The sequence below is a fragment of the Rhizobium sp. 22-785-1 genome (genome assembly GCF_053521965.1).
This window is the reverse complement of sequence record NZ_JBNWDI010000010.1, coordinates 115,344-161,439: the sequence shown is the minus strand read 5'-3', so window position 1 is coordinate 161,439 and position 46,096 is coordinate 115,344. Positions and strand designations below refer to the sequence as shown.

Below are 46,096 nucleotides of genomic sequence, written 5' to 3'. Positions count from 1 at the left end.
CTGGATGACGCCTGCCGAGTTCGCTCAGACCATCAACCCGCGACGTGATGCGGTGCTGCGCAGCCGAAATGGCTCCGCACCACACCCCGCCGCTACCGCACCGAATACAGCAACCCAAAACCGCTGGAGCGAACTCAAAACTGGATAAAACTTTGGGGGCAAGGTCACTAGACTTAAGTAATCTTGTTGAATTCTCGATCGTGCGCATACTAAAGATTGAAATTCTACCAAACTTCAATACAAGCTGGGGTGTAAAAGCGTGTTACCCGAGGTAGTCGGCCGCGCTTTCAGGCAACATAAAACCCGGTCGTGTTAGGAGTTCATCCATGGTCCCCAAAAGAAGTCCCGATGCGATCGATGTCTATGTCGGTGGACGTATACGAATGCGTCGCATCATGCTGAAGTTGAGCCAGACGCAGTTGGCAAACGAGCTTGGCGTGACTTTTCAACAGGTCCAGAAATACGAGAAGGGCACGAACCGCGTTGGCGCAAGCCGCCTGCAAAGGATCGCGAGTGTGCTTGGCGTCCCACCAAGCTTCTTCTTCAACCAGGAGAGTGAAGAACGGCTCAATATGGCAGGGATCGGGGACTTTGAGGCGATGAGCTACGTGTCGCAGTTTCTTCAATCTCGCGAGGGCATAGCCCTGAACCAGTCGTTTTTGAAAATTCCCGATGCAAATGTCCGCCAGAAAATTGTGGCACTCGTTAAAGCTATGGCTGAGATGGACGAACTTCTACCAGTTGCTCCTGAGGGGCGTTCATCGACTGAAGTCAGGTTGAACAGCTAGATCGCAGGTCCGTTTTTTTTAGGACAACCATCACCAAACTGTAGTGGGGAGCAATGGCGTTCAGGTTGCTGACACTTGGGGAACTGCGACTTGTTGATCTTTCGGGGAATGCTGTTGCCTTCTCCGAAAAGGGTTTGATCATTCTTGCCTACCTGTTTGTCCACCCGCAACGCGCTCAATCGCGGACAGCGTTGTCGAAGCTGTTATGGGACGTAGTCGAGCCGACGCAAGCATATACCAATATGCGCAAGTCACTATCGCGGATAGACAGCCGCCAGCAGGAGTTGGGTCACCAATTTATCGAAATTACCGCTTCCGATGTGAAGCTCAATGTCGAGGCGATTAAATGCGACGCCGAGGGATTGCAAGCTCCTCCTCATTCGGACGCGCTGATTGATTTGCGTGCATTGGTCGGCCTTTTCAGTCACGTCTTTCTCGAAAACATCGACAGCACTGGAGCCGCACTTTCAGCCTGGATTGAACAGCGAAGAGCGCAACACCTGTCCCGCTTACGGGAAGCATTGATCAGTGCGATACCGATAGCAAAATCGGCACAAGATATCGCGCTCGTCAAGGATGCGGCCCTGCGGATATTTCAGCACGACCCGGATGACGAAATGATCGTCAGCTTGCTCGCGGAGACCTATTCCACCGAGGGAAAGGTAGAGACCTTCCGAAACATCTACGATGGCCGAAAGCAAAAGCTGTGGGGCAACCTTACCCTCAGCCCCGACGTCCATGCACTGAACGTAGTCAAAAAGGTCTTTGAGAAGCAGCGCAGTCTCTTCCCTGCCCCGAAAAACGGGCTTGGGGATGCCTTGACCGCAAGCACACAAAACGGTCTTAAGCGGCCTATTCCGAGGCTTGTGCTCCTGCCACCGGCGGAGAGCCCCGCTGGCAGCCAACCTCTCTTTCCTTTAGCGAACGCACTTATTGAAGATGTCACCATCGCGCTTTGCGCCTTAACGTCAGTGTCTGTGGTCGCTCCTTACACGGCTGCCCAAATCGGACGGCATTCGGACAAGGCCAACACAATCGCCCAGCATTCCATCTCATACGTGCTGGATACTAGGCATTCGGGCCGCGGCGCTCAGAGCAGCCTCTTCGTGCAGCTGGTTTACTTTGCAAACGATGAGGTCATCTGGGCGGACCGCTACGACATGGACAACGACAGTCTGGCTGTCCAGCGTCGTCAGATAGCCCGCCGGATCACCATGGCGATCACCGGAGAGATAGAGCGCAACGAGCTGGCACGGGAATATTTCGAGCAAAGCCCGGTCGCATACCACCATTACCTGCTCGGACAGCGACATCTAAAGAACCTCGGTCTTCCAGATATTCGCCGTGCACGCAAAGAATTTCGATCAGCGCTCAATCACGCTCCCTATTTCGCGCCAGCATTGAGCGGTATTGCTCGAACATATTCAAGGGAATGGCTGATCACGGCACGTGGGGATGCTCAACTGCTGAAAGCGGCCGAGAAACATGCCAACAAAGCGATCGCGGCCGGCCAAGACATGGTTGGCGGCTATCGAGAACTCGGTGTTGCTAAGATGCTTTTAGGCGGCATTGATGAAAGTGTTGAGGCCTTGGAGCTGGCCGAGACTTTGAGCCCCCATTATGCCGACGTCGCCGCGGACTACGCCGACACACTTGTCCATGCGTCCAAGCCCGGCTTGGCGCTCGAGAAAATCGAAAAAGCCATCGAGCTTAACCCCATGAGCCCTGATGTCTACCTTTGGACAGCAGCTGGCGCGAACTACTGCCTCGAAGAGTACGAACAAGCGTTATCCTATATCGAGCGCATGGCCGACAGGGGGCTAGCTAACCGCCTCTCCGCCGCAAGCTGGGCGATGATTGGCGACCAGAAACGGGCAAAAAGCTTCGTGCGCAAAGCTAGGGAAACCAATCCCGACTTCGATGTGGATACCTGGCTGACCGCCGTGCCGTTCAAGGAGCAATGGCAGAAAGATCACTATCGTGATGGCCTGCGAAAAGCAGGTTTTTGAAGCACATTTACCAAAAGAAGGATTTTCAGCATGGCAAGAATCGTCGTCATCGGAACGCCAGGGGAGTCTGGCCTGTGGGTTGCAGATCTTGATGCGGGAACCGTCAAGCCGTTTCAGGCTCCGGCAGGAAGCGAGCTGGAGGCAGCGGGTAAACTGCGCGCTGGCGGAGCTTCGATCATCAAAGGCGTGGATTTCGCCGTCACCGTGAAATCATCTGACGACGCCTTCTCCGGTCATCTGGACGGATAATCTGGCAAATGACACGGCCTCGGGAGGATAGTGTTAACGATCAGATGCCGAAACTTCCTGAGGCCCCCTCTTCCACTTTTTCGCCCCGTCTCTGCACGCCCGAGGAGACGCTAGAACGCGTTGCATCCTTCCTGCCACGCTACGGGATCACTCGCGTATCTCGATTGACCGGTCTCGACAACATCGGTGTTCCCGTCTGGAGCGCGGTTACACCTAATGCTCGCTCGATCGTCATCCATCATGGTAAGGGCATCACTGATGCTGATGCTAAAGTTTCTGCGACGATGGAGGCGCTTGAACGCGCCATCGCCGGCAATCCATCAATCGCAACGATTACTGCAACACAAGCAACTCTAGAACTCGAAGGACGGGTTGTCGATAGCCTCGAGGGTCTCATCGCCCAAGGTCAGAACGACATAGGCGAGCACGAGATGCTTACGTGGGTTCGGGGAATAGATGTATTGTCTAATGCCGAAACCTGGGTTCCTTATGAGGCTATCATTCTGGATCGCACACCCGAAGTGGTCCGGTTCTGGCAGTCGTCGGACGGCCTTGCATCCGGAAATACGTTCTTGGAAGCAAGCTTCCACGGGCTGTTGGAACGCATCGAACGCGATGCGGAAACTTTGTGGAATATAGCGAACGCGGAACAGCGCCTTAGCACCTGCCTCGACCCTCGCAGCCTTCTCGATCCAATCATAGATGGACTCCTCAGCAAGATTGGCAACGCAGGTCTAGAACTTCGGCTGTTCGACATGACCAGCGACGTCGGCATCGCCTGTTTCGTAGCATTTTTGGGAGCAGCCTCAGTTACATCAAGAAGCCACTTGCGCTTTTTCGACGTGACCAAGGGAAGCGGTGCGCATCTCGATCCTGCGCGAGCCGCAATCCGGGCGATCACGGAAGCGGTTCAATCCCGCCTTACTTATATCAGCGGCGCAAGGGATGACATCTATCCAAAAACATTCGACCGGCCACTCCCTCGTGAAGTTCGGAACTATTTCAGAGCGGAACCGAGGCCCCTCCCTCCCCGCAAGGCGATAAGCCTTGGACCGATAGAAGACTTGTTCCATACCGTGCTCAAGCATCTCAAAGCTGCATCTGTTGGTTCTGTCATCGTGGTTACGCTGACACCACCGGACCTTCCCTTCTCAGTCGTCAAAGTCTTGGTGCCCAACCTCGAGAATCCGCCAGGAGAGCGGATGAGACGGTTCGGGGCGAGGGCCATATCGAAAGCGTTGTTTTCGCTATGAAGGTCGTCTTCGTCGGCCCCACGCTCCCGAACGCGGTCGATCTGGTTCCGACGAATGTCGAAGTCAGAGGGCCTGCCAAGCACCGAGATATCCTCGCCGCTGTTGGTGAGGGCGCGACGGTGATCGGCCTGATCGACGGCAATTTTGAAGATGTGGCCCCAATCTGGCATAAGGAAATCCTGTTTGCTCTCTCTCAGGGCGTTCGCGTCTATGGCTCGAGCAGTATGGGCGCCTTGAGGGCTGCGGAATGCGCAGCATTTGGGATGATCGGGATTGGCAATATTTATAACCGTTATGCCAGCGGCGAGCTGTTTGATGATTCAGATGTAGCGCATGTCCACGGCCCAAAGGAGATGAACTATGTGTCGCTGTCTGAGCCCTTGGTGAATGTCTTGGCAACACTCGACGAGCTGTTAATACGCCATGAGCTTGACCACGCGGAATTTGCGAGCCTCAAGACAAGCGCCGAACTCATATTCTTTAAGGAGCGAACTTACCGGGCGATCGTCGCCAAGGCCAATCTACCTGACCATTCATCGCGAGAAAGCCTGCAAGTGCTTTTGCGGACTAACGCTATCAATCAGAAACGGCGCGATGCGCTCGAATTACTGAACGCCATAGCGACGGCTGACGAAAGGCGACAAAAAGCCCCAACGGACTGGACCTTCGCCGAAACAGAACAGTGGCGAAAGATTCTCTAGCGAGGGCGGTTGTAGTCCAATCCCGCACGGCACTCCAAGCTGTGTCACGCCTATGTCACGCGCAATTCCAAAGCTTCTAACCTATCATTCGTAGAAGTTAGATTTGGAATGAAGGCTTGATGATGCTCAACACTTTTGAAGAAAACACTGACCACAACGGCGATATCGCACCAGAGTTGGTCTCGATTGCACGACTTGTCACTTATGCGCGCAACAGCGCCAAGGATCTTGACCTCGAATTTTCTACCTACTGCCTCGATTTGGCTTTAGGTTCGCTGGTTGAGGAGATTAGAAAACGTGGCGTGGTTGATACTGACCACGGGGACGAGGTCGAGTACACCCCGAGCGTCATCTCTGGGGCATCGCACTAGTTAGGCAGTCCAGGATTCCGGTCGTCCAGTCCGCACTCTCGTAGATCGACTCCGACCAGGGGTTTTTGGATAATACCTCTGGGACAGAAGCCGACAGGTACGAAATCAAAATGATAGCGATGGCCAGCACCGAATGGCCATCCGGCCCAACCCACCACAATCGGCTATTATCTTGCCGTGGCAATCGATGGTCTGATCACGGACATCGAGCATTTGTGCGAGGCCAGACGTATTGTCATTCTGCGCCCTGCGGGGCGCGCTGCCATTACAACTTCCGGGTCCCCATTGCTCGCGACCGTCCGACCGAGCTGCTGGTTTTTCGTCCATCTTTTCAACCTTTGCATAGAAGCTGTTGATTAGGCTAAAAAATTATCCGGCGGCTCTAGAGGCACGTCGAAGTTGGATCGATCTAAGTACCAATTCCTTGGTGCTGATCTTATCTAGCATGCCCCGACGCGCGACCCTGTCCCAATCGAACATAAGCACAACCTCATCAGCCAGACGCTTGTCCATGCTCGAAGCCATGCTGGACACAATGCATAATGCCCCGTTCACGGACATTAGCGACGGGCGGCGACGGACGAGACATTAGTAATGAAGTCTTTACGACTGACAGCCGTTTGCTTTTGCCAGCCCCGTCAGCCGGATGATCATAGACCCTACCGGCGTTGACCAGAACATCCGCCTTTTGCGCATCACGAGGCCTCGCATCGCACCCAAAGAACAATCGTAGTTGAGGTACGGCAACCGAACGCGACAGGCTTGTCGAAACTAGTCACGCTACCAGCGGGCTGGACTTTACCTCGCGCGCCCGACCGACGCGTTTCGTAACTCTCAACGCAACCGCGTCTCCATCTAAAAGTGCGCCTCTAACACCATCGGCAATACCCGTTGCCACGAAATCGGCATCGATGTCCTCAGCAGCGATCAGGCTTTCTTTCTCGTCATCGATACCTGGTATGACGATCCCAACCCGCAGCCTCGGCGTCTGTCGTTTCAGGCGACGCACCGCCTGTCGGGCATGCGCCTTTGACTCTGGGTTGAGAAACGCGATGACGACTGTGTCTATGTCTTTAAGCGACAACAAGTTGATAGTTGATCCACTGACCGCCGTATGCTCGGCTTGGGACACTGTGGCGCCTTGTACAGCGAGTACCTGCGCAACCATCGAAGCTGCGGCATCGTCCATCGCACCTCTGCCACCTATGCAGAGAACACACTTAGGTATTGCCTCCGACCGAGCAGGTTTTTCAGTTGCTTCAGGTTCGGTGGTACCGGTGTTCTCGCGTTCCGCCTGTTCCTCAGTGGCAAGCTCAGCAAGGTTGCCAATAAGTGTCTGGGTTGTGGAGGCAAACAGCGCGATTTGCGCTTCAGTCATTACGCCTCGCTGACGGTCAAGTTCACCGAGTTTAAGCGCTGGAAATCCCACTTGTTCGTAGTAGTCGATGAGGTCCTCCGCTTCTAGAAAATCTTCTGCGTTATCGGTTGCTTCGTTTGGATCTCCGGCAAGAAGTCGCTGATAGAGCTTCTCCTGAGGCTGTAGAACTGGCTCATTTCCAAGAAGAACATCCAAAAAGCTGAACTGCGGTACGTGGCGTCCAAGGACCACGAGACAAACTGTAAGGGGTGTCGAGAGCATTAATCCCACGGGGCCCCAAAGCCATGACCAAAATATCGCTGAAACGATGATAGCAAGGGGGGAGAGGCCGGTATGGCTTCCATAAAGCCAAGGCTCGACAACATTGTTGCTCACCAACTCGGTTATTATGAATAGCGTTGCGACCCACGCCACCAAAGACCATCCGGGCGCAATCGCGAGAGCCAGGAACATTGGCAAAATCATCCCGATCACAGGACCGATATAGGGAACGAACCTTAGTACGAGCGTCAGCACTCCCCAGAGAATTGCGTTCGGAATCCCGAGCAGCCACAGCCCTATTGCAATAGGGAGTGCGTAGAGCGTATTCACGACAAGTTGCATCAAGAGATATTTGCCAACACGCTTTCCAGCATCCTGAAGCGCGGCTGTCGTTCGGTGCAAATCACCCAAACCGACAAGCCGGATAAACCGATCGCGCAACTCTTCCCGCTCCAATAGCATAAAGATCACGAGCACGATGACCAGACCAGCCGTCGCGAAGGGACTGATGAGCGGAAGAATAAAGTTGCCGAGTGTCTGTACCGGATTGGAGCGCGTGATGATTTCCACAGGCATTGGGTCACGCCTGGACGATTGAGGAACCCCATCTTCCTTACTCTCTTCGGCAGTGTCCTGCATTTCCAAACCGATGCGCTCGACCACCTTGCTGACATGCTCAAGTACACCGTTACCGGATCCCGCGTGGCTTAGAGCCTGCACCTTTGAGACGATGTTCCGTTGATAGGTGGGAATATTGTCCGCCAAGTTCGCAACCTGTCCGGCAACTATAAAGCCAAATACCGCGATAACAAAAAAAGCGCTCGCGACTGCCATGAGAACTGCGGCAATCTTGGGGACACGTCGCTTTCGCAGGAAGCTTACGATCGGTGCTAGGGTGAAGGTCAGCAGCAGAGCGAGTGCGAGCGGAATGAATACTTCTTGGCCAACGTAAAGAGTTATAGCGACGCCGATGAGGACGATTGTCGTCCGACCGGAAAGGGTCGGAGCCGCGATCGCACCCGAACTGATTGGGAATGCTGCCTCTGGAACTGCCTTTTTCACAATAGAGCTCACGCATTCCCCCTCGTTTGAAAGTGCTACCGTAAATTCCGGCCTAGCGGTAAACGCATCAAAGACAAAACTGATCGGCCACCGTGAAAAAATCTACGAGAGGGAAACCAGCGCTCATATTGTTTCGGAATACACGGCGCTGTACACGCTGGCGTTATCCTCTGGAGGTGTCATGAACGAACTGTAACCAGGGCGTGAGTGACTGACGTGATTAGTCAATCCTAATCGTATGGCCAGGCGCGGCGCAAACAAGATTTATCCGCTGCATATCGTCGGCATCAGCTCCCACAGGATTTGAACCAGAGGCGCTGTGTTGAGACATTCTCGTACGTCGAGATGTTGACCAATCCGATAGCTCATTTGCAATGCTCCAACCCTCGCTGCATGAAACAGGAGTGATCAGGGGCACTTTGGCATCAAACGTTTCAGCGGCGATAAACGACCGCTTTCCAGCCGGAACCAATCTCTAGCGCAAATCCCGTAACGCCAACTTGCAGCACCCGAAAGAACATCCTCATCTCTCGCATTTGGCAACACTGGCGCCTGGGCCGAAGCACCACATCGGCGGCGTCGGGTTTGCGATGCGCATTCCCCAATTCCCCTCCCCCAAGTCCAAAGTCGGACATCGCGCTACGATGCTGAATTCGCGCATTTGTTGCCGACTTACGGTTCAGACCAAGTATAGCCGCGCAGACTAAGACGACCATCACGGGAAGGTGCGCAGCCGAGTGGTTGCGCCACCAAATGCACCGCTCGGGTACCAGGTTTCATTCAACCGATGACCTTGTGGAAAAAAGCTTAAAGATATATCATTAAGCCTAATAGAACAGTGCGCTTCTTTTGCGTTTAAATGCCAAAATCTCGGCAGACAAGCGACAAGAGGGCATCACTTGAATTGCTTCGTTGAGCGGCCTCCGACGCGGCTTATTTTAAATTTTTGTATCTCGCCGGGCTTCACCGAAGTTAATAGCCTGATATGATTGATACACGAAAATCGGAATTCCCCCATGGCCAACGCCAATTCGCCGACACCTCTCTACTACCGGGTCTACGCCGTTATGCGAGAGAGAATTATTCGGGGCTATTATCAGAGCGAAACACCAATACCGAGCGAAGCCGAGCTGGCTGAGACTTTTTCTGTCAGTAGAATTACGATCCGAAAAGCAATGGAAATGCTGACCAAGGAGCGGTTGGTCACACGCACCCGTGGACGAGGTACATTCGTCAGCGACCGGTCGAAGGAAAATCAGCTTAACCGCGCTGTTGTATCAAACATCGACGGCCTTTTAACGTACTTGAACACCGTCGGAGAAAGCACAAGACTGAAAGTGGTCAGCCTTGATCGCGGGGAAGCGCCGCCACGCATTTGCGCGAGCATGAATGTAGCACCACAAGCCGAGTTAGTGCGATCCGCGAGGGTGCGCGCGCTGGATGGTCGTCCATATTCTCTGTCGATAGCCTATCTGCTGCCGGAAATCGGAGGCTCGCTGAAGCGTAAGGATTTGGCGACAACGAACATGATCGATCTCGTCCAGCAAACCGGCGCTGTGGTCGAAAAAGTCGAACAGACGCTAACTGCAACACTCGCGGACGACTATGCTGCCAAGCATCTCAATATCCCCGTAGGTGCGCCGCTTATGCTTGTCACGCGCTTGTTTTTCGATAAAGCAGGCAAGGCTTTTTACGCAGCTGAAATTTTTTACTGCGCTGATCGCTACGAATACCGCGTATCGCTCACGCGCGAGGATGGAAAGAACTTCGCCATCGGCAAATAGCAAGCTCATGAAGCTATTCTGAGGCGCAGCCGTCCACTCCCAGTTTCTGACCCGCACATCGACGCCAAGTCGTTACCTGCAAATCTGCCTTATGCGCCCCACTCTATCCAGCGAGTTGGAAGAATAGACGTCCTCAATCAGCCTCGACAAGGGCTCCCGACTTCATCATCGCGTGAAGCAAGTCAAGGCGCGGCGCCACCGGAGCAGGATATGCCTCGCGACCGTGGGTCAGGCCTAGAGCCAAGAAAGTTTCGACGAGCTTGTAGGTGAGCGGACCAGGATTAACGACTGGCACGGGAAGGTTGGCGGACAAGTACTCTCCCGCCTGATGCATGGTGGTGGAACCAAGGCAAATAACGTCGGCGCCATCTTCCTCGACGCAACGCATCGCAACATCGCGCATGCGTGGGAAAACCGTATCCGTCTTGCCGTCAAGCAGGTTTGAAAAATCTGGCGGCTGGTCAAAACTGCGGACTGACGCGCATTGCCGCTCGAAGCCATATTCACGAATTGCTTTACGATATCGCGGCAGGGCTGGCTCCCACTGCGCGAGGACAGAGAACTTGGCGCCGAGCGTCAGCGCGTATAGCATTGACGCCTTCCCCGCGCCGATAACGGGAATGGAAAGCACCGATCGCAGCATAACCATGCCGCTATCCGACATCGTATCGATACAGACCGCGTCGAAGCCCTCGGCCTCGGCATTACACCCCGCCTCAAAGATCGCGAGATCCATCAGTCCCCAATCGTGCGGTGACATGAAGGATGAGGGCCCACAAGTGACGGGACGATAAGTAAGTTCCCATTCCTGCGGTAAAGGTACGTATCGCGACTGCGCTTCGCGATTGCGAACGCCTTCCGCATCAAGAGCGAACGGTACAATGACGAGAATACGGGTCATGGCTTGCTCCCCAGAAACGCGGCGCCGGCTGCGCCGATGGCGCGGATCATATCGTATTTGGGTACAAGCGGCGCAGGCCATGTGGCCTTGCTATGAGTGAGCTTGAGATCAAGCGCAATCGCGGCAAGCTTGTAGGTCAGGGGGCCAGGATTGATGACCGGCACGCCAATACGCTCGGAAAGCCAGGAGTGTGCTTCGTGCATGGTCGTTGACCCGAGGATCAGAACCTGCGCGCCATCCTCCTTGACGCAGTTCTGCGCCGCCTCCAGAAGCAGCGGAAACACCGCGTCTTCCTTGCCCGACAGCAGGCTCTTATTGTCTGGGATAACGCCAATGGAGCGCATTGATGCGCATTTATGCTCCATGCCAAGCTCACCGAGCGTCTTGGTGTAGAGCATCTTCCAACGATCCCACATCATCAAGATGGAGAATTTATCGCCAAGCATCTGCGCGACCAGCATCGAATGCCGCCCGGGCGCGATGACGGGAATGGACAAGACAGATCGCAGCATCGACATACCGCTATCCGACATCGTATCGATGCAGACAGCATCGAATCCTTCCGTCTGAGCATCCAGACCGGCATCGAGAATGGAAAAATCGGCAAGCGCCATATCGTGCTGGCTGGAGTAATTCTTTGGGCCCATGCGTACGGGGCGATAATGGAATTCAATCCCGGGACCGAGATCAACTGCCTTCATCTGTGCTTCACGACGGGCGAGAACCTCTTCTCCCATCGAAAACGGTACAATGACCATGACCTTCTTCATGAAATCCTCCTTGAGACGATTGACGCGCCACTGCGAAAATAAAGTCCTGTGCCTTTTACATTTCAGCAGCGACGCGGGCGGCACTGATGCCAGCCAAACGACCGAAGCCCGTGGCAGATAATAGGCCGTTGCCCGAGAGATAACCGTAGTTTGAATCGCCGGAGACGCCACGCGCAGCTCCCCCTCCCGCGAAAAGGTTTGGCAGCGGTGTGCCATCGTCACGCAGCACACACGCAGCGTCATCGATAACCAAGCCACCCTGCGTGTGAAACAGCGCCCCGTTGACTTTCACCGCATAATAAGGCGGCTTCAGCACCTGATCGGCGGGAAAACGTCGCCCGAAACGATCCGGCTCACCCGTGCGAGCCGACACTTCGATCGCATCAAACTCCCGGTTTAAGTTATCGGCAGGAACTCCGATGGTCGCCGCCAATTCGTCCAGTGTATTTGCTGTCTTTACTGCACCTAGCTTACGGATCTCACGGTAATCGTAAAATCCCATCGCTGCGTCATCTCCGCTGGCATCGTAGATGTCCCAGGCAACATGATCCGGTTGCGCCGCGACCTCACAGCCATGTTCGGAGTAACCGCGCATCTCATTGGAGAAGCGTTTTCCCTCCGTATTGATAAGCACGCCACCCTTTGTGATGACGGCCCAGGTCAATGGTAGCGAATGTGGGTGCGCAACAGACCCATGGCCCTGATAGGCGCCCATGTCGGCAACTGCCGCTCCTATCTCGATCCCCCACTTGATGGCGTCCCCCGTATTGGAGAGGTGGCCGCAGCATTCGGCATCGGCGATTTCGGGAATATAGCGGCGCACCATCTCCGCGTCGCCAGCAAAGCCGCAGCAGGCAAGAACCAGGGCTTGGCAGCCAAGCGTCTCAAGCACGCCATCCGGACGGCGGAAACGCACACCCTTTATGCGATGAGTATCATCGACATAAAGATCCTCGACCGAAGCGCCCGTCACAAGATCGATACCGGCATTTGAAACAGCGGAAAGCAGGGATTGCTCCAGATCCGCTCCCGTACGGCTTTTCGGCCCATGCATGCGCATTCTGGAATGACCGGGATAGGTGAAGCCAGTTACCAGTTCGAACTCGACTTGATGCTTATCCATCAGCCAGTCGATCATCGGCCCTGCCGTTCTGGCCAGCACCAGCGCCTGATCATACGGTGTGCGATCATGGGTCTTCGCAACGAGGTCTCGCGCAAACAATTCCGGGCTGTCGTCGATTCCGGCGTCCTTCTGCAATTTCGTGCAGGGAGCCGGGATCAGGCCTGCGGAAAGAGACGTCGAACCGCTGGGATTTTCGTCCCGTTCCAAAATGAGAACCTGCTGCCCTTCATCATGGGCCGAAAGCGCAGCAACCAGACCACAGGCGCCGGCACCGACGACGACGACTGGTATTTCGAAGTCGAACTCCACGCCTTCAGCGCTTAGAACTGTCATGTCACGCACCTCTGCTCGGTAATAGTCGAAAGGCATGGCAACCTGCCTTCGGTTAAAGTCAGTACCCTGTGCGGCTTGCTTCCGGTGTGCCGTAACGGGCTTCGAGTTCTTGCACTTCGGCCATACGCGCGGTGTCGAAGAATTGCTTGAAGTTCATGACGTGGGGCGCGACAGAGGCGATCGTCTCTTCGGTTTTCAAGACTTCCAGCGTCTTGCGGGCTGCCTCGCAGGCCGACAGCAGCAACCAGTTGGGATAGATGATGAGTTTGAAACCCAGCGCCTCAATCTCCGAACGAGTGAGGAAGGGTGTCTTGCCAGAAGTCGCCATGTTGTAGAGGAGCGGAATGCCGGGGAATCTCGGCGCGATGTGTGGCAGATCGTCCGGACCGGGACTTTCGATGAAGATCACGTCGGCACCGGCCTCGCGGTACAGCTCACCGCGGTCGAAGGCAGCATTGCGGCCTTCCAGGGCCAGTACATCTGTGCGGGCAATCACCACGAAATCCGGATCGATGCGGGCATCCACAGCCGCCTTTATCTTTGCTACCATGTCGGCTGCAGGGATCACCTGCTTTCCGGCAAGGTGGCCGCAACGCTTTGGCAAAACCTGATCCTCGAGATGAACGGCAGCAACGCCTCCGCGCTCATAGAGCTGGATTGCCCGCCGCACATTGAGAGGACCGCCGAACCCGTTATCGGCATCAGCAATCAGCGGCACATCGGAGGCATCGGCAATGCGAGTGGCGTTATCGACCATTTCCGTCATCGTCAACAATCCGACATCGGGAAAGCCGAGCCGCGTTGCCGATGTACCAGCACCGGTCATATACATGGCATCGAAACCTGCCTCCGCGACAAGGCGGGCATACATGGCATCCACGACACCTGGAGCCATGAGGGCTCTCTCGCCTGCAAGCAACTGCCGCAGACGCTGGGTCCGAGTGAGAGACATAATCTTCTCCAATTCTTCTAAAATTTTGGAGCGCTCCGGCCGCACCATCGGCCGGGACGCGGATTTACATACCGAGATAGGCCTTGCGCAGTTGCGGATCTGCAAGCAGCGTGGCTGCCTCGCCCTGCATGACGAAACGGCCCTGTTCGATGACATAGGCACGCCCGGCAACGCCGAGCGATTGCATGACGTTCTGCTCCACCAAAAGCACTGCAACACCATCGGCATTGATTTTGGTAATCAGCCCAAACATCTCTTCCACCATAATCGGCGACAGGCCGAGTGACGGCTCGTCGAGGATCAATAGTTCCGGCTCGGACATCATGCCGCGACCAATTGCAAGCATCTGCTGCTCGCCGCCCGAAAGCGTCCCAGCCGACTGAGGCAAACGCTCTTTCAAGCGCGGGAAGATCGCGCAGATACGCTCGAAGTTTTGCTTGACGTTGTTGCTTGCCCGCCGGAACGCGCCAAGCCTGAGGTTGTCAGCCACCGAGAGGTTGGGGAAGATCTTGCGACCCTCTGGTACATGCGCGATCCCGGCTGCCACGACATCGCGTGGCTTGCGTCCGGTAAGCGTTTCGCCCTTGAAGGAAATGGATCCTGCACTCGGCCTGATGAAGCCGGAAATCACATTGTTCAGTGTAGTTTTGCCGACCCCATTCGAGCCGAGAACAGCGACGACTTCGCCTCTTTCGATACGCATGTCGACACCCTGCAGAACAGCCATCGAGCCATAGCCTGCCTTGATACCGGAAACCTCAAGCATGGCTTTCCTCCTGCAAACGGGCAGCGGCCCCATGCCCCAAATAGGCCTCCACAACCGATGGATCCTTGACCAGTTCGCGAGGCGGGCCGTGAGCAATCATCTTTCCCTGGTTGAGGACGTAAGCCGTTTCCGCAAGGCTCATCACCGCCTGCATGACGTGCTCGATCATCAGAAAAGTATGCCCTTCGTCCCGAAGCTGACGGATGACAGCGACGATTTCGTTGATCTCAGATGGGATGAGGCCTGCCATGACCTCATCGAGCAGCAGCAGTTTGGCGCCGGTGGCAAGAGCGCGGGCGAGCTCCAACCGCTTCCGTCCGGCGATGGTGAGCGACGACGCAGGCCTGTCCAGCATGGTGCCCATGCCAAGGCGCTTGCCGACGTCACGCGCAATTGACATGGCCTCTTGCCGCTTGTGATGATGCAGATAGGCACCGACAGCAATGTTCTCTTGTACTGTCAGACCCGCGAAGGGCTGCACGATCTGAAACGTACGGATCATACCGAGTTGGCAAATGCGGTGCGGCGCAAGACCGGTGATGTCCTGACCAAGAAAGTGAACCGTGCCTTCATTAGGTTTGGTGAAACCCGCGATCATGGTGAAGCATGTCGTCTTGCCCGCGCCATTCGGCCCGAGCAGACCGACGATCGAACCTTCCGGGACGTCGAGGGATGCGTCGCTGACCGCCTTCAACCCACCGAAACTTTTGGAGAGATTACGGACCTCAAGCATTGTCGCTCTCCTTTTTGCCGCTGGCGCCGATCTTGGCGGCGAAACCCACCAGACCTTGCGGCAGGAACCTCAGCGCGCAGATCAACACGATGGCGTAAAGCACGAAGTTCAATCCCGGCGCGTTCGGCAACAGGTGCTTGGCGCCCTCGCCAAGAAGATGCAGTCCAAGAGTTCCGAGAAGCGGGCCCCACACGGTACCTGCACCACCGATGATTGGCCCGATCAGCGCCTCGATGGAGATCGCGGTGCCGTAAACGACATTGCTGTCAATGAAGAGCCAGAGTTGGAGATAGAGAACGCCGGCCAGGCCGCCAAACGCGCCCGAAATCGCCATGGCCTGAACCTTCACCTTGTAGGTATCGATACCAAGCGCCCGGGCGGCGTCCTCATTTTCGCGGATGGCGACAAGATAGGCACCAAAGCGCGAGTATTTGATGAGGGCCGTGAGCGCCACGACAAGCGCCACCACAATTAGCAGAGCGGTATAGGCCACGCTACGATCGCTGAACTGGAGAGTGGCAAATCCCGGATTCAACTTTAGCTGCAATCCGCTGCCGCCACCGGTAAAGTCGAAGGAGGATGCACAGATGCGCAACACCTCGGCGAAGGCAAGCGTGACGAGCGCGAAGTACGAGCCTCTCAATCCGTAGCGGAAAGCGAGCGCGCCGATAAAAGCGCCCGCCGCCGCGCCGGCAAGGATACCCGCACCAAAGCCGACCCAAGCGTTGAAACCATACTGCACCTGGAGGATGGCCGAAGCGTAGGCACCCATGCCGTAAAGTGCCGCATGGCCAAAGGACGACAGACCGCCAAAGCCACCTGTAATATTCCATGAAAGTGCAACGACAGCGACTATCAGTGCATTGATCGTGAACCCCATCCAAACCGGCGAGGAGGCGAAATAGATACCGAAAAGATACGCGACCGCCGCGATAATCAATGCGATCTGGCCAGTGGATTGCGACTTCATCATGCTGCCCTCCCGAAGAGACCGGATGGTTTGAAAAGGAGGATCAGAATGAACGCCAGGAAGATACCGATCTGACCGAGGCTTTCTCCGAGGAAGAGGCCACAAAGCGATTCAATGATGCCGAGCACCAGACCGGCAACAAGCGCACCGGGCAAGCTGCCCATTCCACCGAGAACGACGGTGGTGAAGGCGACCAGCACAAATGTGTAGCCGACCTGCGGCGTGACGTAGAACGTCGGGAGAAGAAGACACGCGGCAAGCGCGACGCAAGCCGTGCCGATACCGAAGCAGATTGCATAGGTATGATTGACATCGATGCCGACCAGTTCAGCGCCGCGCTTTTCAATCGCCACTGCGCGGATGGCGGAGCCGGTGCGCGTATGGGCCATAAACGCCCATAGCATCGGCGCGACCACAAGAGCAGCCACAAAAGCGATGACTCGGCCCAACGGAATAAAGGCACCAAACAATTCTACTGTGTCATACACATACGGGATGTCGATGCTGCGTGTATTAGACGTCCAGAAATACAGCGCGAGGTTCTCGATGATAATCGAGACAGCCAGCGTGAGAAGAAGGACATTCTGCTCTGAGCCGCTGCTCATCGGACCGATCAAGCCGCGCTGCAGCGCATAGCCAAGTCCGAAAAACACTGGAAGGACGATTGGAATAGCCAGGTAGGGATCGAGCCCAAAGTAGCTATTGAGAAAATAGACCGCATAAAGCGCCAGCATCAGCAGGCTGCCATGGGCAAAATTGATGATGTGTAGAACACCATAGATCAGGGTAAGGCCAAGCGCGACCAGCGCGTAAACCGCTCCCATCATAAGCCCGCTCACCACGGCCGGTAGGATCAGTGTCGACATCCGGGATGCCTTTTCTCGTCCGTCGAACGCTCCCGCCGAACGGGCGGGAACGTTCGATGCTGGTTTCACTTCGGGGCGGGAATCGGGAACACGGCCTCAGCAGTGGCGTATTCCTTCGGGAAGACCAGTTCGATGGTCTCTCCACGCACCTGCGTATTGACAGGTTGCGAGCTCACGTTGTCGCCGTTGACGAAGTTCGTAGGGCCGTAAGGCATGATCGACTTGTCGAAGGTAGATGCGGCAAGAGACTCAATTATCTTCTGACGATCCGTCGATGCGGCACGCTCCAGCGCATCCGCTATAAGTTGGATAGACGCATAAGAGACCATGATATCGTAGGTCATGTCGAGTTTGGCGTCTGCAACAGCCTTGGCCAACTCCTTGGACTCGTCCTTATTCGGATCGTACCAGTGATTGCAGTCCATCACATATTGGGCAATCGAGTTGTTCTCCCGAACGAACTTGATGTTAGAGGCGGCCCCACCGAGAACCGAATAGATGGCCTTCAACGCCACGCGCTGCTGCTGGATCGCCTTTGCCATCAGCGTGTATTCGTTGAGATAGTTAGACGGGATCAGAATATCGGCCTTGGAAGCTTTAACACGAAGGGCAATATTGGAGAAATCGCGCTGGGGAGTCGGGTGAGAAATGGTATCGACGACTTCAATACCCTGCTTTGGCAATTCGGCTGCCAAAATTTTCGCCATGCCCGAGCCAAAAGGACCGTCTTCATGAACGATCGCGGCCGTCTTGACCACTTTACCCGCCGCTTCGTTGAGCTTCTGGAGATTGCCGAGCGCGACGCTTGTGCATTTGTTGATGCCCGGCGTGAAGCGAAACACGTTTGTCAGCCCGCGTGAAACGATCGTTTCTGCCGTGCCGATGGAAACGACCTGCGCGAGATTGTATTTTGCCGCAGCCTGTGTGGATGCCAAGCCGAGAGCGGATGAAGAAGAGCCGGTGAAGGCACAGATTTCCTGCGCTGCAAGCGTATCAACGCCTGCAGCGGCGATTTCGGGCTTGCTCTGGGCATCGACCACGACGAGCTCGATTTTTGCACCGCCGAGGCTCTTGATGCCGCCGAGCGCATTGATTTTCTCGACCGCGAATTTGGCGCCGGCCGCACTCTGCGTACCATTATAAGCGAGCGCACCTGTCAACGGCTCCAGAACGCCGATCTTGACGGTGGGTGGTGCGGCTCTCAACAGCCCTGGCATGGCGAGCGTGGCAGCAACAGCGCCGGAAGCCTTCAAAAGTGTTCTACGTTTGACGTCAAAATCCATGTTTCAGTCCTCCCTTTTATTATGACGGTCCCAAGGTGAAAGCTGGCTCGCCCGTCAACGATCCAGCCAGCCATGCGAGGCTATCCGTATCCTTTCGAATGCTTCGATCTGCTCCAGATAGGTGAATGTCATCTCGATCTCGTCGAGCCCCTGCAAAATGCAGTCACGGGCAAACGCGTCGATAACGATCGGATGCGTGCCTAGATCTCCGGGCAAAATCAGTTTCAACCCAGCCAGATCGACCGTAACCTTCGCATCTGGAAAGCGCGCCAGGTGATCGGCGAGCGCCTGACAGCGCCCGGCTTCAAGTCGAACAGGTACAAGCCCGTTTTTTAGAGCGTTATTGTAGAAGATGTCGCCGAAGCTCGGCGCGATCACCGCCCGGATGCCGTGATCGACAAGTGCATAGACAGCGCCTTCGCGCGACGATCCGCAGCCAAAATTGTCTTCAACGAGCAGAATGGTCGCCTTGTCCGCGCCGGGGCGATTGAGCGGAAAGCCAGGATCGAGTTCTCCTGTTTCATCGCGACGAATGTCGTGGAACAGGAACTGTCCATAGCCCTGCGCGCGATCAGCCTTCAAAAACCGGCCCGGCAGGATCTGGTCGGTATCGCAATTGACGCCTGGAATAGCAATAACCATGGAGGCTTCCCTGGTGAAGGCTTTCATAGTTATCCTCCCTCAGATCCGGCGTACATCGGTAAGACAGCCACTGATCGCCGCGGCAGCCGCCATCGCGGGACTGACGAGATGCGTACGAGCGCCCGGTCCTTGCCGACCGACGAAATTGCGGTTGGAGGTCGATGCGCAGCGTTCACCCGGCCCAATAACATCGCCATTAATTGCGGCGCACATGGAGCACCCCGATTCACGCCATTCGAAACCCGCATCGATCAAGGCTTGCGCCACTCCCTCGGCCTCGGCTTGCTTTTTCACCTGCGTTGACCCGGGAACGACAATCGATGGAATAACGGCCTTGCGGCCTTTCAGAACCGCCGCCGCCGCCCTCAGATCTTCGATACGGCTGTTGGTGCAGGAACCGATGAACACCTTGTCCAGCTTCAATCCGTCCAGTGCGATGCCCGGCTTCAGATCCATGTACTCCAGCGACTTAGCGGCTGACTTACGCTTGTCGGCATTATCGAAAGTCGCTGGATCCGGCACGCGGCCATTGATCGCAACGGCATCTTCCGGGCTGGTGCCCCATGTGACCATCGGTGCAATATCTGCACCGTTCAACGTGATTTCACGATCGAAAACCGCCTCATCGTCGCTCACGAGCTCGCGCCATCCGGCAATCGCCGCATCCAATTCTTTCTCAGACGGTGCATAATGACGCCCCCGCACATAGGCGAAGGTGGTATCGTCCGGCGCTACCATGCCGAAACGCGCAGCCGCCTCGATCGACATGTTACAGAGCGACAGGCGTCCTTCGATCGAAAAGTCCCGCACCACCTGCCCGGCGAACTCAATCGCATGGCCACCCGCGCCTGCCGCGCCAATCTTGGCGATCAAGGCCAGCATCACGTCCTTGGCGGTAACGCCCTGCCCCAGCCTCCCGTCGATCGTTACACGCATCGTTTTAGGGCGGACCTGCCAAAGCGTCTGGGTGGCAAGGACATGGGCATTTTCCGATTGGCCAATGCCAAATGCGATAGCCCCCAAAGCACCTTGAGTGGAGGTATGGCTGTCAGAACAGACGATTGTCAGGCCAGGCAGAGTGATGCCCTGTTCGGGCGCGACCACATGGACAATACCCTGTTCCCGGCTCGATATGCCGAAATGGCGCACGCCTGCCCATTCCATGTTCTCGTCGAAGGTGTCGATCATCTTGGCGATGGCCGGGTTTGCAGCATCGCTGGAACTGCGGCCAAGTGTTGGGACATAGTGATCGGCGACGCCAAAAATCTGCTTTGGGCGACGTGGTTTCAGGCCGCGCCGTTTCAAATCGGCAAAAGCGTGGAAGCTTCCCTCGTGGATCATATCGCGGTCGATATAGAGCAGCGAAGGCCCGGAAGGATGGCGCAGAATTTCATGCGCGTCCCAAATTTTGCCCAGCATTGTGCGTGGTGCGCTCATCTGCGCCATGATCGTTGTTCCCATCGTTCGGCTTTCCGCCTTATGATGACCGGCGCCTATCAGGCGCCAATCTTTCGCGACAATCAGCCTTGAGCACGGAATGCATTGGCGATCTCGCCGGCCGGCGCATTCCAGACACCGTCATGTGAGACGATATAGTCCAAGGCCTCACGCAGATATTCGATGCGGTAAGGCATGCCGGACACCCAGCTGTGCAAAGGCAAGCTCATGACGCGCCCGCCATAATCGGCGCTCTCGCGGTACAGCACGTCAAAACGATCCTTGACCTGCTGCACCCAGTCAGCCTCGGACTGGAAGTATTCGTCCGCAACCACTCGGTCATCCGTCTCATACGCCATCGGCATGGCAAGCAGCGGACCATGGCTTGTCTTCATTTCATAAGGCAGGTCGTCATTGGCCCAGTCGAGCCCGTAGGTGACGCCGTTTTTCGCCAGAATATCTGGCGTATTGAAGCCTTGGGCGCGGCCCGGCGACAGCCAGCCGTCGACCTTTTGCCCGCTTTCCTGGCGCAACAGAGCCAAAGCCTCGGCAATAATCGCTTGTTCCTCGTCTTCGCCAAGGCCGGAATGATGCACCTTGCCCATGTCGAGACCATGAGCGACGATTTCATGCCCACCATCGATAACGGCTTTGATGAGTGCTGGATAACGTTTGGCAATGATGCCGTTGATAGCGACACTGGTCTTCAAGCCCTTATCGCCAAGCAGCTTCAGGACGCGGTAGATACCGACCCGATTGCCATAATCACGATTGGTGTAATAGCGGAAGTCCGGATAGGGCATGGACAAGGCGCCAGGCGCCTTGAATGGCTTTGAAGGCATGTCGAGCGGAAAATACTGGACATGCGTCACGATCGACAGCGCGATGCGAGCATGGTTCGGCCAAACGATCGGTTTGCGCTGAAACATATCAGACCATTCGTACCGGTCATGATCCATACCATAGCGACGCGCGGGATATTCGAGATAGCTGTCGGGCATCGGCATCAGCGCGCTCCCTCTGCTGCATGGTGAGGTGCGTTATGTGCGGTCATCGCCGCGCTCATGGCGTCATAAGCACCAGATGCGTGATAGGCTTCGGCTATTTCACGCCCTGTCGTCTGCCAGACGCCCTCATGACCTGCGATGTACTCAATAGCGTCGGCAAAGGCATCGATGCGATGCGGTTGGCCGACGAGATAGGGATGCAGCGGAATGCACATCACTGTTCCGCTCTCGTCGCCTTCCTTGTAGAGTTGGTCGAACTGCCGCTTGATGATTTCGCCATAGTGGCGGGGCGTCACCTTCTGCGTGTTATAAACGATGACATCGTTCATCTCGAGCGAATAGGGCATCGAGATCAGCTTGCCGGACTTGACCTTGACCGGCATCGGCTGGTCGTCATGAAACATATCGCAGGTGTATTGGATGCCGGCTTCCGCGAGAATGTCCATCGTCCAGAAATTGTTGGACAAGGCGGGAGAGAGCCAGCCCGCCAGCTTCTGGCCCGTATGATTGCGCACGGTTTCGAAAGCGTCGCGGATGATCGTCCGCTCCTGGTCGATATCGAGATTGTAGACATAGCGCGTATTGTAAATGCCGTGCGAGAAGAACTCCCAACCGCGATCGGCGCAGGCCTTGATGATTTCTGGATGGTGATCGCACAGCGCAACATTCAGCGATACCGAGCCGCGAAAACCCGCCCTGTCCATCGCAGCCATCATGCGCTGCCATCCCGCGCGGTTACCGTAATCGCGGTGCGAATATTGCAGCACATCCGGATTCGGGCGGGCCCAAGGGGTGCGGGTTGGGTTGTTCGGCGGATCATATTCGTAGAATTCAATATTCGGCGCGATCCATACGGCAATTTTTTTATTACCGGGCCAGACAATCTTTGGCCGGTTCGGCCACGGCAGATAGTCGTAAAGACCGAGATCGGAACGCATGGGATTTGCTTCGGCAGCCATCTTAACGCTCCTCGGGCTTATAGGCCTCGTACCACGCGATAGCCTCGGCAACCGGAATCACATCGCCGTATTTGACCGATATGTCGTAGAGGTTGGCGAAATGCGGGCTTTCATGCTTATCCGCCACGCACTCTTCCGGAACGACCACGCGGTAACCTCGAGAGATGGCATCAACCACACAGGCACGAACGCAACCGGATGTAGACCCACCAGTCAAAACCACCGTGTCGCACTGATGCCAAACCATGAGCGACTGCAGATTGGTTTCGTGGAACGGCGATGCCATGCGCTTGTTGATAATGATGTCCTTGACATGATCGATTTCGAGCCGCGGATCGAACTCGGCGCGCCGCGATCCAACCTTGATGTTCTGGAGCGAATCCGGCGTATCGGTGCGCGTTCCCCACACGCCGCAATCCTCGCCGGAATCCATATAGGCAACATACGTCCACGTCGTTGGCAGACCCTTTTTACGTGCGAGACCGGAGAGTGTGTTGACGTATTCCAGCTGCTTCGGATCGGTCTCATAGGCCGTGACGAATTCTCCGACTTGGGTGTAGGCACACTGAAGATCGATATTGATCAACATTGGCTTGCGCCCAAAGCCGAAGCGCTTGCGGGTGGGATTTGCCCTGGCGTTTTCAAAGAGCTGACGCGCCGTAAGGGACGATGTTTCCATGAGAATTCCTCCGTTCTCATTTGCGACTGGCCGTAGCTGCGAACCGAAAAAATCAGGCGCTCAAACCATTCAATTACTCATAATGTTATTACTTTATATCTTTTGTAAAGACGGAAATTTTCGAAATTTGAAGCCGATCCACCAACGCACGCGAGATCCGGGAAGCTCAATTTTCCCGTGTTGCAGCCAGCAAAAACGAAGACAGTGCTTCACATCTCGTCCAGCAACTGGTCGCTATGACCCAGGTAAGATTGAACTCGGCGCGTGAGAATAAGAGATGACTGCGGTGTACAAGCAGCGGTCATGATCTATCGGGGCCAGCGGATACAAAGCTTGAGCGGCCGACGCTCATTCGCGACCAGCCAAATACCCGTTTGAATCCGCACTTGGCATATATTAAAGCACCAGTTACCTGTTGCCCCTAAGGTTGAGTTGAGCTGGTTACTCACCTCCTCCGGCTTCAGATCAGGAAACCCGATGACCGATACTCTAGATTCCGATATCTTCAACCTTGCGCCGATTGCCATGTGGATCGAGGATTTCAGTGGAGTGCAGGAGCTGTTTCACCATTGGCGAGCCGAAGGTGTGACGGACATCAGGTCATTCCTTAAGCATGACCGGGATCGGGTTATCACCTGTTCGTCGCGGATACGCGTCCTTAGCGTCAATGCAAAGACACTGCAGCTATTTGAGGCAAAAAGCCTCGAACACCTGACAGCTAATATTGCCGCAATCTTCCGCGATGACATGCTAGATACGCATATCAATGAGTTGGCGGCGCTTTTTGATGGTGAGACGACGTTTTCGAGCACCACAGTCAATTATACCGTCTCCGGCCGAAGGCTTGACATCCAGTTGCGCGGTACCGTCCTGCCTGGCCATGAGAAAACGCTTAGCAGGCTTCTTTTAACGACCGAAGACATCACAGATCGCGAGGATGCTCGGCGTGCCGAAGCGCTGCAGCGGCGCCAGGCTGAAGGCGTCTTTGAGCATTCGCCAGTGTCGCTTTGGATTGAGGACTTCAGCAGGATCCGCACCCTTATCGAAGACATCCGAGATCGCGGCATCAGCGACTTCCGAACATTCATGGACGTTCACCCGGAGTTTGTACGCCAGTGCATGAGTGAGATCAGGGTGATCGACGTCAATCAGGCGACCCTTGATCTATTTTGCGCAAAAGACCGCTCCGACCTTCTGCAGCGGATCGGCGACATTTTCCGCGACGACATGGAGAAGCCATTTAGAGAACAGTTGATGGAGCTTTGGAACGGGAGGCTTTTTCATCACCGCGAAGTCGTCAATTATGCGCTGGATGGTTCAGTCCGTCACATCCTGCTGCATTTTTCCGTGTTTCCCGGCTACGAAAGTGATTGGTCGCGCGTCCAGGTGGCCCTCGCCGACATTACAGCACGCAAGAAGGCTGAAGCCTATCTCGAATATCTCGGCAAACATGACGTCCTGACCAAACTCTACAATCGCGCTTTCTACGCCGACGAGATGAACCGGCTTGAACGTAAATCGCTGCGTCCCGTCTCTGCGATCATCATCGATCTTAACGGCTTAAAAGAAGCAAATGATCAGCTGGGGCACGATGCGGGGGACGGACTACTGCGCCGCTTTGGCGAGATTCTCAACGGCGCCGTCGCTACACCGAACCACGCATGCCGCATCGGCGGAGATGAGTTCGCGATTCTTATGCCCGGCGCCGATGCGAAAGCCGCTGGCACGATGATGGAAACAATCACCGAACTCCTCAGAATTAACAATCAGTTTTATTCAACTCTACCGTTGAGCATGTCCTACGGCGTCGCCACAAGCGAGGCCGATGAGTCAATGGAATCAGTCGTTAAGCGTGCCGATGCACTCATGTACGAGAACAAGAAGGCGCATTATGTAGCCATTGAACTCGGAGGCGAAATGCCGTTAGCCAAGACCCGAACACTTTAGAGGATCGAAACAAAAGGCCACCTATGCGATGGGATTGGTTCTTCCACCGGTCCACACGTTTTCGGATCGGGCAAAATTGTACTGAAGATGCTCTTCTTTGGAAATATCCAGAAACTCGGCAGCACAGAGCCTCACTTTCACAAGAGCAAAAGCCGTTGGCGGGATCGAGCCCCGACGAGTTGGAGCGCCGCTCTCTTCAGGAATTTTATCGTCGGCTTTCGGGCTTTCAACACAGGGGAAAAAGGAACGGCGAGTGCGATCGCTGAGCTTCGTCCACTGTAAAAGTCGTTCCTGTTCGTCGCTCACAACATACGCTTGGCCAGAAAGCCTGATCTGGCTCCAGGTTGAAGCGTCGTAACCAACGAGAGAAACTTCGTTATTGAGAAGGATTTGAGCCACCTTCCGAGAACCGGCTTCCGTCACAAAAAACAGTTCCCCCGGAGTCCTTCTAAACTGTCGCAGAACAATCGTTCTGACAGCCGGCTTATTGGCCTCATCCATACTGGCTAGCTGTAGCAGATTGAACGGAGAGCCCGACTTCACTCCGTCTTCGAGTGCCGACCAGATATGAAGGAGCACTCTGCCCGCAGACGCGCCAGCGTCAAACTCTCCATCGTGCTCCATACGGTCGACCTCCATGACCATTGTTATGCGTAAACAAATTTGCTTGCCACGATGGGCACAGGGAGAAGCTCAATCTGCGCGCTTCGCCTTGCTCTTGTTCCAGCACCGCCATGCTTCAGACAAAACGATCAGATTAAAGCACTACATGGAAATCATCGGAAACAATATGCCCGAAGACGTGTACTCATTTCTGATGATCGGAGCAGCAGGGCTCGTTGCGGTTTGGTTCGCATTCTTCATCATAAGAAAGCTACTAACCGTTACAGTGATCGCCGTTGTTGTTATCGGCGGCCTGATCGCGTGGCACAATCCGACCGCGCTTCGATCCGCGCAGGACTTTGCGATGACAGCATACGATCAATTGCGATACCGAACGACGACAGACTAAGCATAGCGCCGTCGCCGAAGACGAAACGCCGGGTATGTAAAGGCGAGCTCAATCGACCCGAGTCCATAATGATGCGTGGTCCGCCATCTGGTATTCCGCGCGCGGCACGCGCCTTCAATCTGGCTTATAGCTGTGACGCGCAAAAAATCGTTCGAGGTCGCGTTGCTCCGGGGCTTGCCCAGTGTAAATCTCGATGTACTCTGGGATCCGCTTCATACGCACTGAGATATTCTCTCTTGTCTGCATGGAAATGTAGCCGATTTGGACGAGATAGCTGGTCCGCGCGCGAACATCGGCATGATTTTCCGACTGACCGAAACGGATGAACATCTGCTTCAATGCCTCAAGCCGCACTTCATCAGCCGCCTGCACTTCCGCTCGTATATCGTCGGATGTCAACGCCCAGCTTCGCACTGCGAACTCGAACGGCGCATCGAAAAGACCGTTATCGACCCAGCAATCGAAAACGTTGAACATCGCCTCGACGACGCTCTCCGCATAGGCTTGCGTTTGCCTGACGATGTTTCCGGTATTCTTCTGGCGCCAACGCTCGATCAGGGCATCCAGAAGCTCTTCGCGATCTTTGAAGAACCAATAGAAGCTTGTCCTCGAAAGATTCAAACGCTTCGCGAGCGGAAGAATTTTTACCGAGTCGACACCGGATTCGATCAGCAAATCGTAAGCAGCGTCCAGCCAACCTTCTTGCGATCCTCTCCAACCACTTTCGTTTAATGTCTGCTCCATGGTCAACTATCTAACAAAACGAAATCTAGAAAACAACGGGAAATGTACATCGGTGAACACACAGGGTTCCACCGTGTTTTCAAAGTTGACATAGGTGTACATTCGAGTTTAGCGTCACTCGCATTTCCAGCCTGGAGACGCGCCATGTCTAACGATCCTCTTCTTCAACCATTCCAGTTGAAACATCTCACGCTGCGCAATCGGATTATCGTCACCTCACATGAGCCTGCCTATCCCGAGGACGGAATGCCGAAAGAGCGTTACCGCGCCTACACGGTGGAAAGAGCGAAGGGCGGAGTGGCGTTGACCATGACGGCTGGCTCCGCCGCTGTCTCAAAAGACAGCCCGCCCGTTTTCAACAATCTGCTGGCCTACAAGGATGAGATCGTCCCTTGGATCCGTGAGATGACGGACGCCGTACACGAACACGGCTCGGCCATCATGATCCAGCTGACTCACCTTGGTCGCCGTACCCGGTGGGACAAAGGTGATTGGTTACCGGTCGTTGCGCCATCGCATCACCGCGAACCAGCTCATCGCGCCTTTCCCAAGAAAATCGAGGATTGGGATATCGAGCGGATCATCAAGGATTTTGCCGATGCTGCCGAGCGCATGAAAGCCGGCGGCATGGATGGCGTCGAACTCGAAGCTTACGGTCACCTTCTAGAACAATTCACCTCACCGCTCACCAACGAGTTGGACGGCCCCTATGGCGGCTCACTCGATAATCGTATGCGGTTCTGTTTCGACGTGCTCAGCGCAATCCGAAAACGCGTCGGTGACGATTTCATCCTCGGAATACGCTACACGGCCGACGAACGCCTGCCCGGCGGCACGGGATCGGACGAGGGCCTGGAAATCTCAAGGCGCCTCAAGGACAGCGGACTGATCGACTATCTCAATGTTATCCGAGGCCATATCGACACCGATCCGGGCCTGACAGATGTCATTCCGATTCAGGGCATGGCCAACTCGCCTCATCTGGATTTTGCCGGGCAGATCCGTGCAGCCACTAATTTTCCGACCTTTCATGCGGCGAAAATTCCCGATGTCGCAACGGCCCGTCACGCAATCGCATCGGGCAAGGTCGATATGGTCGGCATGACCCGAGCTCATATGACCGACCCGCACATCGTGCGGAAGATCATGGAGAAGCGCGAGGACGATATCAGACCCTGCGTCGGCGCCAATTACTGTCTCGATCGGATCTATCAGGGCGGAATGGCATTCTGTATCCACAATGCTGCCACGGGCCGCGAGGTTGATATTCCCCACGCCATCTCGAAAGCTGATAAACGCAAAAAGATCGTGATCGTCGGCGCAGGCCCAGCCGGTCTCGAGGCTGCACGTGTCTGCGCGGAACGTGGGCACGAGGTGGTTGTCTTCGAGGCAGCCAACGATGCCGGCGGACAGGTACGTTTGACTGCGCAGAGCGAGCGTCGTCGCGAGATGATCAGCATCATCGACTGGCGCATGAACCAGTGCGAAAAACTCGGCGTTCAGTTCCACTTCAATACCTGGGCTGACACCGACACCGTAACAGCCGAAAGGCCGGACGTGGTGATCATCGCGACCGGCGGACTGCCGCACACCGAAATCCTGACATCTGGAAACGATTTGGTGGTGTCCTCTTGGGACATCATCTCGGGTGAAGTCAAACCGGGCACAAACGTTCTGATCTACGACGACGCTGGTGATCACGCAGCACTCCAGGCCGCCGAGACCGTGGCGAAGGCCGGTGCGAAAGTTGAAATCATGACGCGCGATCGCGCTTTTGCGCCGGAGGTCATGGGCATGAACCTGGTGCCGTATGTCAGGGCACTACAAAAGCTCGATACCACCTTCACTGTCACCTACACATTGACTGCGGTCGAACGCAGCGGCAACCAGTTGATCGCTCACATCGGCAGTGATTACGGTGGCGTGGATAAGCGCAAGACGGTTGATCAGGTGATCGTCAACAATGGAACACGCCCGCTGGATGAGCTCTATTTCGAACTGAAGCCCTTCTCCGTCAATGGCGGAGAAGTATCGCACAGCGCGCTGATCGCAGGCGAACCACAATCGGTGGTGCGCAACGACAGTGGCTCGTTCCAGCTCTTCAGGATTGGAGATGCGATAGCCGCCCGCAACACCCATGCCGCCATTTACGACGGCTTGCGGATCGCAAAAGACCTTTGAGGGAAATCCTCGTAGAAATGCTCACGGCCACGTTTGCAAGCGCAGCGTGGCCGTAAAGACTGTTGGCGTGTCGAGAACTATAAAACGTTCTGACCTGTGACCTGACGCTCTCAGGCGCTGATCGTAAAGCGCCCGAACGCACCGCGTGCAAAGCACAGAGGCTCTCCCTCGCGGTGGGCGGCGCGCAGCACCCGGCCGATGATGATGGAGTGGTCACCGGCATCGTGGACGGAGGCCTGCGCACATTCGAAACGGCTGAGTGTCCCTGGAATAATCGGCACACCTTCTAAGTTCAGTTCCCAGTCCAGCTCTTCGAACCCCTTTCCGCCGCGGGTGAAGCGGGAGCAAAGAGCGTCCTGTTCTGCATCCAGAACGTGAATAGCAAAGTTCGTCGCGCCAACAAAAAGGTCGTGACGTGTTGAGGTCTTTGCTGGAGACCAGAGCACGAGGGGCGGGTCAAGCGACACGGAGGAGAAGCTATTGACCGTCATGCCCGTTGGGCCGTTCGGCGTATGCGCCGTCACGACCGTTACGCCCGTCGGAAAATTACCGAGTGCATTGCGGAAGCTGCGCGACGTCGTCGCATCGGGCACAAACCGATGTTCGTTATGCGTGTTCAAACTGTTGAGCGACGTCATCAGGGCACCTCACGACCGTTTGCAAGCGTGTAAAGTTCAAACCATGTCTGGCGATCCATCTCGACTTTCTCAGCATCGGAGATGGTAGCGATACGTGAGAGATTATTCGTGCCCATGACAGGCAGAATTTTTGCAGGATGCTTCAAAAGCCAGGCGACAGCGACAGCAGCCTTATCGACCGAATGCTCCTGAGCAATGCGCTTCAGCGCCTCGGCCAGCGCACCTTCGCCGCTCATCAGCGAGCCGCCGCCAAGAGGCGACCACGCCATGATCGGCAGATCTCGCTCCTGTAGATAGGCAAGGTCACCATTGGTGAAGGGCGACGTTTCAGCGAGGCTGATTTCGATCTGGTTGGTGACCAGTTCTTCCGTCATATTCGACTGTAGAAGTGAGAAATCCCAAGGCCTGAAATTCGAAACGCCGACGCTTCTTACCTTGCCGGAGGCCACCAATGTGTCGAGTGCTTCTCCGGTTTCTTCCGGATCGAGCATCGGGTCTGGACGGTGAATCAAGAGTAGATCGATCCGGTCGGTGCTCATATCGCGAAGCGACGCCTCGACAGACTCGGTAATATGCTTTGCCGATGTATCGTAATGCTTGACCCGCGCGGATGAGTGCCGGCCAGCTGGCGCGACGATACCACACTTCGTCACGATTTCAATTTTATCGCGCAGCGTCGGATTCTGGCGAAGGCAGCCGCCGAGGATAGCTTCTGCGGTGTACCCACCGTAAATGTCCGCCTGATCCATCGTGGTGATGCCCTGCGCAAGGCAGGCTTCAATCTTCGCCTGCACATGGCTAGGCGACGTGTCGGCATCGTCACCGATACGCCACATGCCGTAAACGATGCGGCTGAAGGAAAGGCCGGATGTGATGTCTATGCGTTGCATTAGTGGCGCTCTCCATTGCCAAGAGGTGTTGCAGGTGTTTGTGTTGGAACGCGACCACGCGCATGCGGAAGCGAGCAGGTCTTCATTTGCGGCAGAACCTTCTTGCCGAAATGTTCGGCCTCATCAAGGTGCGGATAGCCCGAGAAGATGAAAGCACGAATGCCCATTTTCTGGTAATCTTCCAGCTTGCTCAAAACCTGGTCGGTCGAGCCGACCAGTGCTGCGCCGCAGCCCGAGCGGGCGCGACCGACACCCGTCCAGAGATGGGGCTCGGTATAGCCGAATTGATCGGCCTGCTCGCGCGCTTTGGCCTGGTGGGCAACGCCGAGCGAAATGCTGTCATGTGCGCGGGCGCGGATCTGGCGACCATATTCGTCATCGAGTTTCGATACCAGATGCTCAGCATACTCATGCGCTTCGGCTTCTGTGTCGCGCACGATCATATGAACACGAAGACCATAGTCCAGTGTGCGTCCATGAGCTTCGGCGCGCGCATGTACCGCACGCATCCGGTCGGCCAGTTGCTCCTTCACTTCTGGCCACATGAGATAGACATCGCACTGCGCACCGCAAAGCTCCAGGGCATCCGGCGAGTAACCGCCGAAGTAGAGCAGCGGACCACCATTCTGCTGATAAGGCCGCGCCGGTTCGGTAGACACGTTCTTGAACTGGTAGATTTCGCCTTCGTGGTTGATCTCGTCGCGCGTCCAGGCTTGGCGAAGTATTTCAACGACTTCATGGCTGCGCTTATAGCGGTAGGCGCTATCGGCTACCTCACCGGGAAAGTCCGAACTGATGACGTTGAGCGTGAGACGACCCTGCAACATGTGATCGAGTGTTGCGACAGTACGCGCCAGCATGATCGGCTGCATTTCACCACAACGAATAGCCGCCAGGAAATTGATATCCTGCGTGATCGGCGCGCAGCCCGCGACAAAGCTTAGCGTGTCCTGGCCAACCTGATACGAAGACGGGCATAGGATGTTGCGAAATCCAAGCTCTTCGGCCTTCTTGACGATTGAGGAGCAATGATCCCAGCTTGAACGTAGGCGCCCATCGGGAACGCCCAGGAATTCATAGTCATCGGAACAAAGAGCCGAAAACCAGGATACCTCTGCAGCATCGAGGTCAGCTGAGGTGACAGGCACAACGGTCATAAAATTCCTCCCAAAACGTCTGATGCCTATTTCAATATCATCCACCTTGATGTAAATCAATGATGTATCAATTTTTTATGCCGCGGGAGGAAAGGCGTTGAAAATGAAGAGCTCCAGGGGAAGTTTGCCCATGTATCTCCAGATTGCAGAGACCCTAGTGCGCGATATCGCAGCCGGCACATTGATCGATGGCGAAAAGCTCCCACCGGAACGCGACATGGCGAAGGATCTGGGGATTGCAGTCGGCACGCTACGCAAGACGCTGTCCGAACTTGAGAGCCGCGGATTGCTGGAGCGAATCCAGGGCTCGGGCAACTACATTCGCGCAGTCAACGACCCGCAAAGCGTCTATGCCATGTTTCGCCTGGAGTTGATCGAGGGTGGCGGCCTGCCTACTGCGGAGATATTGAGCGTCAGTCGCGAGAAGAAGGATGAAAGCCTGCCCGCTTTCGGCCTTTCGAAGGAGGGACACCGGATCCGTCGTTTGCGTAGGATCGGCGGCAAGATCGCTGCGATTGAAGAAATTTGGCTCGATGGCTCCTATATCGATTCGATTGTGCCCGAAGACCTCTCCGAGTCGCTCTATCTTTACTACCGCACCCGTCTGAACCTCTGGATCGCCAAAGCCGAGGACTACATCGATCTTGGCCAGGTCCCAGATTGGGCGCCCTCCTCCTTCCGCCCTTCGCCTGGCGACCCACTTCCCCACGTGCTGCGCGTCAGCCACTCACACGAAGGTCAGAAAGCCGAGGTGTCGCACACATGGTATGACCACGCCGTGGCACGCTATGTCAGCAGACTGCGCTAACGAGGCCCTCGTAAAGATCGATACGCCTAATATCGCGGGCGAAGCGAAAAAATATCCCGAAATTCCAAGTCAAAACAGAACAAAAAAATGCGCCTGCAATAAAATTGATACACTATTGATTTAATTTTTTTCGCAGCTATGATTTTTGTCAAGGAACTCGTCGGCAAGGACGAGCTTGGGAGGAATGAATGGCTTCTGTAAGCCTGCGTAAATTGGAAAAGAGCTACGGCGCTCTGCGAATCGTCAAAGGCATCGATCTCGAAATCGCCGATGGCGAATTCGTTGTCTTCGTCGGTCCGTCCGGCTGTGGTAAGTCCACTACCCTTCGCATGGTAGCAGGCCTGGAATCGATCAGCGGTGGAGAGATCCGGATCAGCGACACTGTGGTAAACAACCTGCCGCCACGCGGTCGGGATATTGCCATGGTCTTCCAGGACTATGCCCTGTATCCGCACAAGACTGTACGCGAGAACATGGGCTTCAGCCTCAAGGTGCGCGGTGTTCCGCAAAACGAGGCAAACGAGCGGATCAATGAAGCTGCCGAAATGCTCGGTATCGGACATCTTCTGGATCGTCGTCCCGGTCAACTATCGGGCGGACAGCGCCAGCGCGTTGCCATGGGGCGCGCCATCGTGCGCCGGCCTCAAGTGTTTCTTTTCGACGAACCGCTGTCGAATCTCGACGCAAAGCTGCGCGGGCAGGTCCGGACTGAGATCAAGCGCCTGCACCAGCAGATCGGCACGACGATCATCTACGTGACCCATGATCAGGTCGAGGCGATGACGCTTGCGGATCGTATTGTTATTCTCAAGAACGGCGAGATCGAACAGGTCGGCACTCCTGATGAGGTTTATAACAAGCCCCAGAGCGTCTTCGTCGGTGGTTTTGTCGGCTCGCCTGCCATGAATTTTGCTCGCGGGCATCTGTCCGGAGGCAAGGTTCTCCTGGGCAATGGTGACAGCCTGTCATCCGCAGCCATTCGCCTCGGCAAGGCGGCTGCATTGGATGGACGTGAAATACTTGTTGGCATCCGGCCGGAACATTTCGGCGTCGTCTCCGATGACGCAGCCGCTGTTTCTGCCCAGGTTCAGGTCGTGGAGCCGCTTGGCTCCGATACGCTGGTACATTTCAACATCGGCAGCGATATGCTTACCGCACGCATGGCGCCGGACGCCCGACCCACAGTTGGCGAGACGATCCGCATCGGTATCGATCCGTCTCGTATTCATGTGTTCGACGCAGAAAGCCAGCGCGTTATCAATTAAAAAAACGCAGCATGAGAAGCACCGCTGCAAGTAAGTTCAATGGGAGGATGGAAATGAATCTGAAGATCGTGACTGGCGCTTTGCTTGCGCTCGGCCTGACAACATCATTGGCGACCGCCGCCGACTTGAAAGTGTATATTTCTAGTCAGCACCAGCCACAACTCTGGCGTCAGGTGCTCGATAAATTCGAGACAGCCAATCCTGGCACGAAAGTTTCGATCGAAACCGGCGGCAACACGTCGGAGGCGCAGGCGCAATATCTCAACACCATCATGTCCGCCAAGGACCCGTCGCTGGACGTGCTGATCCTTGATGTCATTCGCCCTGCACAATTTGCAGCGGCAGGCTGGACCGTGCCATTCGAGGGCAAGGACATGTCGTCCTATCTGCCCGCCTATGCCGAGGCAAACACGGTCGATGGCAAGGTTGTCGCTCTGCCGGCCTTCGCGGATTCCATGTTCCTCTATTACCGCAAGGATTTGCTGGACAAGTACGGCATTGCACCGCCCAAGACCTGGGATGAGTTGACCGCTGCGGCCAAGAAGGTCTCGGACGGCGAGAAAAACCCCAATCTTCAGGGCCTGTCCTTCCAGGGAAAAGCCATTGAAGGCGCAGTCTGCACCTTCCTCCTGCCCTACTGGAGCCAGGGCAAGAACCTTGTTGAGAATGGCAAGCTGACCTTCGACAAGACGGCGGCCGTAAACTCGCTGAAACTATGGAAGAGCTTTGTCGATCAGGGTGTTGCCAAGAAGAATATTGCCGAGGTAGCAACGGACGACACCCGCAAGGAATTCCAGGCCGGCAACGTCCTATTTGCGGTCAATTGGTCCTATGCCTGGGCACAGTCGCAGGGCAAGGACTCGGCGGTTGTCGGCAAGGTCGGCGTTGCGCGTCTGCCTGCGGTTTCCGGTGGCGAACAGACGACCTGCCTCGGCGGCTGGGAATGGGGCGTTTCGGCCTATTCCAACCATAAGGATGAAGCCCAGAAGCTTGTCGAGTATCTTTCCAGCGAAGACTCGTCCAAATTCATGGCTGCCAACGGATCGCTGCTGCCAACCTATCCCGCTGCCTATAAGGACGACACCGTTCTGAAGGCAGCTCCCTGGTTTGCCGATGCGCTTCAGGTTGTCGAGACCGCCAAGCCACGTCCGGTAACGCCGCGCTACAACGAAGTCAGCGAAGTTATCCGCACGACAGTCAACGCTGTGCTGGCAGGTGTCACCACGCCCGAAGAGGGTGCCACCCAGATCGAAGCCCGGCTAAAGCGGATCATCCGCTAACGCGTATAATGGTTTCGCAACGGTCGCACGCGGCTGTCGTTTTATTGGGAGTGCTTGGCTTGACCGGCACTCCCACCCTAATCAATCTGACATTCCTTTGGGAGATGCGACGGTGATGACCTCGTCTCTGCACCTCACGCATAGTGCGGAAAAACCAGCCCCGCGCTGGACGAATTGGCTCGACCTCGGAGACCGTGCGTTAGCCGTTTTACTGCTCGCTCCCGCGGGCATTCTGCTGGCACTGATCATCGTCTATCCCGTATTCAAGCTTGGCTATACCAGCCTGTTCAGCCTGTCCTTGACGTCCGGCATGCCAGCGGAGTTTGTCGGTCTCGACAACTATCGGCTGATGCTTGAAGATCCGGTCTTCTGGGAAACCACATGGAACACAGTGCTGATAACGCTGATCACCGTGCCGGGCGCCCTCCTGATGGGACTTGCGCTAGCGCTCCTGGCAAACCTGCCTTTTCGCACACAATGGCCTGTGCGTCTGTCGCTCCTGATACCCTGGGCTCTGCCTCTGTCCTTCGCTGGCTTGATCTTTGCCTGGTTTTTTCATTCTGAATATGGCGTCGTCAACGATGTGCTGAACCGCTTGGGCTTCGAAGGCATCATATGGTTCAACTCGCCAGGATGGGCTTTTGCCGCGATCTGCCTGACGATCATCTGGAAGACCTCGTCCTTCATGGCGCTCATCATTCTTGCCGGTCTTCAGACGATTCCACGCTCGCTCTATGAAGCAGCCGATGTCGATGGCGCCGGCAAAATCCGCCAGTTCTTAGAAATCACACTCCCTCTGCTGAAGCCTGCCATCATCGTGGCGTTGATTTTCAGAACCATCACAGCACTTCAGACATTCGACATTCCATACATGATGACCGGCGGTGGCCCAGGAACGTCCACCGCAACCCTTGCCATGTATATTCATCAGAACACTGTATCCTTCCTCGATCTTGGCTATGGATCGGCTCTGGCGATGGTGATGTTCGCACTCTCAATGGTCGTGACGGTCATCTACCTACGCGCTATCAGAACGAAGGATTGAGCCATGAGCACCCTCACCCATTCAGGCTTGCCCTCCATTCTGTCCGGGCGCCCACTTCGGCTGTTTGCTGCAGCCGCTCTTTTGATCAACGGCATGTTCCCGGCGCTCTGGATTCTCTTCACCTCTTTGAAGACAGAGGCCGAATTGACGGCGAAGCCGATCACATGGTTTCCGCATGCACCGACCCTGGCCAATTACATGCAGGCATTCTCTGATCAGCCGCTGCACATCTTCCTGTTCAACAGCTTCATGGTGGCGCTGCTTTCCACCTGCCTGACCCTGTTCGTCTCGGTTCTGGCGGCTTACGCGCTGGCACGGCTCAACCTGCGCTATCGTGGGTTGATCCTTTCCGCCATCATCGCGGTATCGACGTTTCCGCTGGTGACGCTGCTCGTTCCACTTTTCGAAATCATGCGCACCTTGAATTTGCTGAACACCTGGATTGCGCTTGTCCTCCCCTACACGGTTCTGTCGCTTCCAGTATGTACCTTGATGCTGGTCTCTTTCTTCGAAGGCATCCCGCGCGATCTGGAAAATGCAGCAATGATCGATGGCTGCACGCGCATTGGCGCCTTGTTCAAGGTTGTTGTGCCATTGTGCGCGCCAGGCGTCTTTACCGCTGGTATCCTTGCCTTCGTCAATGCGTGGGACGAGTTCCTTCTGGCGCTGTCCTTCAATTCCAATCCTTCTCTGCGCACGCTTCCGGTGGGAATTCAGCTCTATCAGGGTGAGTTCGCCTTTCCGTGGCCGGTCATTTCCGCAGCCCTCGTCGTTGGCATCGTGCCTGTCGCCATCCTCATCGTGATCTTCCAGGAACGCGTTGTTTCCGGTCTGACCGCGGGCGGTATCAAGGGTTAGCCGAAAATCGCCCCATTCCAAAGACGTTCTGCGAACCCTTCGTTATTGAAAGAATTTGCAATGCACTTGCGCAACATGGCCAACGGCTTCGAACTGACCATCAACGGCACACCTGTTCTTCGCCACACAGCTGAAAGCCCGTCCATTTTCGTTGGCAAGGGCCAAGAGCGCATGGACATGTATCGGGGCAATTTCGATATCGAAGATTACGTCGTAGAGCGCATAGCCCTGCGCCATGCGGCTGTCGACGGTGACAACATTGTCCTTTCGGCAGATGAAGGGCAGCCCCCGAAGCTTCGCCTGCACATTGCGCAAGACACGGTGCGTATCGAAACACTCGATCCGTCCATCAACCGCTTCTGGCTCCGCACGGTCGCTGAAAAGGATGAATGCGTCTGGGGCGGCGGCGAGCAAATGTCTTATTTCAACATGCGAGGCCGCAAATTCCCGCTCTGGACCTCGGAGCCGGGCGTCGGACGCGACAAGACAACGGAAATCACTTTCAAGGCCGATGTCAGCGGCAAGGCGGGCGGTGATTACTACCACACCAACTATCCGCAGCCGACCTACATCTCCTCCCGCCACTATGCCCTGCACGTGGAGACCACGGCCTATTCGGTATTCGACTTCCGCCGCGACACCTTCCATGAGATCGAAGCCTGGGCAGTACCAGAGCATCTGGAGTTTTTCGCAGCCGACACTTTCAAAAACCTGGTCGAACAACTATCCGCCCGCTTCGGTCGCCAACCGGAACTGCCGGACTGGGTGTATAATGGTGCCATTATCGGCCTGAAGGATGGCGAGCAGTCTTTCGCCCGACTGGAAAGAATCCGCGCAGCAGGCGTCAAGGTGTCGGGCCTTTGGTGTGAAGACTGGGTTGGCCTGCGCCACACCAGCTTCGGCGCCCGACTGTTTTGGGACTGGAAAGCCAATGAAGAGCGCTACCCGGCTCTTCGCCAGAAGATCGCTGAACTTGCCGATAACAACATCCGTTTTCTTGGATATGTGAACCCCTATCTCTGCGTCGATGGCTCGTTTTTTCCGGAGGCGGAAGCGAAGGGCTATTTCGCTAAGAATGACGCGGGTGAAACTGCCCTTGTGGACTTCGGCGAGTTTGATTGTGGCGTGGTGGATTTTACGAACCCGGACGCCATGGACTGGTTTGCGGAAACAATTATTGGCCAGAACATGCTGGACTTTGGCCTTTCCGGCTGGATGGCGGATTTTGGCGAATACTTGCCGATCGATATCCATCTTTCCAACGGCGTCGATGCCAAGCTCATGCATAATGCATGGCCGACAATCTGGGCGGAAGTGAATGCCAAAGCAGTGGCAAGCCGCGGGAAAATTGGTGAAACACTGTTCTTCATGCGCGCAGGCTTCAGCGGCGTTCAGGCTCACTGCCCACTCCTATGGGGTGGCGATCAATCCGTGGATTTCACCCGCCATGATGGACTCGTGACCGTCATGCCGGGCGCGCTATCCTCGGGCCTGTTGGGCAACGCTTATCATCACTCCGATATCGGCGGTTACACCAGCCTCTTCGGCAACGTTCGTACTGCCGAACTCATCATGCGCTGGGCAGAGATGGGAGCGTTCACGCCTGTGATGCGCACCCATGAAGGCAATCGGCCACGCGACAACCTGCAGATCGATCAGGATGAGGCGGTGCTCAAACACTTCGCCCGCATGACGTCTATCTACGTTCACCTCGCCCCCTATCTGAAGGCTCTCTCGAAAGAAGCAGCCGAAACTGGTCTTCCTGTACAACGTCCGCTCTTCCTGCACCACGAGGATGACCGCAGGACATATGAGATTCAGGATGCCTATCTCTATGGAGCCGAACTTTTGATCGCGCCGGTATGGCAGGCCGGGCAGAATGAGCGCACTCTGTATCTGCCTAAGGGCGCTGAATGGGTGCATGTCTGGAGCGGTGCGACACATGACGGCGGGCAGGAAGTGACTGTAGCAGCACCTCTCGGCCAACCGCCCGTATTTTTCCGCAAGGATGCTGAAAATGCCGGGCTTTTTGCCGGCATCCGCACCATTTGAACCTGGGCGTTCTGCGCAGGCCATCGTTATTTATCGCCGATTGCCTTGTCTTCAGGATACTGACACCGGCTTCGACCGCAACATGGCGGCCGTTGCCGGATCGGCACGTCGGCAAAGCCTCGGCGGCAGGCCCTTCATGATCAGCTCGGCATCGGCGACAGCCATGGAACCCAGGGCATAAAACGCATCGCGCGTCCCTCCTGTCCGGTGCGCCGAGAGAAGAACTCCGTTGGCCTGGCGAACGGGATCATCCGCTGCAACGGGTTCATCCGGAAAAACGTCTGTCGCGACCTTAATGCGACCGGACTGCGCGGCTTCTATCATCGCTGGGAAATCGACGACGGCAGCGCGGCTCATCAGCAAGAATGCCGCACCCGGCCTCATCATGGCGAATTCCTTCGCGCCGATAAAGCCCTGGTTCTCGCTGGTGACGCTGGCGAAGACGAACACCACCTGACTTTCGCGCAAGACTTCCTCAAGGGTCGAGGGCTCGCAATCCAAACGCTCGATGATTTCATTTGGAAGCCATGGATCGAACACGCGCACCGTGTTCCTGAACGGGCGAATAAGTTCGCGAAGCTCTCGGCCAAGATCTCCGAAGCCAATAAGACCGACCGGGGCTCCTGCGAAACGGAAGGTTTCCTCATTGCCTTCGAGCCCGTAGCGTTCAACACCCTGACGAAAGTCGCGGTCCGCAGCAGTGACGCCACGCGCCAGATCCAACGCCATCGCAAGCGAGGCTTCCGCGACAGGCGAGGCAAATGCCGATGCTGGTGTGATCACCCATATCCCACGCTCGACGCATGCCTGATAGTCGATGTTCGGCAGAAAATTGGACTCAACGTTGATAATCGCCTTTAGCCTTGGCGCTCTATCCAAACGCTCGCGCGGCATGTCTGTCTGGCCGAAAATCATTACCGTATCGGGAAGATACCGCTCTACTTCATCGGAACTCATCGGGCGATCTTCCGATACGACAACGTCGCCTAGTGCTTCAAGGCGCGCCCGGACGGACGGCTCCATGATGAGATCGAGTGTTCTTGGCAGTGGATCGACCAGAATGATGCTGCGGCTCATCATATCCTCCCTCGAGAATCGCTAACTGGTCGGAGATTAGCGCGAAACGCCATGCCGCGTACAAGCGATCGTTATAGGCGCTCTTCGCCCAAATCTCATATAGCGCAAGCAATACTGACCTATCGATCTGCTGGAGCCCCTCAGCGCGCGGCTGGACAGAGCAGGCAGGCGATCGCTGCCTGCTCTGTTTGTGCTTACATGGCGGGCAAAACCGCAATGTCGCGGACGTCGTTATCGAGACCGGAAACTGCTCCCACCTGCGTTGCAGCACCCGTTTCGAGGTTGACGGTGTAGAGCGTCTTGCCCGCAACGAGGTAAGCAGCATTCTTGCCGCCTTCCATGCCCTGGATATCAAAAGCGTAGGTTGAAGGCTTATCCTTGATTCCAAGTTTGCCGATGGCTTTGAGGGTTCCGTCATTCGGCTTGGTCTGCTGAACCAATGCGCCAATGGTGGCGTCGATATCATACATCGCAGTCTTTTCTGGCTTACCAATGGAATTGGTGTAGGCGGCTGCGACAATATTTGGAGTTTCGCCCTTATGCATATCGCCGTCCTCATAGGCTAGCGCGCCGTCCACTGTCACCGCTCCCGTATCGGGATGGACACGATGGTTTGTCGTGCCGGTCATGAAGCGGAGACGGTCTGCCATCGGATTGAAATCAACGATGACCGGCGCCTGCGTCATGGTCAGCATCTTATCCATTTTGGCTACTTCACTTGCTGCGCCCGTTTCCAGGTTGATACTGACGATACGATGATCCGGCGTTACGCCTATGACCATCTTGTTGCCAGGTCGATAATCGATGCCGACGAGTTTATCGACGCCGGTAACGTCCATCTTCTTGGTAACGGAAGGCTTTTCCGTATCGAAAATGACGAGCGTCTTGTCCCCGCTCAATCCCAGGACGGGTGCTGCGAGCGCTGATGTCGTCGTGGCAACAACAGATATTGAGGCGGCTAGAGCAAAGCGAATGGTCTGCATGTTTTTCTCCCAAGCGTTCAAAATTGAAGAAGGCCTCATCATCTGGCTATCGACCTTCCATACTTGAGACACATCGGGAAATGCGATTGGATGCAGACTTCAAAAATATTTTCAACGAATGCATCCATGCGCCATCGGTGCGAGTATAGCTTTACATGAGGCACTGATGATCCAAGCCTCTGATCTGGGAGACGGGTTTGACATTGATGGGCACTGGGTCAGTCGATCTCGACAAGGCGCTGAATGGCTGCGCGCAGGGTGACCGGCTTGCATTGCGGCAAATATTCGATCAGGAGGCGGGGAGACTCGTCGCCATTGCGCAGCGCATTGTCAGGCGTCGCGAGCTTGCCGAGGAGGTCGTGCAAGAGTCCTTCATACGCATATGGACCCACGCGCATCAGTATAGACGCGAAAGCGGCTCGGCCCGCGGCTGGATCTATGCCATCGTCCGAAATCGAGCGCTCAACACGCTGCGTGACGGAAAACGCGAACAGAATGTCGAGAATGTCGAAACGCTGCGTGACGATCATCTGACGGATGAAATCGTAGCGGCGTGGCACAGGCTCGACCGCAACTCACAGCTTTATGAATGCCTTGGTTCGCTGGATGAAACAAAACGGCAAGGCATACTCATGGCCTATGTCAGCGGTTACTCTCATGGTGAAATTGCTGGAAGACTGCGCCTGCCACTCGGCACAACCAAGTCATGGATCAGGCGTGGACTTCTAGCGCTGCGGGAGTGCATGGCATGACTTATGACCGCGCGGATATCCCCAACCTGGCTGACGATTATGTCCTGGGCCTGCTTGATACAAACGAAGCGAGAGAGATCGAACATGCCATGGAACGTGATCCAGAAATGCGCGCCGCCATTGCGGCAAGTCGAGACCGCTTCCTACCAATTGATCTGAGCGCAACGCCGCAACCGGTTAGCGCCGATCTTTGGCAGCGCATCGAGGCCGCACTACCAAGCCAGGATAATCACAGTCCAGTGACCGTGCGGCAGGTAGCAAACGACAATAGCGCTCGTCGCTGGAAGTTTGCCACATTTGCTTCATTAGCAGCGACTTTGCTGATGGCGGTCGGTCTCTTCTACACCTTGACCAGATCCGTTGAACCGCTCGTCATCGCCGTCCTTGTCAACGACAAGGGAGATATACTGGCCGTCGTGGAGGATTTTGGCAACGAAGAGGCGTCTGTGCGATTACTCGCGGATTTCGCCATTCCGCGTGACAAGACGATTCAGGTTTGGACACTTCCCTCCCGCGATGTCGGCCCCGTCTCCCTCGGTTTGCTTGACGATGGGCGCTCCTCCAGCCTGCAGGCGCCGTCTCTTCCCAAACCGCGGGCTGACCAGTTGTACGAGCTCACACTTGAGCAGTCAGGCGGTTCACCGACCGGCCGCCCAACCGGGCCGATCCTCGCCAAGGGTTTTGCTCGCATGCCGCGTTGACGCCTGCACACTGAAGCAGAATTCTTAGGATCGTGTGGCCAGATCGATCAGCAATACGTAAAAACACCGCGCTGCTCGCTGTGTTTTACTGTGCTGAAGCTTGTACACAATCACGCGCAACGGACTGTCATAATTTCGTTGCACGTTCACTTGTTTTCGTTTTGAATGTAAGTCGCTTCGAATGAAGCATGGTAGCGCCGGTTCTGGGAGGTTCGGGCGAAACGAATATTGGACAGCGTGTTGCTGGACCATTTGTAAAATTTAGGGAGGCACCATGTCCACGAAACGTATCGCTGCATTGGCGGCGGGCTTTGCTATTTCGCTTTCTTTTGGCACATCTGCGTTTGCAGCCACGGAGTTGCAATGGTGGCACGCCATGACCGGCGCGAACAATGAAGTTGTCGATCAACTTGCCAAGGAATTCAACGCGAGCCAGAGCGATTACAAGATCGTACCGGTCTTCAAGGGCACCTATCCAGAAACGCTGAATGCTGGCATTGCTGCATTCCGATCCAAGCAGCCGCCAGCCATCATCCAGGTGTTTGACGCAGGTTCCGGTGTGATGATGGGTGCAGAAGGCGCGATCGTTCCTGTCGCCGACGTCCTCAAGAAGGGCGGTTATGATTTCAATAAGTCTGACTATCTCGCGGGTATCGTTGCCTATTACTCGAAGCCAGACGGCACCATGCTGTCCTTCCCCTACAACTCCTCCTCGCCGATCCTCTACTACAACAAGGATGCCTTCAAGAAAGCTGGTCTCGACACGGAAAATCCGCCGAAGACATGGCCAGCCGTATTCGAGGCAGCTCGCAAGATCAAGGAAAGCGGCGCGGCACCTTGCGGCTTCACGTCGACCTGGCTGACCTGGATTCAGACCGAAAACTTTGCGGCCTGGAACAATGTTTCTTACGGCACCAACGAGAACGGCCTTGGCGGAGGCACGGTGGAGCTTAAAGTTAATTCGCCGCTCTACGTCGAGCACTTCCAGGCCATTGCCGACCTCGCCAAAGATGGGACTTTCCGATACGGCGGTCGCACATCTGAGGCGAAGCAGCTCTTCCTGTCCGGCGAATGCGCCATCATGACTGAATCCTCCGGCGGTCTCGGCGATATCGTGAAGTCGGGAATGAATTACGGCATCGGTCAGCTTCCTTACTACGAAGGTCATGGACCGCAGAACACCATTCCCGGCGGAGCGAGCCTCTGGGTATTTGGCGGCAAAAGCGACGCAGAATATAAGGGCATCGCCCAGTTCTTCCACTTCCTGTCGCAGACGGAAATCCAGGCACGCCTTCATCAGGTTTCGGGTTATCTTCCGGTGACCAATGCCGCTTATGAGGCAACCAAGACTTCCGGTTTTTATCAGAAAAACCCTGCGCGTGAGACTCCTATCCTGCAGATGACGGGCAAGGCTCCGACCGAAAACTCAAAGGGCGTGCGCCTTCCAAACCTGCCGCAGGTTCGAGACATCATGAACGAGCAGTTCGAAGCCATGCTCGCTGGCAAGCAAGACGCAAAGACGACGCTCAATCAGATCGTCGAGCGTGGTAACGCCGCTATCGCAGCTGCGTCCAAGTAATCGCGACATACCGAAGCCATTGCCCGTATCGAAAGATGCGGGCAATGCTTTTTCTTTGGCCGGCTGAGGAGCATCAACCTTGCACACGGTTCACTTCCCGAACAAAATCCTGCCCTACCTCCTGTTGGCACCCCAGATCATCTTGACGTTGATTTTCTTCTTCTGGCCCGCAAGCCAGGCGATCTATCAGTCGATGCTGAAGGAAGATGCTTTCGGGCTAAAAACCACCTTCGTCGGTCTTTCCAATTTCTCCGACACCCTGTCAGATCCAAACTACCTACACGCACTCCAGGTTACGATTGTGTTCAGCGCATTGACGGCCCTTGTTTCGATGGCCGTGGCGCTGCTTCTTGCAACGGCGGCCGATAAGGTGATCCGCGGCCAGACTTTTTACCGTACGCTGCTCATCTGGCCCTATGCTGTTGCCCCCGCGGTTGCCGGCATGTTGTGGCTTTTCATGTTCAACCCGGCCATGGGCACACTCGCTTATCTGCTTCGATCCACGGGCTTTCAGTGGGACCCGTTGCTGAAGGGCGACCAAGCGATGGCCCTGATCGTCTTTGCAGCGGCGTGGAAGCAGATCAGCTATAACTTTCTCTTTTTTGTCGCCGGCTTGCAGGCCATTCCGAAGTCGCTCATCGAGGCCGCCGCAATTGACGGCGCGCGCGGCAGCAGACGCTTCTGGACCATCATCTTTCCGCTTCTCGCGCCGACGACATTCTTCCTTTTGGTCGTCAACACGGTCTACGCCTTCTTCGATACGTTCGGGATCATCCATGCTGTGACAGGCGGAGGCCCGGCCAAGGCCACAGAAACGCTGGTCTACAAGGTTTATAATGACGGCTTCGTCAACCTGAACCTCGGCTCATCCGCCGCCCAGTCCGTGATCTTGATGATCATCGTGATCGGTCTGACGGCCTTCCAGTTCCGCTTCGTCGAGAAGCGGGTTCATTACGGCTGAGGATCGGACATGATTGAAAAACGCCCCATCGCCAGTGTCTTTGGCCATCTCACCCTGCTCATAGGCATCATCATCGTTGCCTTTCCGATCTATTACACCTTCATCGCTTCTTCGATGACGTCTCAGGACATCATTCGTCCACCCATGTCGTTGCTGCCGGGCGGCCATCTAGCCGAAAATTACCGGGAAGCTCTTTCCGGCGGCGTCGAGCGGGTCGTCGGCGTCAGCCTCGAACGTCTTCTGTTCAACTCATTCGTGGTCGCGATTGCAATTGCAGTCGGAAAGATCATCATCTCTTTCCTGTCCGCATTCGCCATCGTCTTCTTCCGCTTCCGTTTCCGGATGTTTTTCTTCTGGATGATCTTCATCACCCTAATGCTACCGGTGGAGGTCCGCATCCTGCCCACGTACAAGGTGATCGTCGATCTCGGTCTGATTGACACCTATGCTGGTCTCACACTGCCATTGATGGCGTCTGCCACCGCAACCTTTCTCTTCCGCCAGTTCTTCCTGACGATACCGGGAGAACTCGTGGAAGCGGCGCGTATCGACAATGCAGGTCCCTTCCGCTTCATGAAGGATATTCTCCTTCCCCTGTCCAGCACCAACATCGCGGCTCTCTTCGTCATCCTCTTCATCTATGGCTGGACCCAGTATCTCTGGCCGCTTCTGGTGACGAACGACGCCAAGATGAACACGATCATCATCGGTCTGCGCCGCATGGTCGACTTCACCGACGCATCCACTCCGTGGAATTACGTTATGGTTACGGCGATCCTCGCCATCATCCCTCCCATCATCGTTGTCGTCCTGATGCAGCGATGGTTCGTCAAAGGTCTTGTGGAGACAGAAAAGTAATGGCCCAGATTGTATTGAACGACGTCCGCAA

General features: G+C 55.7%; 44 protein-coding genes and 1 pseudogene (1 of these 45 running past the window's edge). 23 read left to right on the top strand and 22 right to left on the bottom strand.

All coding sequences use genetic code 11. From position 1 onward, the window contains the following. The 7 genes and pseudogenes from ACQZ5M_RS19010 to ACQZ5M_RS18980 form a co-directional block, all read left to right on the top strand. Positions 1-148: pseudogene (locus ACQZ5M_RS19010) on the top strand (IS3 family transposase); the annotation flags it as partial. 178 nt (positions 149-326) lie between these two features. Next, positions 327-788 (top strand): helix-turn-helix domain-containing protein, encoded by a 462-nt coding sequence (locus ACQZ5M_RS19005; protein WP_296018764.1) that lies wholly within the window; start codon positions 327-329, stop codon positions 786-788. 53 nt (positions 789-841) lie between these two features. Continuing rightward, a complete protein-coding gene (locus ACQZ5M_RS19000; protein WP_449080543.1) occupies positions 842-2,797 on the top strand; it encodes a hypothetical protein in 1,956 nt (651 codons plus the stop codon). A 30-nt stretch (positions 2,798-2,827) separates the two neighbouring features. Next, positions 2,828-3,046: a hypothetical protein gene (locus ACQZ5M_RS18995; RefSeq protein ID WP_449080542.1), complete on the top strand. Its 219-nt coding sequence runs from the start codon at positions 2,828-2,830 to the stop codon at positions 3,044-3,046. A 44-nt stretch (positions 3,047-3,090) separates the two neighbouring features. Next, on the top strand, positions 3,091-4,299 hold the full coding sequence (locus ACQZ5M_RS18990) for a YcaO-like family protein (protein WP_449080541.1): 1,209 nt from the start codon (positions 3,091-3,093) through the stop codon (positions 4,297-4,299). Beyond that, positions 4,296-5,000, top strand: a complete 705-nt coding sequence (locus ACQZ5M_RS18985; RefSeq protein WP_296078521.1) for a TfuA-like protein — start codon at positions 4,296-4,298, stop codon at positions 4,998-5,000. Before ACQZ5M_RS18990 ends, ACQZ5M_RS18985 begins: the two co-directional genes overlap by 4 nt. A 119-nt stretch (positions 5,001-5,119) precedes the next feature. After that, positions 5,120-5,371 carry a hypothetical protein gene (locus ACQZ5M_RS18980; RefSeq protein WP_296078550.1) on the top strand — a complete coding sequence of 84 codons (252 nt, stop codon included), beginning with the start codon at positions 5,120-5,122 and terminating at the stop codon, positions 5,369-5,371. Positions 5,372-6,146: 775 nt separating this feature from the next. Here ACQZ5M_RS18980 and ACQZ5M_RS18975 read toward each other — a convergent pair. Continuing rightward, positions 6,147-8,039: an AI-2E family transporter gene (locus tag ACQZ5M_RS18975; protein WP_449080551.1), complete on the bottom strand. Its 1,893-nt coding sequence runs from the start codon at positions 8,037-8,039 to the stop codon at positions 6,147-6,149. Positions 8,040-9,088: 1,049 nt separating this feature from the next. Between ACQZ5M_RS18975 and ACQZ5M_RS18970 the strand changes: the two genes are divergently transcribed. Then, the gene (locus ACQZ5M_RS18970) at positions 9,089-9,856 is read left to right on the top strand and encodes a GntR family transcriptional regulator (protein WP_296018753.1); all 768 of its coding nucleotides are present in this window, start codon (positions 9,089-9,091) and stop codon (positions 9,854-9,856) included. A gap of 133 nt (positions 9,857-9,989) precedes the next feature. On the opposite strand, the gene ACQZ5M_RS18965 is transcribed toward ACQZ5M_RS18970, so the two are convergent. The 14 genes from ACQZ5M_RS18965 to ACQZ5M_RS18900 all read right to left on the bottom strand — a co-directional run bounded on the left by ACQZ5M_RS18965 (position 9,990) and on the right by ACQZ5M_RS18900 (position 23,277). After that, a complete protein-coding gene (locus ACQZ5M_RS18965; protein WP_449080540.1) occupies positions 9,990-10,757 on the bottom strand; it encodes an aspartate/glutamate racemase family protein in 768 nt (255 codons plus the stop codon). Next, positions 10,754-11,527, bottom strand: a complete 774-nt coding sequence (locus ACQZ5M_RS18960; RefSeq protein WP_449080539.1) for an aspartate/glutamate racemase family protein — start codon at positions 11,525-11,527, stop codon at positions 10,754-10,756. Before ACQZ5M_RS18960 ends, ACQZ5M_RS18965 begins: the two co-directional genes overlap by 4 nt. 55 nt (positions 11,528-11,582) lie before the next feature. Then, positions 11,583-12,983 carry an FAD-dependent oxidoreductase gene (locus ACQZ5M_RS18955; protein WP_449080538.1) on the bottom strand — a complete coding sequence of 467 codons (1,401 nt, stop codon included), beginning with the start codon at positions 12,981-12,983 and terminating at the stop codon, positions 11,583-11,585. Between the two features lie 58 nt (positions 12,984-13,041). Then, on the bottom strand, positions 13,042-13,935 hold the full coding sequence (locus ACQZ5M_RS18950) for an isocitrate lyase/PEP mutase family protein (RefSeq protein ID WP_296083348.1): 894 nt from the start codon (positions 13,933-13,935) through the stop codon (positions 13,042-13,044). Positions 13,936-13,999: 64 nt separating this feature from the next. Further along, positions 14,000-14,701: an ABC transporter ATP-binding protein gene (locus tag ACQZ5M_RS18945; protein WP_296018744.1), complete on the bottom strand. Its 702-nt coding sequence runs from the start codon at positions 14,699-14,701 to the stop codon at positions 14,000-14,002. Continuing rightward, on the bottom strand, positions 14,694-15,434 hold the full coding sequence (locus ACQZ5M_RS18940) for an ABC transporter ATP-binding protein (protein ID WP_449080537.1): 741 nt from the start codon (positions 15,432-15,434) through the stop codon (positions 14,694-14,696). Before ACQZ5M_RS18940 ends, ACQZ5M_RS18945 begins: the two co-directional genes overlap by 8 nt. Then, positions 15,427-16,407 carry a branched-chain amino acid ABC transporter permease gene (locus tag ACQZ5M_RS18935; RefSeq protein WP_449080536.1) on the bottom strand — a complete coding sequence of 327 codons (981 nt, stop codon included), beginning with the start codon at positions 16,405-16,407 and terminating at the stop codon, positions 15,427-15,429. The genes ACQZ5M_RS18940 and ACQZ5M_RS18935 overlap by 8 nt, the downstream gene beginning before the upstream one ends. Continuing rightward, positions 16,404-17,270 (bottom strand): branched-chain amino acid ABC transporter permease, encoded by an 867-nt coding sequence (locus tag ACQZ5M_RS18930; protein WP_296106101.1) that lies wholly within the window; start codon positions 17,268-17,270, stop codon positions 16,404-16,406. Before ACQZ5M_RS18930 ends, ACQZ5M_RS18935 begins: the two co-directional genes overlap by 4 nt. Positions 17,271-17,335: 65 nt before the next feature. Beyond that, positions 17,336-18,553, bottom strand: coding sequence for an ABC transporter substrate-binding protein (locus ACQZ5M_RS18925; RefSeq protein ID WP_449080535.1), 1,218 nt, complete (start codon positions 18,551-18,553; stop codon positions 17,336-17,338). A 54-nt stretch (positions 18,554-18,607) separates the two neighbouring features. After that, positions 18,608-19,222: a 3-isopropylmalate dehydratase small subunit gene (gene leuD, locus ACQZ5M_RS18920; RefSeq protein ID WP_449080534.1), complete on the bottom strand. Its 615-nt coding sequence runs from the start codon at positions 19,220-19,222 to the stop codon at positions 18,608-18,610. A 12-nt stretch (positions 19,223-19,234) separates the two neighbouring features. Continuing rightward, positions 19,235-20,656 (bottom strand): 3-isopropylmalate dehydratase large subunit, encoded by a 1,422-nt coding sequence (gene leuC, locus ACQZ5M_RS18915; RefSeq protein WP_449080533.1) that lies wholly within the window; start codon positions 20,654-20,656, stop codon positions 19,235-19,237. Between the two features lie 59 nt (positions 20,657-20,715). Next, complete coding sequence (locus ACQZ5M_RS18910) at positions 20,716-21,639, bottom strand: polysaccharide deacetylase family protein (protein ID WP_449080531.1); 924 nt, start codon at positions 21,637-21,639, stop codon at positions 20,716-20,718. Then, positions 21,639-22,598, bottom strand: coding sequence for a polysaccharide deacetylase family protein (locus ACQZ5M_RS18905; protein WP_449080530.1), 960 nt, complete (start codon positions 22,596-22,598; stop codon positions 21,639-21,641). Before ACQZ5M_RS18905 ends, ACQZ5M_RS18910 begins: the two co-directional genes overlap by 1 nt. A 1-nt stretch (position 22,599) precedes the next feature. After that, positions 22,600-23,277: an isochorismatase family protein gene (locus tag ACQZ5M_RS18900; RefSeq protein WP_296018727.1), complete on the bottom strand. Its 678-nt coding sequence runs from the start codon at positions 23,275-23,277 to the stop codon at positions 22,600-22,602. Between the two features lie 477 nt (positions 23,278-23,754). Here ACQZ5M_RS18900 and ACQZ5M_RS18895 point away from each other — a divergent pair, with 477 nt between their 5' ends. Continuing rightward, positions 23,755-25,224: a diguanylate cyclase domain-containing protein gene (locus ACQZ5M_RS18895; RefSeq protein ID WP_449080550.1), complete on the top strand. Its 1,470-nt coding sequence runs from the start codon at positions 23,755-23,757 to the stop codon at positions 25,222-25,224. Positions 25,225-25,245: 21 nt separating this feature from the next. Here the strand turns inward: ACQZ5M_RS18895 and ACQZ5M_RS18890 are convergent, their stop codons facing one another. Then, complete coding sequence (locus ACQZ5M_RS18890; protein ID WP_296083370.1) at positions 25,246-25,848, bottom strand: pyridoxamine 5'-phosphate oxidase family protein; 603 nt, start codon at positions 25,846-25,848, stop codon at positions 25,246-25,248. Positions 25,849-25,861: 13 nt separating this feature from the next. On the opposite strand from ACQZ5M_RS18890, the gene ACQZ5M_RS18885 reads away from it, so the two are divergent. Beyond that, positions 25,862-26,236 (top strand): hypothetical protein, encoded by a 375-nt coding sequence (locus ACQZ5M_RS18885; protein ID WP_449080529.1) that lies wholly within the window; start codon positions 25,862-25,864, stop codon positions 26,234-26,236. 114 nt (positions 26,237-26,350) lie between these two features. Here the strand turns inward: ACQZ5M_RS18885 and ACQZ5M_RS18880 are convergent, their stop codons facing one another. Beyond that, positions 26,351-26,980 carry a TetR/AcrR family transcriptional regulator gene (locus ACQZ5M_RS18880; protein ID WP_449080528.1) on the bottom strand — a complete coding sequence of 210 codons (630 nt, stop codon included), beginning with the start codon at positions 26,978-26,980 and terminating at the stop codon, positions 26,351-26,353. 144 nt (positions 26,981-27,124) lie between these two features. Here ACQZ5M_RS18880 and ACQZ5M_RS18875 point away from each other — a divergent pair, with 144 nt between their 5' ends. Further along, complete coding sequence (locus tag ACQZ5M_RS18875; RefSeq protein WP_449080527.1) at positions 27,125-29,161, top strand: oxidoreductase; 2,037 nt, start codon at positions 27,125-27,127, stop codon at positions 29,159-29,161. Between the two features lie 110 nt (positions 29,162-29,271). Here ACQZ5M_RS18875 and ACQZ5M_RS18870 read toward each other — a convergent pair whose 3' ends face one another. From ACQZ5M_RS18870 to ACQZ5M_RS18860, 3 genes are read right to left on the bottom strand one after another with little or no spacing between them, the layout of a single operon-like run. Beyond that, positions 29,272-29,799 carry a flavin reductase family protein gene (locus ACQZ5M_RS18870; RefSeq protein WP_296106124.1) on the bottom strand — a complete coding sequence of 176 codons (528 nt, stop codon included), beginning with the start codon at positions 29,797-29,799 and terminating at the stop codon, positions 29,272-29,274. Beyond that, on the bottom strand, positions 29,799-30,689 hold the full coding sequence (locus ACQZ5M_RS18865) for an aldo/keto reductase (protein ID WP_449080526.1): 891 nt from the start codon (positions 30,687-30,689) through the stop codon (positions 29,799-29,801). Before ACQZ5M_RS18865 ends, ACQZ5M_RS18870 begins: the two co-directional genes overlap by 1 nt. Next, complete coding sequence (locus ACQZ5M_RS18860; RefSeq protein WP_449080525.1) at positions 30,689-31,846, bottom strand: LLM class flavin-dependent oxidoreductase; 1,158 nt, start codon at positions 31,844-31,846, stop codon at positions 30,689-30,691. The genes ACQZ5M_RS18865 and ACQZ5M_RS18860 overlap by 1 nt, the downstream gene beginning before the upstream one ends. Positions 31,847-31,949: 103 nt before the next feature. On the opposite strand from ACQZ5M_RS18860, the gene ACQZ5M_RS18855 reads away from it, so the two are divergent. The 6 genes from ACQZ5M_RS18855 (at position 31,950) to ACQZ5M_RS18830 (ending at position 39,154) form a co-directional block, all read left to right on the top strand. Beyond that, positions 31,950-32,654 (top strand): GntR family transcriptional regulator, encoded by a 705-nt coding sequence (locus ACQZ5M_RS18855; protein WP_296106131.1) that lies wholly within the window; start codon positions 31,950-31,952, stop codon positions 32,652-32,654. A gap of 188 nt (positions 32,655-32,842) precedes the next feature. Next, positions 32,843-33,919, top strand: a complete 1,077-nt coding sequence (locus tag ACQZ5M_RS18850; protein ID WP_296018705.1) for an ABC transporter ATP-binding protein — start codon at positions 32,843-32,845, stop codon at positions 33,917-33,919. A gap of 53 nt (positions 33,920-33,972) precedes the next feature. Next, complete coding sequence (locus ACQZ5M_RS18845; RefSeq protein ID WP_449080524.1) at positions 33,973-35,199, top strand: ABC transporter substrate-binding protein; 1,227 nt, start codon at positions 33,973-33,975, stop codon at positions 35,197-35,199. 115 nt (positions 35,200-35,314) lie between these two features. Next, on the top strand, positions 35,315-36,244 hold the full coding sequence (locus ACQZ5M_RS18840) for a carbohydrate ABC transporter permease (RefSeq protein ID WP_449080523.1): 930 nt from the start codon (positions 35,315-35,317) through the stop codon (positions 36,242-36,244). A 3-nt stretch (positions 36,245-36,247) separates the two neighbouring features. Further along, positions 36,248-37,102: a carbohydrate ABC transporter permease gene (locus ACQZ5M_RS18835; protein WP_296038066.1), complete on the top strand. Its 855-nt coding sequence runs from the start codon at positions 36,248-36,250 to the stop codon at positions 37,100-37,102. A 60-nt stretch (positions 37,103-37,162) separates the two neighbouring features. Further along, positions 37,163-39,154: an alpha-glucosidase gene (locus ACQZ5M_RS18830; RefSeq protein ID WP_449080522.1), complete on the top strand. Its 1,992-nt coding sequence runs from the start codon at positions 37,163-37,165 to the stop codon at positions 39,152-39,154. 51 nt (positions 39,155-39,205) lie between these two features. On the opposite strand, the gene ACQZ5M_RS18825 is transcribed toward ACQZ5M_RS18830, so the two are convergent. Further along, positions 39,206-40,231: a hydroxyacid dehydrogenase gene (locus ACQZ5M_RS18825; protein ID WP_449080521.1), complete on the bottom strand. Its 1,026-nt coding sequence runs from the start codon at positions 40,229-40,231 to the stop codon at positions 39,206-39,208. A 194-nt stretch (positions 40,232-40,425) separates the two neighbouring features. Beyond that, entirely contained in the window at positions 40,426-41,214 is a 789-nt protein-coding gene (locus ACQZ5M_RS18820; RefSeq protein WP_449080520.1) for a DUF4394 domain-containing protein, read from the bottom strand. 206 nt (positions 41,215-41,420) lie between these two features. On the opposite strand from ACQZ5M_RS18820, the gene ACQZ5M_RS18815 reads away from it, so the two are divergent. The 6 genes from ACQZ5M_RS18815 to ACQZ5M_RS18790 all read left to right on the top strand — a co-directional run. Beyond that, entirely contained in the window at positions 41,421-41,966 is a 546-nt protein-coding gene (locus ACQZ5M_RS18815) for a sigma-70 family RNA polymerase sigma factor (protein ID WP_449080519.1), read from the top strand. Continuing rightward, positions 41,963-42,667: an anti-sigma factor gene (locus ACQZ5M_RS18810; protein WP_449080518.1), complete on the top strand. Its 705-nt coding sequence runs from the start codon at positions 41,963-41,965 to the stop codon at positions 42,665-42,667. The genes ACQZ5M_RS18815 and ACQZ5M_RS18810 overlap by 4 nt, the downstream gene beginning before the upstream one ends. Before the next feature lie 274 nt (positions 42,668-42,941). Then, positions 42,942-44,246 carry a sn-glycerol-3-phosphate ABC transporter substrate-binding protein UgpB gene (gene ugpB, locus ACQZ5M_RS18805; RefSeq protein ID WP_296018687.1) on the top strand — a complete coding sequence of 435 codons (1,305 nt, stop codon included), beginning with the start codon at positions 42,942-42,944 and terminating at the stop codon, positions 44,244-44,246. A gap of 79 nt (positions 44,247-44,325) precedes the next feature. After that, complete coding sequence (ugpA, locus tag ACQZ5M_RS18800; RefSeq protein WP_296018686.1) at positions 44,326-45,207, top strand: sn-glycerol-3-phosphate ABC transporter permease UgpA; 882 nt, start codon at positions 44,326-44,328, stop codon at positions 45,205-45,207. A gap of 9 nt (positions 45,208-45,216) precedes the next feature. Continuing rightward, a complete protein-coding gene (gene ugpE, locus ACQZ5M_RS18795; RefSeq protein WP_449080517.1) occupies positions 45,217-46,065 on the top strand; it encodes a sn-glycerol-3-phosphate ABC transporter permease UgpE in 849 nt (282 codons plus the stop codon). Next, positions 46,065-46,096 carry the start of a sn-glycerol-3-phosphate import ATP-binding protein UgpC gene (locus ACQZ5M_RS18790; protein WP_296083410.1) on the top strand. It continues 1,018 nt past the right edge of the window, so only the first 32 of its 1,050 coding nucleotides appear in the window; its start codon is at positions 46,065-46,067; the stop codon falls past the right edge of the window. Before ugpE ends, ACQZ5M_RS18790 begins: the two co-directional genes overlap by 1 nt.

What these genes read in the sequence shown, in the direction of transcription:
- ACQZ5M_RS19005 (WP_296018764.1), top strand. Translation starts at nt 327, where the DNA reads ATGGTCCCCAAAAGAAGTCCCGATGCGATCGATGTCTATGTCGGTGGA.
- ACQZ5M_RS19000 (WP_449080543.1), top strand. Translation starts at nt 842, where the DNA reads ATGGCGTTCAGGTTGCTGACACTTGGGGAACTGCGACTTGTTGATCTT.
- ACQZ5M_RS18995 (WP_449080542.1), top strand. Translation starts at nt 2,828, where the DNA reads ATGGCAAGAATCGTCGTCATCGGAACGCCAGGGGAGTCTGGCCTGTGG.
- ACQZ5M_RS18990 (WP_449080541.1), top strand. Translation starts at nt 3,091, where the DNA reads ATGCCGAAACTTCCTGAGGCCCCCTCTTCCACTTTTTCGCCCCGTCTC.
- ACQZ5M_RS18985 (WP_296078521.1), top strand. Translation starts at nt 4,296, where the DNA reads ATGAAGGTCGTCTTCGTCGGCCCCACGCTCCCGAACGCGGTCGATCTG.
- ACQZ5M_RS18980 (WP_296078550.1), top strand. Translation starts at nt 5,120, where the DNA reads ATGATGCTCAACACTTTTGAAGAAAACACTGACCACAACGGCGATATC.
- ACQZ5M_RS18970 (WP_296018753.1), top strand. Translation starts at nt 9,089, where the DNA reads ATGGCCAACGCCAATTCGCCGACACCTCTCTACTACCGGGTCTACGCC.
- ACQZ5M_RS18965 (WP_449080540.1), bottom strand. Translation starts at nt 10,757, where the DNA reads ATGACCCGTATTCTCGTCATTGTACCGTTCGCTCTTGATGCGGAAGGC.
- ACQZ5M_RS18960 (WP_449080539.1), bottom strand. Translation starts at nt 11,527, where the DNA reads ATGAAGAAGGTCATGGTCATTGTACCGTTTTCGATGGGAGAAGAGGTT.
- ACQZ5M_RS18955 (WP_449080538.1), bottom strand. Translation starts at nt 12,983, where the DNA reads ATGACAGTTCTAAGCGCTGAAGGCGTGGAGTTCGACTTCGAAATACCA.
- ACQZ5M_RS18950 (WP_296083348.1), bottom strand. Translation starts at nt 13,935, where the DNA reads ATGTCTCTCACTCGGACCCAGCGTCTGCGGCAGTTGCTTGCAGGCGAG.
- ACQZ5M_RS18945 (WP_296018744.1), bottom strand. Translation starts at nt 14,701, where the DNA reads ATGCTTGAGGTTTCCGGTATCAAGGCAGGCTATGGCTCGATGGCTGTT.
- ACQZ5M_RS18940 (WP_449080537.1), bottom strand. Translation starts at nt 15,434, where the DNA reads ATGCTTGAGGTCCGTAATCTCTCCAAAAGTTTCGGTGGGTTGAAGGCG.
- ACQZ5M_RS18935 (WP_449080536.1), bottom strand. Translation starts at nt 16,407, where the DNA reads ATGATGAAGTCGCAATCCACTGGCCAGATCGCATTGATTATCGCGGCG.
- ACQZ5M_RS18930 (WP_296106101.1), bottom strand. Translation starts at nt 17,270, where the DNA reads ATGTCGACACTGATCCTACCGGCCGTGGTGAGCGGGCTTATGATGGGA.
- ACQZ5M_RS18925 (WP_449080535.1), bottom strand. Translation starts at nt 18,553, where the DNA reads ATGGATTTTGACGTCAAACGTAGAACACTTTTGAAGGCTTCCGGCGCT.
- leuD (WP_449080534.1), bottom strand. Translation starts at nt 19,222, where the DNA reads ATGAAAGCCTTCACCAGGGAAGCCTCCATGGTTATTGCTATTCCAGGC.
- leuC (WP_449080533.1), bottom strand. Translation starts at nt 20,656, where the DNA reads ATGGGAACAACGATCATGGCGCAGATGAGCGCACCACGCACAATGCTG.
- ACQZ5M_RS18910 (WP_449080531.1), bottom strand. Translation starts at nt 21,639, where the DNA reads ATGCCGATGCCCGACAGCTATCTCGAATATCCCGCGCGTCGCTATGGT.
- ACQZ5M_RS18905 (WP_449080530.1), bottom strand. Translation starts at nt 22,598, where the DNA reads ATGGCTGCCGAAGCAAATCCCATGCGTTCCGATCTCGGTCTTTACGAC.
- ACQZ5M_RS18900 (WP_296018727.1), bottom strand. Translation starts at nt 23,277, where the DNA reads ATGGAAACATCGTCCCTTACGGCGCGTCAGCTCTTTGAAAACGCCAGG.
- ACQZ5M_RS18895 (WP_449080550.1), top strand. Translation starts at nt 23,755, where the DNA reads ATGACCGATACTCTAGATTCCGATATCTTCAACCTTGCGCCGATTGCC.
- ACQZ5M_RS18890 (WP_296083370.1), bottom strand. Translation starts at nt 25,848, where the DNA reads ATGGAGCACGATGGAGAGTTTGACGCTGGCGCGTCTGCGGGCAGAGTG.
- ACQZ5M_RS18885 (WP_449080529.1), top strand. Translation starts at nt 25,862, where the DNA reads ATGACCATTGTTATGCGTAAACAAATTTGCTTGCCACGATGGGCACAG.
- ACQZ5M_RS18880 (WP_449080528.1), bottom strand. Translation starts at nt 26,980, where the DNA reads ATGGAGCAGACATTAAACGAAAGTGGTTGGAGAGGATCGCAAGAAGGT.
- ACQZ5M_RS18875 (WP_449080527.1), top strand. Translation starts at nt 27,125, where the DNA reads ATGTCTAACGATCCTCTTCTTCAACCATTCCAGTTGAAACATCTCACG.
- ACQZ5M_RS18870 (WP_296106124.1), bottom strand. Translation starts at nt 29,799, where the DNA reads ATGACGTCGCTCAACAGTTTGAACACGCATAACGAACATCGGTTTGTG.
- ACQZ5M_RS18865 (WP_449080526.1), bottom strand. Translation starts at nt 30,689, where the DNA reads ATGCAACGCATAGACATCACATCCGGCCTTTCCTTCAGCCGCATCGTT.
- ACQZ5M_RS18860 (WP_449080525.1), bottom strand. Translation starts at nt 31,846, where the DNA reads ATGACCGTTGTGCCTGTCACCTCAGCTGACCTCGATGCTGCAGAGGTA.
- ACQZ5M_RS18855 (WP_296106131.1), top strand. Translation starts at nt 31,950, where the DNA reads ATGAAGAGCTCCAGGGGAAGTTTGCCCATGTATCTCCAGATTGCAGAG.
- ACQZ5M_RS18850 (WP_296018705.1), top strand. Translation starts at nt 32,843, where the DNA reads ATGGCTTCTGTAAGCCTGCGTAAATTGGAAAAGAGCTACGGCGCTCTG.
- ACQZ5M_RS18845 (WP_449080524.1), top strand. Translation starts at nt 33,973, where the DNA reads ATGAATCTGAAGATCGTGACTGGCGCTTTGCTTGCGCTCGGCCTGACA.
- ACQZ5M_RS18840 (WP_449080523.1), top strand. Translation starts at nt 35,315, where the DNA reads ATGACCTCGTCTCTGCACCTCACGCATAGTGCGGAAAAACCAGCCCCG.
- ACQZ5M_RS18835 (WP_296038066.1), top strand. Translation starts at nt 36,248, where the DNA reads ATGAGCACCCTCACCCATTCAGGCTTGCCCTCCATTCTGTCCGGGCGC.
- ACQZ5M_RS18830 (WP_449080522.1), top strand. Translation starts at nt 37,163, where the DNA reads ATGCACTTGCGCAACATGGCCAACGGCTTCGAACTGACCATCAACGGC.
- ACQZ5M_RS18825 (WP_449080521.1), bottom strand. Translation starts at nt 40,231, where the DNA reads ATGAGCCGCAGCATCATTCTGGTCGATCCACTGCCAAGAACACTCGAT.
- ACQZ5M_RS18820 (WP_449080520.1), bottom strand. Translation starts at nt 41,214, where the DNA reads ATGCAGACCATTCGCTTTGCTCTAGCCGCCTCAATATCTGTTGTTGCC.
- ACQZ5M_RS18815 (WP_449080519.1), top strand. Translation starts at nt 41,421, where the DNA reads ATGGGCACTGGGTCAGTCGATCTCGACAAGGCGCTGAATGGCTGCGCG.
- ACQZ5M_RS18810 (WP_449080518.1), top strand. Translation starts at nt 41,963, where the DNA reads ATGACTTATGACCGCGCGGATATCCCCAACCTGGCTGACGATTATGTC.
- ugpB (WP_296018687.1), top strand. Translation starts at nt 42,942, where the DNA reads ATGTCCACGAAACGTATCGCTGCATTGGCGGCGGGCTTTGCTATTTCG.
- ugpE (WP_449080517.1), top strand. Translation starts at nt 45,217, where the DNA reads ATGATTGAAAAACGCCCCATCGCCAGTGTCTTTGGCCATCTCACCCTG.